The organism is Meiothermus cerbereus, from assembly GCF_051297115.1.
In the GTDB taxonomy this organism is placed as follows: Bacteria; Deinococcota; Deinococci; order Deinococcales; family Thermaceae; genus Meiothermus; species Meiothermus cerbereus_A.
The window spans coordinates 1-55,085 of the sequence record NZ_JBEVAL010000012.1; the positions used below are offsets into that span (position 1 = coordinate 1).

Genomic DNA, 55,085 nt, shown 5'->3' on the forward strand with positions numbered 1-55,085 from the left:
GTGCTGGCCTGGCTCCATGCCCGGGGGTGGCCTTTGGTCACGGGGCTACGTTCAAACCGATGGCTGGATGGTATCCAGACGGCAGGGAGGGGCCCACTGGGTGAAGGTGGTGCGGCGGTGGCGCAAGTTCTACGCGACCAATCAGGTGGGCTGGGTAGGGCACCGACACCGCAAGCGGGTGCGCTTGCTGGCTCATCTGGCTTTGGGCCTGGTGGCCTATGGGTTGATTGAGCTACAACGAGAGGGGCTGAAGTTGAGTTTCTACCAGTGCCGACGGAAACTGATGGCAAGAACACTGACCCTGGATTTGAGCCCTCTGGAAGCAGCTTAGTCGTTAGCGCGTAAATCCAGTATTTGTGAAGAGCCCTCTAAGGGCGCTTGCCAGAGCTGTCCGGGACGGGCAAAAAACTAGTCCTGCGGCGCAATTACAAAGGCCGAGGCAATCTCGTCCTTGTCGCTCAGGTTCATTATCTTGACCCCGCTGGTCGCCCGCCCATACTGGGAGATGCTGGCCACGCTGGTGCGAATGGCATTGCCCCGGCGCGAAAGTACCAGCAGGTCTTCGTTGCCCTGCACGCGCATGAGGGCTGCTAGCTGGCCCACTTTTTCGTTGGTATTGAAGGTGATGACCCCTACGCCACCGCGGCCTTGCAGGGGGTACTCAGAAACGGGGGTGCGCTTACCGTAACCGTGGGTTCCCACCGCCAGCACCTCGCCCTCCTCGCCTTTGGGCAGAATGACCAGCGAAACCACCTGGTCGTCGCGGCCTTCCTTGAAGCGAATCCCGGTTACGCCCTGGCTGGCCCGTCCGGTGGCCCGCACATCCGAGAGCGCAAAGCGGATGGCCTGGCCGCTTCGTGTTGCCAGCATCACCTGGTCACCTTCCTGGGCAATTGCTACCCCCACCAAAGCATCGTTTTCTACCAGGTTGATGGCAATCAGGCCAGCACTACTGAGGTTCTGGTATTCTTTGATCTCGGTTTTCTTGATCAGGCCGTTTTTGGTAGCGAACACAAAGTAGCCTTGCTGGGTCAGGTCGCGCACGTTTAGCAGGGCTGCGACCTCTTCACCTTCTTGCAGGGGCAGCAGGCTGACGATGTGGGTACCTCGAGCCTGCCGACTGGCTTCGGGCAGCTCGTGGACTTTTTCGCCATAGACCCGACCCCGGTTGGTGAAAATCAGTAGGGTATCGTGCATCGAGGCCACAAACACCGAGATGGCCTCGTCTTCGGCCTTGGTTTTGCCAGCCTGGGCCCCCGTTCCTCCCCGGCCCTGGGCGCGGTAGGCCTCGAGCGGGGTGCGCTTCATGAAGCCCTGACTGGTGAGGGTGATGACCATGGGCTCATCCTCGATCAGATCCTCGAGGCTGAAGCCTTCTTCGAACTCGGTAATCTGGGTGCGGCGCTGATCGCCGTACTTGTTTTTAATATCCAGCAACTCGCTCCTGACCACCCGCCACAGCCGCTTTTCGTCGCCCAGAATGGCCTCGAGGTGCGCGATTTCTTCCATCAGCTCGCGGTACTCGGCTTGCAGCTTCTCGCGCTCCAGCCCCACCAGGCGCTGCAAACGCATATCCAGGATGGCCTGGGCCTGAATCTCGCTGAGGTTGTAGCGGCTAACGAGTCCGCTGCGGGCTTCGGCGGCATCCTGCGAGCCGCGAATCAGGGCGATGACCTCGTCGATGTGGTCCAGGGCAATCAGGAGCCCTTCCAACACATGGGCGCGTTCTTTGGCTTTGCGCAGCTCGTACTCGGTACGCTTGCGCACCACCAGGCCCCGGTGGTCGAGGTAGTGGCGCATTATCTCCAATAGGTTCAGCACCTTGGGCTCGCCCTTTACAATGGCCAGCAGGTTCACGGTAAAGCTGGTCTGTAAGCGGGTGTGCTTGTAGAGCTTGTTGAGCACCACCTGGGGGTTGGCCCCGCGCTTGAGCTCGACGGCAATGCGCATGCCCTGGCGATCCGACTCGTCGCGCAAAGCCGAGATTTCTTCGATGACTTTGTTGCGAACCAGCGAGGCGATCTGGGCGATCAGGTCGGCCTTATTGACCTGATAGGGAATCTCGGTAAAGACCAGCATGGCCCGCCCGTTTTTCTCCTCGTTGCGAACCCTGGCCCGTACCTTAAGGCTGCCGCGCCCGCTGGCGTAGGCCTCCTTGATGCCCCGGCGCGAAAGCTTGGCCCCGGTAGGAAAGTCGGGGCCGGGCAGCACCTTCATGACCTCCTCGAGGGAGATCTCGGGGTTATCAATCATCTGCACCAGCGCCTCCACCACCTCGCTCAGGTTGTGGGGTGGGAGGCTGGTGGCCATACCGACGGCAATACCAGCGGAGCCGTTGACCAGGAGATTGGGCAGGGCCGCCGGAAGCACCTCGGGCTGCTCCTGGGTGCCGTCGTAATTAGGCGCGAAAGGCACGGTTTCTTTGTCGAGGTCTTGCAGGAGCTCGAGGCCAATATGGGAGAGCCGGGCCTCGGTATAACGCTGGGCGGCTGGGGGGTCGCCGTCCACCGAGCCAAAGTTGCCCTGCCCATCAATCAGCGGGTAGCGCAGGTTCCAGGGCTGGGCCAGGCGTACCAGGGTGTCGTAGATGGCCGCATCGCCGTGGGGGTGGAACTTACCCATCACCTCACCCACAATCTTGGCGCACTTCACGTGCTTGCGGCTTGGTAACACCCCGTCCTGATAGGCACCATACAGAATACGCCGCTGCACCGGCTTGAGGCCGTCGCGCACGTCGGGCAGGGCCCGGTCGACAATGACCGACATGGCGTAGTTGATAAAGCTTTGCTTGACTTCGTCGGTGATTTCAATGGGAAGGACTTGGGACATTCAATAACTCCTGTTTGCCTTTTGGCACAAAAAAAGCGCATGTGGACGCGCTATATATCCAACACTCCATTATACTCCAAATTGCCCGATTATGACAAAAACATAATTCGGGCCGCCCTGGGCTTGGTTCCACTCATCCGCGCGCCGATGGAACCCAGGCTCGCTCGAGGTTTTGCCATCAAAGCCAGATGCTCGCTGCGTAGAAGCACGATAAACGCTACTTTATACTCAGCAGAAAGAGCGCTTCTTGCGAAAGCCTGGCCTGGATTAAGCACCCTCGCTTACGGCCAGCCTGCAAGAAAGTCAACACGGAGGAATCCATGCCTTACATCCTTGCCCTCGACCAGGGAACCACCAGCAGCCGGGCCATCCTGTTTGACCTGGAAGGTCGGTCCAAGGCCATGGCCCAGCAGGAGTTCATGCAGCACTTTCCCCAGCCGGGCTGGGTCGAGCACGACCCTTTGGAAATCTGGCAAACCCAGCTTCAGGTCGCCCGCGAGGCCATCCAGCGCGCGGGCATCCAACCCAGCGAGATTGTGGCCCTGGGCATCACCAACCAGCGCGAGACCACCGTGCTGTGGGAACGGGCCACCGGCAAGCCGGTTTACCGGGCCATCGTCTGGCAGGACCGCCGCACCGCTGGTATCTGCGACGAGCTGCGCAAAGGGGGCTACGAAGGCGTATTCCAGCAGAAAACCGGGCTCTTGCTGGATGCGTATTTTTCCGGCACCAAGGTGAAGTGGCTTCTGGAAAACGTGCCGGGGCTGCGGGAACGGGCCGGGAAGGGCGAGCTGTGCTTTGGCACCATCGATAGCTGGCTGATTTACAACCTGACCGGCGGCCAGGTACACGCCACCGATGTCTCCAATGCCTCGCGCACCCTGCTCTTTAACCTGCACACCTTGCGCTGGGACGAGCACCTGCTGGGCATCCTGGGCATTCCCAAGGCGATGCTGCCGGAAGTGCGTCCCTCGGCAGGGCTATTTGGCGAGACGGTGCCCGAGTTGCTGGGGGCGTCCATCCCCATTGCAGGGGTGGCGGGCGACCAGCAGGCGGCTTTGTTTGGCCAGGCCTGCTTTACCCCTGGCATGGCCAAAAACACCTACGGCACCGGCTGCTTCATGCTGATGCACACCGGGCGGGCGCAGGTGGCTTCGCAGAACGGTCTTTTGACCACGGTGGCCTGGCAACTGGAAGGGGAGCCGCCCGAGTACGCCCTGGAAGGCTCGGTGTTTGTGGCGGGGGCGGTGGTGCAGTGGCTGCGCGATGGGCTGGGCATCATTCAAAACTCCAGCGAGGTGGAGGGCCTGGCCCGTCAGGTGAGCAGCACCGATGGGGTCTACCTGGTGCCGGCTTTTGTGGGTCTGGGCGCGCCCTACTGGGACCCCTACGCCCGCGGCACCATGGTGGGTCTGACCCGGGGCACCAGCAAAGCCCATCTGGCCCGGGCGGCTTTGGAGGCCATCGCCTACCAGAGCCGGGATGTGCTCGAGGCCATGGAAGCCGACTCCAGGCTGCAGCTTTCCGAACTACGGGTAGATGGTGGGGCCACCGCCAACGACCTCTTGATGCAGTTCCAGTCCGACATCCTGGGCACCCCGGTGGTGCGGCCCCAGGTAACCGAGACCACTGCCCTGGGGGCTGCCTACCTGGCTGGGGTGGGGGTGGGGATGCTCACCCGTGAGCAGATTGCCGAACGCTGGGCGGTGCAGCAGCGCTTTGAGCCGAGGATGCCCCAGGGCGAGCGGCAGCGGCTGTATGGCGGCTGGAAGAAAGCCGTGGAGCGGGCCAGGGGCTGGGCGGAGGTGTAGCTTTCATACCCGCGTCACACCAGGGTGCTAACATTGAGGCTGGAGGGTCAATTATGGATTTCAAAGAACTGGCCAACAAAGCCCGTGAGGCTGCCGAAAATGCACTCAAGCAGGCCGAAGCTAAATTCAACGAAGTGAAAGCCAACCTCGATAAAGATGGCGATGGGGTGCCGGATCAGCTCGAGGGGGTCTTGAACCAGGCCAAGCAGGCCACCGAACAGGCCAAAGCCAAGTTCGAGGAGCTGAAGTCCAACCTGGACAAGGATGGCGACGGTCTTCCCGACCAGATCAAGCACCTGAGCGAGCAGGCCAAGCAAGCTGCTGAGCAGGCCAGGGCCAAGGCCGAAGAGCTGGCTAAGGCCGCCCAGGAGCGGCTGGGCAAGAAGAGCTAAGCTTTTATCCAGGGGTTGCACAGACCCCTGGGTTTTGTGTTTGACGGGCAGCGGCTGGCCTTGCTACAAAGAAGGCCAGACCATTACCTCTTGTCCTACCCGCAGGTTGTGAAAGAAAAGCGCATCGGAGGAGAGCAGCAGCTGGGGGCCAGCGTTGCTTTTGGCCTCGACGGGCATTTGCAGAATGCGATTTTCTGCGCGCACTTCAACTTGCGTGAAAGGGCCAAAGTGGCTGCGCCAGGCCCGCAGAAGCTGGGTATCTATACGGGCCACGGCAGAACCCTCGAGCCTGGCCACTACCAAGCGTACCGTATGGGGGGTGCGGGTGGTAATCTGCACCAGGCCCAGCCGGGCTAAACGGCTTACGTTAAGGTTCACCACGTCGCTGGAAAGCCCGCTTGCCGATGCAAGGTCGAAGAGGCTGATGGGCTTGCTCATGTGCTGCAGTAGCTCAAACTCATCGGGCGAGAGGGTGAGGTGGGTGGTGCGGCTGGCGTCGGTTAGCCGCACCTGGTCGAAGGGGCTCAGGTCGAGGCGCATATCCATAAAGCGGATGGCCTCGAGCAGGTAGTTGTCGAGAGAACCTTGCAGGCTCGATTGCCTGGCCCGTTCCCCAACCAAAAAGCGAAACTTGCCCTCCTTGAGGGACAGAATCTGGAACAGGCCGTCGCGGCCTACCTGGTTTTTGTACTGTGCGTGAACCGGCTGGCCTTGCTCGAGGTAGACCTCACCCCCCGGAACCTTGAACGCCCCGGTTTGTCGGGCCTGGGAGAGCAGTTGCAAAAGCTCGATGGGGCCCAGAAGCTCGAACGTGCCGTCCATATCAGTCGCCTCGTATACCTAACAATAAAGCCAATTTTTGCTTGTGCCAGCCAGTCTTGACCAAACAGGGGTTGGCTGGAGGGAAAATGCTTTCCAGCTACCGTTTATATGCCAGTCAAGCAGCAGTGGCTCACCAGCCGCAAAAAGCCGTTCAGGTGTGATCTGGCATAAGCCATAGATCCTGTCCTGAACGGCATTTGTTTTGGTCGAGGCGAGAGGATTTGAACCTCCGACCACACCCACCCCAAGGGTGTGCGCTACCAGGCTGCGCTACGCCTCGAAGCTTTTTGCCTAGGCCAAAGCCTCAGGCACACACAAGTTTAGCGACCGGAGGACTAAACGTCAACACTTGGCTTGACCTCTGGCAAAGCCACCGCTATACTCATAACTCGCTGTGGGGGCGGTTAGCTCAGCTGGTTAGAGCACACGCCTGATAAGCGTGAGGTCCCGGGTTCGAGTCCCGGATCGCCCACCAAGTCCAGAACGAGAGAAACCGGAGTCGCTTAGGCTCCGGTTTTTGCTTGTACCCCCACGCCATACCCCCATTGGGGTTCGAGCTAGGCTCGGTGACGGGGGCCACTCAACAGGTCTTCCAGAGCCAGCACCCCGGCCCTGCGCTCTTCCTGCAACAGGTGACGGTATACGCCAAGGGTGACGCTCGGGGTGGCATGGCCCAGCTTGTCGGCTACCACGGACAGGTCAAGACCTCGGGCCAGCATCAGTGAGGCGGCGGTATGGCGTAGGTCGTGAATGCGCACCTCGGGAAACTCGGGGTGCTCAGCCCGTATGCGCTCCACCAGGCGGCGCAGAAAGTGATTGGGTGCGTTCACGTCCAGCGGCCTGTCCAGCCCGAACACAAAAGCCCCTTGCAGGTCTTTGGGGCGGAAGCCCTCGCTGTACAGGTCTTCGTAGCGGGCCTTCAGCCTAGCCAGTAGGTCAGGCGGTAGCGGAAGCACCCGCCTTGCTGCACGGGTCTTCAGGGGGCCTAGGGCGGCCTTGCTCCCTTGCAGGGTGTATTGCCGCTCCACCTTCAGCGCGGCCCCTATGAAGTCCACATCCCGCCATTGCAGCCCCAACACCTCGCCCTTACGCAACCCGAGTTGCACCAGCACCCGCAGCAGCAGGGCCATCACCGGGCTTTTGGAGGCCTCGGCATACTCCAGCAACAGCCGCACCTGTGGGGGCTCCAGGTGTTGCGCGGCCTTATCCCGCTCTGAGGCGCGGGGGAGTCGCACCGCAGCGCTCGGGTCGCGGTGGATGAGCTCAAGGGCCAGTGCTTCCCGCAGCACCAGCCGGACGCGCTCCAGCACCTTACCCAGGGTGCGGGGGCTGTGCTTTTCACCAATACGGTCTAGCATCCGGCGCAGGTCGTGGGGGGTGAGTTTCTGCAAGGGGATATTCCCTAGGTGCTCCAGGGCCAGGGCTAGCTCGCGCTGGTAGTTGCGCTTGGTGTTGGGGGCCTTGCCTCGGGTATGGCGCTCCAGTACCTCTTGTGCAAAGTCCCCGAAGCGGCGGCGGTCAGGACGCGGTACCAGCCCCCGGCTGTGCTGTACCTGGTACTCGTGGGCCTTCTGCAGGGCCTCCTTCTGGCTAGGCGCATACACCGAAACCCGGCGGCGCTGGATGCCGTCCGGCTCGGTTACGTAAAAGCGGCATTCCCATAGCCCGTTAGGGCGTTGCCTGACGTTGCCTTGCAGATTAGCGGCTCGCTTCTTTGCCATCCTGCACCTCCTCCAACAACCCCAGCGCTCTCAGCCCAGCCTCTACCGCCTCGCCCCGGCGCTTGGGGGGCAGGGTGTCGAACAGCGCGGCCAGCGGCTTGCGCAAGCGCACCCGCACCCTCACGCTCACCTCATCCGGCCTCAGGGCCTCTACTCCCAGCGCAGCTAGGCGGCGCTCTTTTGGCGGTCGAACCCTCCCCACATGATGGTATTTGTTTGGCATGAAGTGATTATAACATTGTGGGGCTCAATAAAAAGGTTTCCTCCAACAGGGATTAGGGGAAATATCCCTCAGCCTTCGAGCAGCAGCTTGGGGGGCTCGTCGTCAGGCGTGGCGGGGTCGAGCAGCCGCCAGCGCCTACCCGCAGCCCAGGCCGCGAGCCGCTCGACGTTCTCGCGGGTGAGCATCTGCGACGCGCGGTAGTCGGGCTCGGTAACTTCGAGGATGAGCCAGTCGTGCCCTTCGAGGGCCTGTGCGAAGAGGGAGGCTGGGTTGGTGGCTGTCGGGATTGCGAGATTGCCGGTAGCGGGCGTGCCGCTCTGGGCTAAGTCCTTCAGCAGATTGTCAAGCTCAAACATTTTGCTCCTTGTGAACGCGAGGGGCAAGCTTTGAGGTCGCCCCAAGTGTCGAGTGGTTGTCGAGTGCTGTCGAGTGGGTTACTCGACAAATGGGGTTATCAGAAATAGCGTCCAGTATGGCATTCCCAAAAAGCTGTCGAGTGCTGTCGAGTAGGTTACTCGACAAGGGATTATTGCGTGTAGAACGGTATTTGTGTGTATTTTTCTGTGTTGTTGTTGATGGAGTGATGTTATCCCCATAACAAATGTAACCCGAACTACTCTCTTCGAGGGCTTTTGAACAAAACAATATGCCCCCCTCACGCTTTTACTTGACAATCTAAGCTTTTCCCCGTCCTGGACAAAAATATCGTTGTCGAGTAGCTACTCGACACTACTCGACAACTTTTTGCAAATGCTGTACTGGACGCAAAACCGTTGTCGAGTAGGTTACTCGACACTTCTCCGCCAGAGCTTCATGTGGCCTCCGAAACGCGCGGGTTCACGACCCATGCGTCCCTCTCGCGAGGGGCCGGTAGCACCCAACGCGCCTCTGCCAGGGCGCTGATTACCCTTCGCGCCTCACTGGCGGTGACGATGCCCGCGATTTTGCGGCGGTAAACATCCCGCGTTGTGAAGCGGGTCAGTTCACCGCTCTGTAGTCTGCGGGCCAGCTTGATGACCGGTTCATCGTTGCCGGAAAGCGCCCGGTGCCAGATACGGCGGGCGTGGGGCTCCAGCCACAGCACCAGCGCGATGGCCCGCTTGAGGGTGTCAGCGCTTACCGGGCCGTACTCCCCCCAGGCGGCAGCGAGTACAGCCGTGAGCCGGGCGGTGAGTCCCATGCGCTTACCCAGTAAGGCCTTCCACGCTTCCGGGTGGTCGGGGTTGCGTAGCTCGCGCTGGGTCTGGTTCTCCCACTTGCGCCAAAGGTCTTGTGCGCCATCATCAAAGCGCAGCGTCTTTTCTCCTCCGTTGCTCAACGTGTCCCAGATGCGCGTCACCAGACCGTGGTAGCGCTCGCGCTCCTCATTGGTGATAGCCGGGCGCTCATCTTCCCAGGGCCGCTCCTGGGCCGTTACCACGATGAAGCGCTGTAGCAAGCCGTCTGCCCCGTTGCTGTCCCCGTTTTGGGCCTCCAGCACCCGCTCGCGGAAGGGGCCAGGCTGGATGAACCCCAAAAGCGAAAGAACCGGCCTCTCAACAAACGTTGAGCCGCGCACCACCCGGTCAATCGGAGCGGGGGTGGCGCTGTAGGCAGATAGATAAAAAGCACGATCGGCAGCTTTATCTTCTCGGCTCCAGGTCTTGAACAGCCCTGTTAGCTCGTCGTGGTAGGCCAAAATGCCGGGGTTATTCCCCAGCAGGTCGGCCAGAGCTTCACGGGTTACATCGTTTGCCAGTAGCCGCTCAGGGATGGGGCGCTTGGGTTTGGGGCCGCGCTCAGAGCGTTTGGCAGCCTCCCACGCGGCCAGTTCGGCCTCATGCGCGGCCATCGCCCGCTCGTGCTCCTCCCGTAGCTCCTTCTCGATCTCCCACGCGGGACGTAGGGCGGCCTTGAGGATGGGGGTTTTTCCGGTGGACACCCCCATCACCACCGCAAGCCACAATGCGGTGGGCTCCAGCCATGTGGGATTATCCCGGTCGGGCGCGATCCACAACCGCCCGTTGGTGACGGCGGTGACGGCGGTGAGCATTGTCAGCATCACCGGGCCAGGGTCAACACAAAGCCGGTCAGCGAAAGCCAGCGCGTAGTCTTCGAGCTCGGGCGGCAAAAGATGACCCGCAGGCCAGGGCTTGAGCTTGGCGGCGGTGTCCAGCGGCTCCGGTTCAGGCCACACCTGCTCATGCGTTACCTCGGGGGCATTGCTCAGCAACTCGCGAGCGCTCATGCCGCACCCCCCACCACGTCCAGCCAATCTTCCCCGGCCTTCGGTGGGACAGCCAACCGCACCCGGCGCCCTTCCGAGAGCAAGCGGCGGGCCAGGGCGTTAGCGGCATCAACCCCGGCGGAGTCGTTATCAGCACAGATGACCACCTCGAAAACCTCAGCCGGTAGCTCCACAGCCGCCAGCCCACCGGCGCTCACACAGGCCCACACCGGCCAGCCGGTGGACTGGTGGACAGCAAGGGCGGTCTCGATGCCCTCGGTCAGGGCCAAAGGTTGCCCCGCTTGCGGCTCGAACAGTCGGATGCTCCCACCCAAGGGGTGCGAGCCCTTCGCTAGGCGCTTTTCGAGTCGTCCCGAGCCGTCCGCCTTCAAGAGGGTCAGGTGCAGCCCTGCCAGGCCCTGCGGGCCTTCCACACGGGCCAGCATCACCGGCTGCTCACCCCACAGGGCCAGCCTCAGGGTCGGGGGCGGCTCGATAGACAGCCCTCGGGCCTTTAGGTAGCGGCTCAGCAGTGGGTGATGGGGCCTTGCCCTATCCCACCACCCCTGCCAGCGCTCACGGGCCTCCAGGGGAGTTGTAGGGCGCTCAGGGCTTGTAGCCGGGCGGCAGTAGCCGGGGGCCTCCCAGGGCCTGGCCTCCCTTGCGTACAAATCCCGCCAGGACAACCCTACAGCCGCAAGCACTGCCTCAGCCGGGCATCCCGCGAAGCAATGGAGCAACGGCTTTTCGTCCTGTACCGCAATGCTCAGGGCTCGATTCTTCCCCGAACCGTGAGCCGGGCAGGTAGCCCGCCAGCGGTTGTGTCCTGCGGGGCGCACGTTAGCCAGGCGCGAGAGTAGCGCATCCGGCCTAGGGATGCTATACTTTGTGTAGTGTGACAAAGCGCACCTCTAACGTTCCCCGCCCTGCTCGGCGGGGTTTTCCTTGGGCAAGAGCCCTAGGCGCTCAAGTTCAGCGCGTGGCACGAGCAGCTTGCGCCCAAACCGCTTTGCCTCAAGCTCGCCTCGCCTGTGCATCTTCCTCAGACCGGACACAGAGAGACCTGTCATTGTTGCAACTTCCTTCAAACTGAAGCTAATCCTTTTTTCCATAAGTACACAACTCCACGCGCCGGGCGCGATGGCCCGTCGAGATGCTTTGCTCAACAAACTGAGCAGCGATGCTTGCAAACTATTTTTTGTTGGGGTATTTTATATACGCTTAGTCAAGCACCCCCTTTCTTTGGGCGGATTATGCCTCGAACATAATCCGCCTTTGTATTTCCCGATGATGCCACAACTACCCCCCAATGTCAAGATTTTGCCGTCCTGGACGAGTATACTCAGAGTCAAGTCGGCCCGGACGACTAGAGGTTTTCAGGGAGCCCCAGGAGTTCGGCCACCTTGCGGCGGCTGATGAGCCACCGGCGGCCCACCTTGGTGCCGTGCTTACGCATCAGGTTCAGGGCCGCGTCCCGCCCCAGGCGGTTGCGCCCCACGAGGTCTCTAAGCTCTTTTGTCGTCATCATTGCGTTCTCCGGCATGTAAACCTCCCTGTGCCGCACCCTGCCGCGCCTCGTGCGGCGGTGCGGCAGCCGCAAAGCGGCGGTCTGCGGCGTGGGCCGCACTGCATTTGCTCAACTGAAAGCAAAAACCCCCCTTTTAGGAAAGCAAAAAACCCTTATTTCAAGGTTCGAGATAGCGGCGCAGGATTTCGGCCAGAACATCCCCTCCGTGGGTCAGGCGCAAATCTCCCCCAAACCGCCAGGGGTAGCTAGCCAGCCCATCGGTGGCAGCATTCACACGGCGAGGATGGAACGCCCCCCAGCCGAGCTTGTTCATAACCCGCTCGCGCTGGTACTCGCTCTCAGAAAGCTGCCTCGACAACTTGGCCCACTCCCGCGCCACTGTGCGGAAGTGCTCTTCCAGACTCTCCACGAGTTTTTTTGCCTCGGCCTCGATTTTTCGTCGGGCCTCCCACAGTGCGGCGTGCTCTGCCTCCAAGCGCTCCCGCTGCTCCCGCGCCTCAATCTCCTGGAGCCGGTCTGCCAGGGGCTCGATTCTGCTCGAACAGCGGGCTATCAAGCCCTCAATGGCGGTGGCCTCGACCCCTGCCCTGACACGCTCCTCGACGGTTTGGGCGACTTCTACCGCCCTTTTCGCGGCCTTCAGGCGCTCTTCCAGCTCGGCAAGCTCTTCCTTCAAGGGCTCCAGGGCCTGCAAGAGTTCCTGCTTTTCGTCCGGGGTGGGCTTGGGAGTGGCCTCCTCGATGGCCTGGGCGACCAGTGCCTCCAGGCTGTCTATCTTTGACTTTGACATAATCCTCCTTGGTATGGAAAATGCCGCCCGAAGGCGGCTTCTACTGTTGTAACACAGGCACGGCAGAACAGGTGGTGCTATAGCCACCTCAAGCGGGCCTGCTCTGTTTTTGTACCAGGGCTAAACTGTAGCATTATTCGCCAAGCGGTGGCCTCTAATGCTTCCTGGAGTCTTCGAGGGTCGCCTATCAAACGTACCGAAGGGTTCTCGAAAGTTGTGGAAGGCGCTCTCAAGGCCTTCTTCCAGCCTTCGATGAGTCCCTCAATCTGCTGCGGATAGTATTCCGCATACAGCGTGGTCAGGTTGAATGTGCCCTCGGGCTTGCCTCTGAGCCAGCCGCCAATAATCTCCTCTCTGCAAAAGAAACAACACGACTCTGTTTTTCTTCCATCCTGCACTCCAAAGAAAGGCCCGGCATGAAGCCGGGCAGGTCATAGCTCGTCCTCCTCTTCCTCGGGCCAACCGAAATAAGGCTCGTCCTGGTAAGCGTCAACCGTATTGACGTAGCCATCTATAAAATGGGGCAGGTCGCTCACGGTCTCCAAAATATCCTGCCCATCTTCGTCGAGCTGGCCCGAAATCACCTTGTAGTCGCCGGGGCCGCGCCATTCCAGCTCGGCCAGGATTCCGCCTTTGCCGTCGTATCGGATGATTCTCATTGTGCCGCCTCGCTTTCCAGCAGGGCGCGGGCATCTTCCACGCGGCCCAGTGCCCACACGGGGTGATGGTTCTCCACGTTGATTTTTCCGTCGTTCACGTCCAGCATCCAGGCCAGCACGCTCAGATGCTCGGGCAGGTCGGGGCGGTAGGTCTTGGCCGCCTCCAGCCACCTCGAAGGAAACTCCCATCCGGGAACCACCTCCGTGCCGTAAACGCCGATGCCGTGCTTGTTGTAGCGGTCGGGGGTAATCAGGTCGAGGGCAAAGCGTATGGTCATACTCCCACCTCATTTAGCGCCAGACGTGCGGCCTCACGGTTGGCCCGGCCTGACGCAATCAGGGTATCGCGCAGGCTTCCACCCACAATCAGAATCACACCTAGGTCGCTCACGCCCCCAAGCCAGCCATAGAGCTTTTCCGGGTCGTTCTCGGCCAGGGTACGGTAGGGCTCCAGGTAGCGCTGGAAGGCTTCAGGGGAAACCGCTTGGCGCTTGCGCTCTAAGTTTTGCTTCATGTGCTTTAGCCGCATACGGTTCCAGCCGGGTTCGTCGGGGCCTAGAAAGTTGTAGGCTTCTTGGCTTAGGGAAAAATCGAAGTCCCAGCGCCGACCGTCAGGTGTAACCCCCCAGTTGCCGCCCTTACGGTCAATATCACCCAGCAGGTCGCCCAGGGCCACCTGCTGCCAGTAGTTGGGCACGTTTTCGGGGCCATCAGGGCCAAAGTGCAGCGGGTTGCGACTGCTAAAGGGGGCTGCGTGACGTAGCTCAGGCACCAACATCGAGGCCGCCATGAGCTTCTTTCCCTGCTCTACCACCGCTGCCGGGGGAACGTTGAGGCCCAGGCTTCGGCCTATCACGCTGGCAATGATTTCCCTGGAGACGGCACCCTCGTTGGTGGGCTTGAGTATCCAACGCTCCCCGCTGTCGGCAAGCTCTCCAATCAACACCGGCCCTTCCCGGCCCCTGTTGCCTTCACGCAGGTCGCCAAACTGCTCAAACACAAACCGCTCAGGCAGACGCCGCTCCCAGCCGGGCAGGGCCACTGAGCCAAAGCCCGAGGGCTTAGTCGTCCGGGCAGACTCGCTCCGGCGCTTCTGCCAGCGGTGCTTGCGGGGGTCAACCTTGGAGGGAAGCAGCGCGTACTCCCCCCTGTTTTTCAACAGAATGCGGGCAAACGATACTCGCTTCGACATGGTTCACCAGGGGTTGGGGGCCGACCAGACCCGCTTTTCCCATTCTTCCTTGGCCCGCTGCACCTGCTCGGGGTCGCTCTCGTCGAGGGGCATCAGGCCGGTCTCGCGCCAGCGTTGGAGGCGGCGCTGCACGTCTTCGTCAAGCTCGGACTCGCTAATGGGGGCCAACGGCTTGAACTCGCCCTGCTCGCGCTTCCAAAGCCAGCCGTTCCAGTAGTACAGGTCGGGATTGTCGTCCGGGTCGAGGCCGTACTTTCGTACATCAAACACCGGGTCTTGGATGCACCAGTCGCGGTAGATAAAAGGGGGCGGGGTTTTGTTCGTGCTCATGCTGTAACTCCTCCACAGTTTTGGCATGCTTGAGCGGGTGAGTCGCATTGGGGAGTCGCTACTTCCAGTATTTCATCGCTGGGTTGTCCACCTCGAAGTCGCCCCGCGCCAGGGCCACCAGCCGCTCCAGGGGCCAGCCCTCTTCGGCGTTGCACTCAAGGGCGCTTTGGAGGTATTTCTCGGGCACCATCTCAAAGCCCTCAATCTCCCGCACCGGGCGGATGCTCTTCCTGAGCGCTTCGAGGCTTCCTTCCATCTGGTAGAGGCTGTCTTTCCCAGCCACGTGGTGCTCGCTGTAGCCCCACTCGCCGCGCCCGTTGACCCAGAGAATCCGCATAGGGCCAAACCCGCCGCCGTAGTTGCGCCAGGGGCCGGGGATGCTGGGGGGTGCCACGGTCTGGGTGTACAGCACCGCCACCCAGCCCCCGCCGGCCTCGAGGTCGGGGACGCGGAAGGGTGTGGTGTCATCGGTTTCGCCTTCAAGTTCATCTTCAAGTTCATCTTCAAGTTCGTCATCGAGCAGGTCGTCGGGCATCCCCGCCAACATCAGCGTGTAACTGGTGGTCAAGGCGCCCCAAGTAATCGTTAGAGGCTTGTTCTCGTCTCCCATGACACTCAATGTAGTATCGACGGCGAAGCGAATGGCTTCTTTTCCACGGAAAATGTCGTTGCTAGCTTGCAGTTGGTGGGGCTGCGGGGTGACCCCATTTGACCCCCATTGACCCCTGAAACTGGGGGATAAGTGAGGGCATTTGAGGATAAACAATCTTCAGGTGAGTATCGTCCTGAACGCACTTTTGGGACGGTTGGGGAAACTTAGGATTACAACAGACTTACACTTCACACGCGTGGGGTCGTAGGTTCAAATCCTACATCGCCCACCAAGTCCAGGACGAGAAAAACCGGAGTCGCTGGGGCTCCGGTTTACTTTATTGGGCTCTAAGCCCGCTGCTTGGAGTGTCTTAGAGCGCTCTTCACAAATATTGAGCTGCCCACAACTTGATTGCTTTGTCCTGCACAGCACAATTGCCTCCCGGATGGTAGGCAACGTCTGTGAAGGGTGCGATAGGCCGAACTCGAGCGAACCCGGTGCTAGTAATACCTGGACGGGTCCACGTAGCGAAAGTTGCCGTTGTTGTCGATGACGATTACCCGGAACCACATCTGGTCGCTGGGGATGAGCACACCCCCGCCGGTAAAGCCAATCACCTGACCCTGGCTAACCCGCTGGCCCACCGATACCCGCGGCTCGAGCACATTCACATACTGGGTGGCAATCTGGTCGGAGTGGCGGATGGTTAGGGTGTAGCCCAGGTTGGCAATGAACAGGCTGTCAATGACCACCCCGTCGGCGGCGGCCACAATGGGGCTGGAGGCCTCGGCCCCCTGGAGGGTTTGCCAGTCGTTGCCCTGGAAGCCGTAGGGCTCGGCGACGCGGCCGCCACGTACTGGGAATTGCAAAGCCCCTACCACCTCGCGCGGAACCGTAGGGGTCTCGCGCTCGCGGCGGGCCGCTTCCTCGCGCTGGCGTTGGGTGAGCAACGCCCGTTCTCGCTGGGCTTGTAGCTCGCGTCTTCGACGCTCTTCCTCGGCCCGACGGCGCTCCTCAGCGATGCGCTGCAGCTCGGCGGCAATGCGGCTTTGCAGCACCTGTAGTTCGGCCCGGAGCTGGGCCTGGGCTTGCAGGGTTTCGCGCAGAATTACCTGTCGGCCAGCTTGCTGTTGCCGCAGGTTGGCGACGGTAAGCAACACGGCCTGGCGGTTTTGCGCCAGGGCGGCGATGCGCTGCTGCCGCTCGGCCCGACGCTCGCTAAGGGTATTCACCAGCAGTTCCAGCCGCACCCGCTCTTCGTCGAGCTGGCGCACGGTGTTTTTGATGCGTTCCATAAGGTCGGTCTGGCGCTGCCCCAGCATCCCTACCCAGCGGCTGCGCACCGACAGGTCGGTGAAGGACTCGGCCCGCAAAAGAGGCAAATAGCGCCCGGCCCGCTCGCGGTGCAGGCTTTGTAGCAGCGCCGAAAGTCGCTCGCGCAGGCCCTCGAGCTCCTTTTGCAGGCTGGCTATACGGGCCTCGGCTTGTTTTTTCTGATCCTCAAGCAGTTCTATTTGCCGGGTTAGCTCGGCCCGTTCGCGCTCGAGGCGGGTGATCTCGGCCTCGAGGCGGCGCAGCTCCTGGAGCTTTTGCCTGGTAGCAGCGTCGAGGTTGGCCAGGTCGCGGTTGAGCTGCTCGATGCGCTGTTGCTGGAGCTGTAGGAGCCGACGGTTTTGCTCGGCTTGCTGTTGTAGCTGGTTGAGGTTGGCCTGGCCCAGGGCCCCGGGCTGAAAGGCCAAGGCAAACAGCAAGCCCGTAAGCCAGAAAGCCTGGGCGATAATGCTGTAAATACCCCAGGCCCCTGGCGGGCTATTTTTTTTAGCCCCAACCGCTGAATTCTGCTTCATAGGTCGGTCTCCCGCAGGTTGGCCCGGCTGGCCAGGTAGGCCCCGGTGGCCCCCAGCAGAACCGCCAGCAGCAGCATGGCTCCGGCGGCTCGAGCCAGGTCGCTATCGGCCAGCACGGGTATGAAGGGCAGCAGGTTTTGCAGGGCCTCGGCCAAAAAGCGATAGGAAACCACCCCCAGCCCCAGCGCTACCAGGCCTGCGGCCAGGGTGAGCAGGGTTCCCTCGGCCACAAAGGGCCCCTGGATGAAGCGCCGGGTGGCCCCTACAAGCTGCATAACCCGCAGTTCCTCGCGCCGGTTTTCGATGGAAAGCCGAATCGTGCCCATTACGCTAAAAAGTGTGTCCAGAAGAAGCAGCAAGACAAGTATATTTACGGCTACCCGCAAACCCCCCAGCACCCGCACCAGTTGCTCGGTGAGGGCACCACCATACTCCACGCTGTCTACGCCCTCCAGCCGGGCTACCCGCCGCCCCACTTCGCGCACCGCCTGGGGGTCGTTCAGCCTGAGCCGGATGGTGTCGGGAAGGGGGTTCTGGATAAACTCACGGGCCTGGGCCAGATAGGGGTAATCCAGCTGGAGCGTGGCCAGGGCTTCTTCTTTGGTTTGTAGCCGGGCCTCGCTGACCTCAGGCCAGGTTTTAATCTGGTTGAGGATCTCGCCGGCCTGGGCGTCGGGCTTGAGAAAAGCAGCCACCTCCAGTTCGCGCTCGAGCGTGGCCACCACCCGGTCCAGGTTCCACAGCAGCAACCCCAGCAAAAACAGGAGCGAAAACGATACCAGGGCGGTAAAAAAGGTGGCCAGGGTACTGGTTGGGTGTTGGCGCAACGAACGCAAAGCCTGAGAAAAAGCGTACACGACATTAGTGTATCTGCTGCCGCCTGCCGATGGGTGAATCCCGGCTTAGTGCTGTATTTGTTAGGGAGGCCCCCCTTTGAACAAAGGCAAAGCCACTTGCTGTGTAGAATATGCTTGTTGTGCGACCTTGAGCCATTTTTGTTACAGGAGGCCGGAATGTGCTGAGCGGAAACCTGGCAGAGTTCCCCCTTTTAAGGCTCTTGGAGACCCTGATGGGGGCGGCCAGGGGTGGGGCTTTACACATCGAGCACCCCAGTTTTGTGGGCGCTATTTATCTGGAGGGGGGTCATCCGGTGCATGCCCAGGCTGGTTCACTGCGGGGTTTGGAGGCCCTTGAGCTTCTGGCCGGCCTGCGCTCTGCGCTATTTCGCTTCGACTCCGAACAGCAGACCCAAGAGCGCAGCATCGAGCCTGGCCTAAGGACCCACCGGCTCATCCTGCATCAGTTCGAAGCCTGGAAGGAGATAGATCTGCCCGACAACTGGGAGCTGCTGCTACAGGCCCGCCCTGCCCAGGGCCATACCCGGCTGAGTCCCCTCGAGGTAAGCGTGCTAACCCAGGCCCAGGGGAAAAGCCTGGCCCAGGCATTGATGAACGGGCGGCTTTCACCCCTCGAGACGGCCCAGGTGCTCAACAAACTTTTGCATTCAGGTTTGCTCGAGGCCCGGATGCACCTGCAAGTACAGCCGGAGCCCCTGGTGGTGCTCACCCTATACGGCAGAGGGCAGGGGGTGGCCGCCATCGACGAAGACCTGTTTTTGCGCTGGCAAGGGTTGTTGGGGGGAGGGTTTGTGCTGCGTGTGCGCAGTAAAACCCAGGAAACCACCCTGCGCCCCGAGCCCCGCCTAAATATGCAGGGCCGGGTGGGGCTCTTTGAGCGTGACTTGCGTCAACTGCGCCTCAGCCGGGGCGTACCGGTAGAAGTCTGGCCAGAGGTCAGGTAAAACAAAGGCGGCCTTATGGATCTACTTGCGCTTAACGACTATATCAATCGAGCAGTCTATGGCGAATGGATGATGCTGGTTTTCATCCTGGTGGGCCTGTACCTGTCCCTGCGCACCGGCTTTGTGCAGTTTGGTCGGCTGGGCACGGCACTGCGTGAAACGCTGGGGGCCATACGCGAACGCTTCCTGAGTTTTGGGGGCCAGATTACGCCTTTTCAGGCGGCCATGGTCGCTGTGTCTGCCACCATCGGGACCGGCCACATCATCGGCATGGTGGGCGCGGTAGTGCTGGGCGGTCCAGGCGCGGTGCTGTGGATGTGGATTGCCTATCTGGTAGGCATGGCCACCAAGTTTGCCGAGGCGGTTCTGGCGGTACACTTTCGGCGCCAGTACACCGATGGCTCGGTCCTGGGTGGCCCCATGGTTTATATCCGCTATGGCCTGGGCCCACGGATGGCCTGGTTGGCGGCTTTATTCGCCCTCTTTACCGCCATTGCGGCATTTGGGATTGGCAACCTTTCACAAGCGGGCGCGGTGGGGGCAGCCCTGGCCCAGGAATTTGACGTGCCGCCAGCCATTACTGGATTGCTGGTGGCACTTCTGGTTGGGGTTTTGCTGGCCGGAGGCATTCGCTCGGTGGCGCGCTTTGCCCAGATGGTGGTGCCGCTCAAGCTGGTGCTGTTTCTGGTGGCGATTCTGCCGCTGCTCTTGATGCACCTTCAGAACCTTCCCGCTGCGCTGGCGCTGATTGTTTCTTCGGCTTTGAGCTTTCAGGCGGCTGCGGGGGGGGTGGCCGGGGCTGCGGTATCGCTGGGCCTGGCCGAAATCCTTAAAGCCGGCGTAGGGCGGGGTATTTTTGCCAACGAAGCCGGGCTGGGCTCAGCGGCCATTGCCCACGCCCAGGCCCAGGTAGACCACCCGGTGCGGCAGGGCTTCTGGGGCCTGACCGAGATGCTTCTGAGCCTGATGGTTACTACCCTGATGGCCCTGACCTTCATCGCCAGTGGGCTCTGGCAGTCATATTTGGGGGGCGACCGGGTAGAGGCAGCCCGTGCTTTGTTCGCCGAGCATCCGCTGGGGGTAGCCCTGCTGGGGCTGCTGCTGGCTGTTTTTGCTTTGGGCACTATGGTTTCGTGGGGTTTTTATGGTGAAGAGGGCGCAGCCTATCTGTTTGGCGAGGGCATCCGCTGGCCTTACCGCCTGACCTTTGCGACCTTTGCTTTTGTGGGGCCACTGGGTGGCCTGGCCGCCCTGACCAGTGTGGCCGATACCTTGAATGGCCTGATGGCTATTCCCAACCTGATTGCCCTGCTGGCCCTCGGGGGGCTGGTGGGCCGGCTGGTGCGGGAGTTTTTTAGCGGGATGCCCTGGCAGCCCCCACAGGAAGAAGATTGATACCAGGGGGATGTTTTCTGGGCAGACCATCCTGCGGCTCGGGCTGCATTTAGAGGGTTCACTTGCTAGTAAACTCGGCGCATGAGCGTACCTAAGCGACTGGTGGTGGGGCTTTCGGGGGCTTCGGGGATGCCGTATGCCCTGGACTTGCTGCAAACTTTGCGGCGGATGCCCGGGCTGGAAACCCACCTGGTGATGACCCAGGGGGCCAAAAGGGTCCTGGTAGAGGAAGCGGAGCTAAGCCTGGAGGCGGTGGAGGCCCTGGCCCACGTGGTGCACCGCAGCAGTGACCTGGGAGCTCCAATTGCATCGGGAAGTTTTCGCACCGCCGGCATGGTGGTTGTGCCATGCAGTGCGACCACCCTTTCCAAGGTGGCCTACGGCCTGGCCGATAACCTGCTGACCCGGGCCGCCTACGTAACCCTGAAGGAGCGACGCCCTCTGGTGCTGGTGCCGCGCGAGACCCCTTTGCCCTTGCCGAGCCTCGAGGCCATGGTCAAGGCGGCCCAGGCGGGGGCCACCATCCTGCCGGCTGCCCCCGGCTTTTATCACAAACCCAAGGCCATAGACGACCTGCTGGCCTTTATGACCCAGCGCATCCTGGATTTGTTTGGCCTCGAGTACCCCCGGGCTCCCCGCTGGGGTGAGGTGCGGGAGCTCGAGCTCGACTAGCGCAGGAAAAACAACCCGTACACCACCCCAATCAGGATGCGGTAGATGGCAAAAGGCACGAAGCTGTTGCGGCTCACAAAACCCAAAAGCCAGCGCACCGTTAGCAAAGCCGACACAAAAGCAGCCAGGAAACCCACAGCCAGCAGGCCCCAGCTATCGGTGCGGAACTCGCCCATGTTGCGTACCAGTGAGAACCCGGTGGCCGAGAGCATGGTGGGTACGGCCAGGATGAAGGAAAACTCGGCTGCGGCTCGGCGCGAAAGCCCCAGGGTCATGCCCCCCACGATGGTGGCCCCGCTGCGCGAGACCCCCGGCATCATGGCGATGGCCTGAAACAGCCCAATTAAAAAAGCGTGTGGCGCAGGCATCTGGTTGACGTCGTCGTAGCGCTTATGGTGCTGTAGCCAGCGATCCACAAAAAGCAAGAGGATGCCCACCCCAACCAGGTTAATCACCACGATCAGATCGTTGCCTAAAAACACGTTTTCGATGAGATCTGCCAGCAAAAAGCCCAGGATGCCGGTGGGAATGAAGGCCACAATAATGCGCTTCCAGACCTCCATGTCCTGCAAGAAACGCTTGAAGTACAGGGCCAGAACAGCCAGAATGGCCCCAAGCTGTATAACCACCACGAAGCTCTTGATGAAGGGGTCATGCTCGATGTCGAGCTGGAGCAGGTGGGCCGCCAGGGTAAGGTGGCCGGTGGAGGAGATGGGCAAAAACTCAGTCAAGCCCTCCAGGATTCCCAGGATGAGCGCTTCGAAAACCGTCACGTCCCAGAGGATACCATGCGAGGTTTGAGCGGGCCGCGCAGACGCGGTAGGATTCCAGGCGTGAAGGTTTCGGTACTATTGCCCGCGGCGGGTTCGGGTGAACGGATTGGGCGGGGGCCTAAAGCGTTTTTGCGGGTGGGCGGAAAGACCCTGCTGGACTGGGCGCTCGAGGGTTTTGCCTGGGCCGACGAGCTGGTGGTAGCCCTGCCGCCTGGTTTCCACAAGGATGGTCTAAAAAGCGTCCCGGGGGGCCAGACCCGCCAGCAGAGTGTGTATAACCTGCTACAGGCCGCTACCGGCGAGGTGGTGCTGGTGCATGATGTGGCCCGGCCCTTTGTGGTACGGGCAGCGGTAGAGCGGCTGATGGAGGCTGTGCTGGCCGTGGGGGCGGCCACCCTGGCGGTGCCGGTGCCCGATACGCTGGTGCGGGAAGAAGACCAGCAGTACGGCGAGGTTATCTCCCGCGAACACTACCGGCTGGTTCAAACCCCCCAGGGCTTCCGGCGAGCCATCTTGTGGCAGGCCCATCAGCAAGCCCGAAGCGAGGGGGTTGAATTTACCGACGATGCCCAGCTGGTTCAGTGGCTGGGCCATCCGGTGGCCCTGGTCGAGGGCGACCGGCGGATGTTCAAGGTGACCTATCCCGAAGACCTGGCACTGGCAGAAGGGTTGGCGCAAGTATGGAACTATTAGCCCCGGCCAAGGTTAATCTGGGCCTTTCGGTGCTGGGTCGTCGGCCCGACGGCTACCACGAGCTGCATACCCTGTTCGCGGCATTGCGGGTGGGCGACCGGCTCTGGGTGGAGGCCATCCCTGAAGGGATCGAGCTGGCGGTGCGGGGTCAGGGCCTTCCCGCCAACACCGACAACCTGGTGTATAAGGCCGCGCTGGCCTACCTGAACGCAGCAGGCTGGCCCGGCGGGGTAAAGGTCGTGCTGGAGAAAAACCTCCCCCTGGCGGCTGGGCTGGGTGGAGGCTCGTCCGATGCGGCGGCGGTACTGCGGGCTCTGGCCAGGCTCTACCCAGCGCCCCTCGAGCTGCCCTCGCTGGCCCTGAAGCTCGGGGCTGATGTGCCGTTTTTCCTGGGGCCCGGTCTGGCCGAGGGGCGGGGTGTGGGTGAGCGGCTCACCCCTTTACCGCCGCTGCAGGCTGCGCTGGTGCTGGTTAATCCGGGCATCGCGGTCTCGGCTGCTGAGGCCTACAAAGGCCTTACGCCCGAGATGTGGCAGCCCGAGCTGGACGTTGCTGGGATACAGGCAGCCATACAGGCAGGGGAGGAGCCCCCCTACTGGAATACCCTCGAGCGCCCGGTTTTCCGAATGCACCCCTATCTGGAGGCCCTCAAGCAAGAGCTCTACCGCCTGGGCCTCAAGGGCGTGCTGATGTCGGGTTCAGGCTCCACCCTGTTTGGTCTGGCCGGCGATGCCTTAGAGGCCCAACACTTTGCCGAGGTTCTGCGCAGCAGGCACCCTTCTTTTTGGGTGGTGGCCTGCGAAACCGTAAGCTAAGTGCTGTACATTTCTCCAATCAGGCCTTATCATTCAGGCGTCATCGGGGGTGCCCGGAAGCGCCGGGCTGAGAAACACCCTTTGAACCTGATGCGGTTTGCACCGCCGTAGGGAGCATGACGCGATACCCTCCCGATGACATGGAGGGATTTTTTATGCACAAAACCCGAAAAATCGGATGGCTGGCCTGGCTCGGTGTGCTGTTTGCCCTGCTGGCGATGGGGTTTTACCCTGCGCTGGCTCAGCAAGCCACCCTGACCGTCCTTACCCACAACAGCTTTAGCCTCGACAAGAACTTGATAGCCAGCTTCGAGCGCGAGAGCGGTATCAAGCTTCGCTTCCTGAAGGGGGGCGATGCTGGCGAGATGCTCAACAAGGCCATTTTGAGCAAGGGTGCGCCCATTGCCGACGTCATCTACGGCTTCGACAACACCCTGCTCTCGCGCGCGCTCCAGGCCGACATCCTGCAGCCATACCGCTCACCCGAACTGAGCAACCTGCGCCCTGAGCTCCTGCTCGACCAGACCTTCCGGGCCACACCGGTGGATTTTGGCTATGTGGCCCTCAACTACGACCGGGACTACTTCAAGGACAGGCCCCTGCCACAGCGCTTCGCTGACCTGGCTTCGCCCGAATTCGCCGGGCTGCTGGTGGTGCAGAACCCGGCTACCAGCTCGCCAGGGCTGGCCTTCCTGCTGGCAACCGTAGCGGCCTTCGGGGAGGAGGGCTATCTGGACTTTTGGGAAGGCCTGCGCAAGAACGGGGTGCGGGTGGTCAGTGGCTGGAGTGAGGCTTACTACACCCACTTCACCCGGGCTGGGGGCGACCGCCCCCTGGTGGTCTCGTACAGCACCAGCCCCGCCGCCGAACTCTACTACAGCGAGGCCAAGCCCAAGCCCAGCGAGCCCCCCACAGCCAACCTTTTCCTGCCGCGCAGCTCGTTTTTTCAGGTGGAGTATGTGGGCATTCTGAAGGGTACGCGCAACCTGCGGGCGGCCCAGCGTTTTGTGGACTGGCTGCTTTCCAAGCCCGTTCAAGAAAATATCCCTACCCAGATGTGGGTGTATCCAGCCCGGCGTGAGGCCCGGCTGCCAGAGGTGTTCCGCTTTGCTCAGGTGCCACCCGAGCCTGCCCGCCTAACGCCGCAACAAATAACCAACAACCGCGAGCGCTGGATTCGCGAGTGGACGCAGGTGGTGGTACAGGGTCAGGCTGCAGAGGCGGTACGGGCCCGGCGCTAAGCCGCCGGGCCACGGGCGGGGATGCCTGGCCTTCCGGTAAACTTTGCAGGTATGGCCAAGGGTCCTCGCAGGCCAAGCACAGGCGCACACTGGCTGGCCCTGCCGGTAGTGGTGTTTTTGGCCCTGGCTTTGCTGTATCCGCTGGGGCGTATCGTGGCCCTGGGCCTGAGCGAGGGTTTTGCCGCCGCCCTGACCGACCCCTACTACCGCTCCAGGCTGGCCTGGAGCCTGGCCTATGGCCTGGGCTCCTCGCTTTTGTGCATTCTGGTCGCCCTGCCCCTGGCCTACGCCTTCCGCTACCGCTTCCCTGGCAGGGACTTCTGGCTGGCCTTCTCGGTGGTTCCTTTCGTGCTGCCCACCCTGGTGGTGGCGATGGGTTTTTTAAGCCTGGTGGGCCCCCGGGGCCTGCTGGGCCTGAACCTCTACGGCACGCCCTGGATTTTATTCTGGGCCAGCCTGCTCTATAACCTGGGCCTGGTGCTGCGCCCGCTGGTGGCTTTGCTGCCCAAGCTGAGCGCCCCCATGCAGGCGGCCCGCACCCTGGGGGCCAGTCCCGCCAGGGCTTACCTGCGGGTGGGGATACCCCTCCTGGCCCCAGCCCTTTTGTCCGGCGGAAGTCTGGTGTTTTTGTTTAGCTTTACCAGCTTTGGTGTACCCCTGTTGCTGGGTGGGCCGGGGTGGGCCACCCTCGAGGTGGCCACCTACTACGCGCTGGCCCAGCGCCTGGCCTTCCCCGAAGCCAGCGCGCTGGTGCTCATGCAGCTGGTGGTTACTGGGGTGGTGCTGGGGTTTTACCTGCGGCTGCAGGCAGGTTGGGTGGTGGGGCTCGAGGGCACAGAAGCCCCCCGCCCTCTTGCCAGGGGTCGCGCCCTGGGCCTGGCCTTTGGCGTGACCGGGTTTTTTGTGCTTTTGTACAGCCCCCTGCTGGGCCTGGTATGGCGCGCACTGGAACGCCCCGAGGCCTGGATTTCGGTGTGGCAAAGCCCCGACTTTACCCCGGGCCTCCTGGCCCTGCAAAACACCCTGGCCTTTGCCGGGCTGGCTTTGCTGTGGGTCTTCCCCCTAGGTACGCTGTACGCCTATGCCGTCTGGCGGGGGGCCCGCTGGTTGGATGGGCTGGGCCTGCTGCCCCTGATGGTTTCGCCGGTGGCGGTGGGGCTGGGGTACCTGCTGGTTTACCCCTGGCTCAGGGGCTCCATCTGGCTGCTGATTGGTGCTTACACCCTACTAAGCTACCCCCTGCTAACCCGTACCCTGCTGCCAGCCCTGCGGGGGCTGCCCAGGGGGGTGCTCGAGGCCGCCCGGGTGCTGGGAGCCCCGCCCTGGCGACGCTTTATACGGGTGGAGTGGCCCCTGGTGCGACCCTCGACCACGGCTGGCCTGGCCCTGGCGCTGGCCGCCATTATGGGCGAGTTTGGGGCCACCCTAACCCTGCAACGCCCGGAGTGGGCCACCTTGTCGCTTGCGGTATACGAACGTCTGGGTCGCCCTGGGGCTACCCCTTTTTACGAGGCGGTGGTGCTGGCGGTGGTGCTTATGGCGCTTTGTACGGCGCTGCTGCTGGGGTTACAGAAGAGCGCCTGGGAGCGCTGAGGTGCTAGGCCCGCACCTCCCTCCGCTGGAAGAGCACGTAGGCCAGCGCAAACAGCAACAAGGTGAGGGCGATCAGGCCTGTAAGCTGGGGCCAGGCCAGCAGGAAGCTCTGCCCCAGGGGGAGGGGTGCGCCCAACAAAGCCCCCTCGAGCTGGCTGATGAGCACTGGCCCCAGGCTGCGCACCCCAGGGTTCAGCAAGGCCTGGATGGCCTCGGCGTACAGGGTGTTGGGCGAGAGGCGCGAGAAAGCCAGCAAAGCCTGGGTCTGGCGCAGCTCGCTCTCGGGGTCGAAGGGGTCGAAGGGGGCCACGGCTTGGGCCAGAAGCTGACTGATGATGCCCCAGAACAGGGCGAAAAAAAGCCAGACTGCAATGGCCGCCAGCGCCGAGGTGGCCGCACTACGAAAGAGCACCGAGGTCACCAGGGCAATACCCAGCCAAACCCCGGTATAGGCCAGGGTAGCCAGCAAAAAGAGCAGGGCTCGAGCTACCTCCTCGCTGCCTGGCGGTACGCCCAGGAAAATCAGGCCCAGGCCCACCACCAGCAAAAACAAGGCCAGCAGAATCAGGGCTAAGGTGGCCAGTCCGGCTAAAAACTTGCCCCACAGCAGGGCGTCGCGGTAGATGGGCTGGGCCAGGATGCGCGAAAGGGTGTTGCGGTTGTACTCGCCGTTGATGGCGTCGAAACCCAAAGCGATGGCCGCCAAGGGCAGGAAAAAGCTCAAAAAGGCCACAAACGAGGGTAGGGGATCCTGAGCCGCTGTGAAGACCCGCAGCAGAAGGAAGGGGTCTTCGCTGATGGTCTGGCGCAGGGTCTGGGCCCCGGCATAGACCGCGCCCACAGCCGAGAGCAGGATGAGCACCTCCAGGATTCGCATCCGGGTGCTGCTCAGGTGATCGGCCATCTCCTTGAAGAAGACCGCCCACAGCCCCGTCCAGGGGGAGCCCTCACGCCGGGGTTTGCTCGAGCTACGCAGCATGGCGCACCTCCTGGAAGTAACGGGCATACACTTCGTCTAGGCTGGGCTGCTCCAGTAAGAGGCTTTGCAGGGCGGCCCCGGCCTCGAGCACGGTTCGGGCCACCTGGGGCCGGATGTCCTGGCGGGCTTCCAGCCTGAGCCCATGCGCATCGGTTTGTACCCCACTTACTTCGGGCAGGGCCTGTAGCCGCTCTGCCAGGCCCTCCAGTGGGGTGGCCTCGAGCCGAATTCGGTAGGCACCCCCTAAAACCCGCTGGGCCAGCTCTTCTACCCGCCCTTCCAGCACCAGTTTTCCCTTATGGAAAAGCCCCACCCGGTCGCAGATGGCCTGCACCTGGTGCAGCAGGTGCGAGGAGAGCAGCACCGTGATCCCCTCGGCTTTCAGGCTTTGAATCATCTTTAAGAATTGCTGTGCTGCCTCGGGATCCAGGCCCAGGGTGGGTTCGTCCAGGATGACCACCTTGGGTTCTTTTAATAGCACCTCGGCCAGCCCCAACCGCTGGCGCATGCCCCGGGAAAAGGCACTTACCGGGCGCTGGGCCACCTCGGCCAGGCCCATGCGCTCCAGCACCCGCTCGATGCGCTGCTGGGCCAGGGCTTTGGGCAGCCCATTCAGGCGGGCGATGTAGGCCAGGTTCTCCCAGGCCGTCATCTCGCCATAAAAGCCCACCGAGTCGGGCAGGTAGCCCACCTGCCGTTTGAGCGAGAGGGGTTCGCGGGCCGGGTCGAGGCCCAGCACCCGCACCATGCCCGCGCTGGGCTCGGTAAGGCCCAGGAGCATCAGGATGGTGGTGGTTTTGCCCGAGCCGTTGGGGCCTAGAAGGCCATACACCTCGCCCGCCTCGATGCCAAGCTCGAGGTTATCTACCGCCACCACCTTGCCGTAGCGTTTGGTCAGGCCTTGGGTTTCGATGACCATAGGGCCTCCTAGCGCCGCCCAAAGCGCGAGACGGCAAAGCCCACTGCGCCCACCGCCACCGCAATCAGGGCCACCCCGACCAGCCCCCACAGGGTAGAGGTTTGCACGGTAACCCGGTAATCGGCGGAGGCCTGGGCGCTACCGGCAGAGGCCCGCAGGGTGAGCATGTAGTCGCCCGCCACCGCCCTGGGCGAGGGTTTGATTTTTGCCGTGACCTCCGACTCGGCGCCTGGGGCCAGCTTCTCCAGCTTGTCGGGCTCGAACTTAACCTCCCAGCCCGAAGGCTCGCTGGCCGAAAGCTCGAGGTTTTCGGCTGGTGCGCTGCCGGTGTTTTTAACCACCAGTTTGACGGGGTTCTCCCGGCCCGCATAGGCCCGCCCAGAAAGCCGCCCCTCGGGGGTGGTCAGGCTGAGCTCGACCTGCCCGGTGATGTCCAGGTTGACCACCAGCTCGGCCTTGGCTTCCCCGGCCAGGGCCCGCAGCGTAACCGCATAGATCTTGGCCTCCACCTGCCGCGGCGGGGTGACCTGCACCTCGAGGTCCTTGTTCTCGCCGGCCTTCAGGGGCAGGCTGTTGACCTCCTGGCCGCCAAAGGCGGTGCTAAAGCTGACCCGGAAATTCTCGGGAGCATCGGCCTCGAGGTTGGCCAGCAGGTCCTGGTCGCTTTCATTCTTGAGGGTTACGCGGTAGCGGAAGCCAGCGGTTGGGGTGCCCTTGAGCACCGGAAGCTCGGTCTCGAGGGACAGCCGCTTGGGTAAGACCTGGCCCAGCGTGAGTGTAATGGGTAGCTCGGCCCGTGCCCCGCTGCCTTCGGCCAACAGGCGGAAGCGGTAGGTGCCGGGCTGCACGTTGGGTGGTGGTTCCAGCCGCAGGGAAAGGCTCTGTTCCCCGTCGGGCAGCACATAAACCGCACTGACCACCCGGCCCCCACCCAGCAGGCTGGCCTTCCAGCCCTGGGCCAGCTCGACTAAGCGTACCTGTACGGTCTGGGGCGGCAGGTTGTAGCCCTTGAGGGTGATGGGCAGGTTAATGGTTTCGCCCAGCCGCACGCTCTGCGAAGGGTAGGGCGTGTACAGGGCCAGGCCTCGGAACCCCTGGGCCAGGCCCAGGCTCGTCAGCAACAGCAGCATGGCAAGTAGGCGTGGCACGTTTCACCTCCAGACGAAGTTTTTCATCTGTGAATCTAGGCAAGAAAGATGAAATATGCATTAGAGTCATAACGATACTTGACAAAATAGCGCTCAAGTTTTATATTGTTGCGCTGTAGGGAAGACAATCCACAAACCCCTACGTAAGGAGGTTTCAGTATGCTGGACATTGTTCGGAACGTGCCTGTTCAGACCATGCCTCTGCGGAGCTGGAATCTCTCGAGCGTAAGCGACGTCTTTAGTGAGTTTGACCGGCTCTGGAACGAGGTGACGGCTTCTTTTGGCAGCCCATTGCCCACCAGCGCCTATCCCTACGATCTTTACGAGACCGGGGACAGCCTGGTGCTGGAGGTGCCGGTGCCAGGCCTGCGCAAGGACGACCTCGAGGTTCGCCTGGAGGGCAATCAACTGACCATTCGCGGCACCTACCCGCAAGCCCAGGGCACCGAGGAGCGCCGCTACTGGTCGCGGGGTCTGCCGCGCGGAAGCTTTGTGCAAAGCTTTACCTTGCCCGCCTCGGTAGAGGTAGACCGGATTCAGGCCACCATCACCGATGGTCTTCTGCGCCTGACCCTGCCCAAAGTTGAGCAGGCCCGGGTACGCAAGATTGCCATTACCTCTGCTTAAAGTCCTTCAGCCCGTCACCAACATTTGCGTCCTGCACAGCACAGTTGCCTCCCATCCGGGAGGCAGCGCCTGTGAAGAGTGCGATGGGGCGCACAACCTCCTCGAGTCGCAGCTCCACACATGAGCGCTACGGCACCACCTGCCGACCGGCCTGGTGGAGCCGCTTATTTTTTGGGGTGCAACAACCCGGCCAGCAGGGTAATCACCACCGCCAGCCCTGCCACCACCGCAAAAGATGCCCGCAGCGAGGTGGCTTCGGCGATAAGGCCGATGGCGGGTGGCCCGGCCAGAAAGCCCAGGTAGCCCAGCGTAGCCACCGAGGCCAGGGCCACCCCCGGTTGCACCCCCGGTACCCTTCCGGCGGCGCTGAAAACCAGTGGAAAGAGCGTGCAGTAGCCCAGCCCCACCATCACAAAGCCCAGCAGGGCAACCTCGGGGCGGCTGGTTGTGAGGGTTGTAACGAAGCCCAGCGCAGCCAGCAGGCCACCCGAGCGGGCCAGGGCCACCGGCCCAAACCGGTAAATGAGGGCATCGCCGCCCAGGCGACCGACCACCATCGCCACCGAAAATGCCCCAAAGCCCAGCGCGGCTACTGCTTCGCTGGTGCCAACTTCTTGTTTCATGAACACTGCGCTCCAGTCGGCGACTGCACCTTCGCCCAGGCCGGTGCAAAACACAATTAGCCCCAGGCCTAAAAGCACCCCTCTGGGCCAGACAAAGCGCGGCCCGCCCACAAGCGGTCGAACCTCGAGCAAATGCCGAATAGCCCACAGCATCAGCAGCCCCGAGCCCAGGGCCACCCATACAAAAAAAGGCAGCGGGGCCATCCCAATAGCGGCAGCCGCCCCCCCTAGCGCTGCGCCTACCAGGCCCCCCAGGCTAAACAGCGCGTGAAAGCTGGACATGATGGGCCGGGCGTAGCGTTTTTCGGCTTCCACGGCCTGGGCATTCATGGCGATGTCCATGGCGGCATTGGTAAAGCCAAAGACAAACAGGGCCAGGGCCAGCGTCCAGCCACTGGGGGCCAGGGCCAGCAGGGGCAGCGTGGCGCAGTTTCCCAGGGCAGCCCCTGCGAGTACCGGACGGCTACCCCAGCGGGCAATCAGCCAGCCGGTGAGGGGCATGGCCAGCACCAGCCCAATGGGGGCTCCTGCAAGCACCAGACCCAGCTCGCCGGCGCTAAGGCCCAGGTGCTGCTTGATGGCGGGAATGCGCGAAACCCAGGCGGCCAGCACCAGGCCGCAGATAAAAAAAGTCAGGTAGATGGCGGCCCGGGCCAGGGATAGGGTATCGGGCTTAGATGGTGTGGTGCTCACCGGCATTCCTTTCGTGTACAAGCGCTGGGTGTGGGTGCTGCTCGCGGGCTTCGCTACCTGTTTTCGGCCTTACAGCTTGCTACCGGGGCTCGAGGAACCCCCTATGGCCCTGCGGTGCGGGTCAGTTTTTCGATGAGGGCGCGATGCTGTGGGAACTGCTGGGCCAGTTCCTCGCGCTGGGCCAGTTCAAAGTCGGCAAAGTCGAAGCCGGGGGCCATGGTGCAACCCACCAGCGCAAAAGTCCCGGGGGTATCCAGGCTGGCAGCAAACCAGCAACCGGCAGGAACCACAGCCTGGAAGCAGTGTCCCTGGCTGGGGTCGGGGCCCAGGTGCAGGCGGGCGAGCGCTCCTTGTGGCGATATAAGCCACAGGCTCAGGGAGGCGCCGGTGTAAAAATGCCAGACTTCGTCGCTTTGCAGCCGATGAAAGGCCGAGAAGTCGGGGTATTCCAGCAAGAAGTAGATGGCGCTGGAAAAAGGCCGCTGGCCGCTGTAACGTGGGGGCAGGTGCGGCTGTGCGATGGTCTCGCTAGCGAGGTAGGTCTGCCGGAAAAAGCCTCCCTCGAGGTGCGGTGCTAGCCCCAGGTGTTCCACCCAGAATTTGGCCTCGGACATGAACTATCTCCTATCGTGTGGGTTGTGGCTGGGTTTTAGCGCCAACGTTTTTTGCCCACCAAACGGCCCGGATCGGGCCAGATTCCATCGGCGATGAGGTGCAGCCATTGCGAGGCATAATACCCCAGCACCAGCGCCCAGAGGATTTCCTGGGAGGGTGCTTTGAGCTGGGCTTGCAGGTTGATATTTAGCCCCAGATAACTCGAGATGGCCGTGAATAGCCAGTACACCACCACGCCCATGGCGCCCAGATAGAGAATCCGGGTCAGGGGGCCCACCACCCAGGTATGGGAGAGCCCCCGGTGGGCAAACATCCAGCCGTAGGGCACCCAGAACCAGCCCAGCCAGCCCCAGCGCCCTTTGGCCCGTACCTGTTGCTCGGCCAGATCCAGGTCGGGGGTGATGAGAAAAGTGCCCAGCAAATAACTGCCCATAAAGGCTACCAGGGCAGGCTGGGAAACCTCGAGGTCTTGCTGGTAAACCCAGTAGGCGGCGCTTGCCAGCCCCAGCGCGCTTAGGTTAATGGCTTCGTGAACACGACCCGACGGCACGCCTGTAGTTTACGGGCCAGGGCTTATGGGAGGGGCTGCTGGTAACCAAATTGCAGGCCCGTCTGGTCTGGTCAGGGTAGCGGGGCTGTGGCGGCTTGGGTCAATTTTGCTTCAATCAGAACCAATGGGGTTCTTGTGAGCAAAAAACAAAAAAAATCTACAACAAGCCAGGGCCCAACTTCTTCAACAAGCACTGTTTTGGACGGAATTTGAATCTAAATCGGGGCCAGCAGAAGTCCCCGTCTCATCTATGGGCCTTTGCTTTCTGGTACACTTTGTAGCCGTGACCGTGGAGGCTCGGACTGCCCCCAAACGCGAAGCGATCCTCGAGGCAACCATCCGAGTTCTAAGGAATCGGGGGTTGTCGGGCCTAAAAATCGAGGAAGTAGCCAGGGAAGCCGAAGTCGGCAAAGGCACGGTTTATCTTTATTTCCAGGATAAACAAGACCTGCTGAAGGCGTTGGTGGAACACCATACGTTCTCCTACTACCAAAAAGTAGAGGAAGTGGTGAACCGGGACGGTCCTTTTCACGAACGCCTGGCTGAGGTGCTGCGGCTTCGCGTGGCCTGGGTTGAGGAGTGGCGCGGTTTGTGGGCAGCAGTGGCCCGGGAGGCCCAGCCCGAGGACACCACAGGGTGGCTCAGGGGTATGCACGAGCACTACCAGCGCTTGCTGGAAAAGCTCGTGCAGGAAGGCAAGGCCAGGGGTGAGGTGCGGCTCGAGCTCGACACCTGCCTGACTGCCGCCAGCATTGCCGCCCTGGCCTGTAACCCGCAGCTCGAGTTTCCACGGGAAGCCTACCTCGAGCACCTGCTCGAGGTGTTACTGAAAGGAGTGGCGTTGTGAGCGAATACCGTCCAGGAGACAAGGTTGTTTTGCCACCGTATGGTGTAGGTGTGGTGGCGGGGATCGCCCAGCGTTCGGTTGCTGGTTCAGACAAATCCTATTATCAGGTGGACTTCCCCGGAACCCGCTCGAAGGCCTACGTGCCTGTAGAAGCTCCGCAGACCACCCGTTTACGCCGGGCCTTGTCACCGGATCAGGTGAGCGAGATCCTGGCTCTGCTGCACGAAGGCCGACTGCCTTTGCCTCGCCAGTGGGCCGCCCGCCACCGCAAGACCACCGAGATTCTGGCCGATGGCGACCCCTTCCGTATTGCAACCCTGGCCGGTCAGCTGCGCGCCTGGGAGCTCGAGAAGGGCCTTCCTGACCTCGACCGCCAGGCCCTGCGTCGGGCCATGCACCTTTTGGCCGAAGAAATTTCCCAGGTGCTTGAAATTTCCCTCGAGGAAGCCCGCAAACTCTTTGAAGAAGCTGTGGGTGAGAGCCTCAACTGACGTCAGCGAAATTTCCTCAGCTACCGGTAGGGCTTTTTGGCCCTACCGGTTTTGCTGGCAAAGCATCGGTGCGGTGCTTGCTGCACTCACGCGCCGTACTTTTGCAGCTTGCCTGCGTGCGCCAAGAGCAAAGGCATCAGCTCCACCCCGCGCAGGTGGCCCAGGCTCCCTTTGGCGGCCTCGTCTTCGGTGAAGCGCTGGGCAGCGTCGTTGCGCAGCAGCGGGGCGTGCAGCAGCAGCGGCACCGGGTGCCAGGAGTGGGCTTTCATCAGGCTAGGGGTGGAGTGGTCGGCGGTGATGGCCAGCACATCGGGCTTCAGGGCCAGCAGTTGCGGCAGCAGGTGGTCAAAAAGCTCTACCTTATGCACTTTCTCGCTAAAGTTGCCATCCTCCCCAGTGGAGTCGGTCTTTTTGAAGTGCAGGTAAAAGAAGTCGAAGCGCTCCCAATTCTGCTGCAAGGCTTTTACTTTGCCCTGGGGGGCATCCTCCACCCCCTCCACCGGCAGCACCTCCATGCCCACCAGGCTGGCCAGCCCCTTGTACATGGGGTAGCTGGCAATACAGGCCGGCGTGAGCTGGTACACCTCGGACATCAAGGGGAAGCGGGGACGCTCGGAGATGCCCCGGAACAAAGCACCGTTAATCTGGGCCTCGTCGGCCAGCACCGCGCGAATGCGCTCGGACAGCCGGTTGAGCACCTGGGCGGTGCGCTGGCTCTTGCGGTCGCTTTTGTCTTTGGGCTCGGCTGGTAGGGGAGGCACCCCGGTTTTCTGGGGGTCGGTGTCGGTCACCTGTTCGCCCAGCCCCTCCCCGCGCAAAATCACCACAAAGCGGTGCTCGCTTTCGGTGTAGAAGTGCACCTGCACGCCCTCGATCTCCTGGATGGCGGCTTTGAGCCTGCCCATCACCCGTATGTTCTCGGCATCGCTGGGGCGGCCTGCCCGGCGGTCTACTACCCGGCCCTGGGCGTCCAGGGTGGCAAAGTTACCACGCACCCCCACGTCGCCGTCTTGGAAGTCGGCCCCAATCCCGATGGCCGAGAGCGCCCCCCGCCCCACCAGGTACTGGAAGGGGTCGTAGCCAAAGAGCGAAAGGTGGCCGGGGCCCGAGCCGGGGGCCAGGCCGGGGTAGACCGGGGTCAAGAGCCCCAGTGCGCTCTGTTGCGCCAGCGCGTCCAGGTTGGGGGTATGGGCCGCGGCAAGCTCGGTGGGGCCGCCTTTTTCCAGTGGCAGCCCGCCCACGCCGTCCAGAACGACCAGTAGGATTTTGGAAGGGGTTTTTTGCGCCAGCTCGGCGATGATGGGAAGCATGTCCATGCGCCCATTCTACCGATGGAAAATCGTCTGCCTAGCTCGCGGCTCGTGGGGGTTTAGAAGCGGAAAACCCCCAGCCGCACCCGCCCGCTGGGGGTGTCCAGGAACTGCTCGAGCAGATTCCCCGTAAAGGCCTGCCCAAAACCGCCCACCCTTACCCCACCCCGCAGCAGGTCGCCTGAGGCCGTCCAGAAGTCGGCCTCGATGGGGTTGCCGTCGCGGAAGACCCGCTTGATCAGGCCGTTTTGCAGGCGGAACTGCTGGCCGCCTTCGGTCCAGGTGTTGTTGAGGGTGCGGATGGTTTGCATCACCAGGCTGCTGCTGCCCACCAGGCGGAAGTCGTAGGTCTCGCTCACCTGCACCTGAAGGCTGGGGCCTTGAAGGCTGCCCTGGAGGGTGTCCTGGTGGCGGAACTCGATGGAGCCGGGGCCAAAGTCGGAGAGCACCTGCTGGGCGTAGCTCAGGTTCAGGGTGTAGCTCTGGCCGTCGAAGACCGCGCTGCCACCCAGGCTCACGCTGAGGTTGCTGCCCTGCCGCTGGGAGCGGATGCTCAGGTTGACCGGGCCCATCTCGTTGTCGGGCTTGAGCTGGGCGCCGAACTGGAGCAGGTGGTTGCCCTTGTAGAAGGCCCTGCCCCCCCCGCTCAGGTTGCCCTGGAACTGGGTGATCCTGAACTCGTAGACCACCCCATCGCTCCAGACCACCCGCAGGCGGTCGGTGGGGCTGGCGCTGTAGGTGAAGGTGTTGCCGCTCTGGGTGAGGGTGCCGGTGAGGGCGGTGGGGTTCTGGCTCTTGCTGCGGGCCATTTCGACCAGCTCGACCAGCAGGGGCGAGAGGTCTTGCTCGAGGTCTTTGAGCCCCTCGGGCAGCATGGCCGCCGTTTTGAAGCCTGTGGCGGTTGGGTTGGGCGTGCCGGGATTCGGGCTGCCGGGGTTGGGGCTGCTGGTGCTCCCGCAAGTACACAGGCTGGCGATGAGCAGGCTGGCAAAAATCTGAGCGAAGGGTTTCATGCGCTCCTCCTTTGGAAATGGTTGGTGCCCAGTTGGGTGAGGTGCTGGGCGATTGAGTGCAGCTTAGTGGGCCAGCGTTACGCCAGCGTCTCAGCAAAAACCCCGCTCGAGGCGGGGCTTGGAGTGGACAAGGCGGGCCCTGCTACGGGTGAACGCTCAGGTCGCCTTGAGCACTGGGCAGGGGGCCGGCGTTGCGCGACACGATGCTGTTCCAGATAAAGCGGCCCATCTCTTGGCGCATGCTATCGTGCGAGAGCACCTCGGCATCGCTGGTATAGCAGCGATACCAGGAACCTGGGGCCGGCTTGCTGTCGATTACAAAGTCCAGCCTGGTGTGGTCGAAAAACTCGTTGATGGTGGTGCCCAGACGGAAGCCCATGGCCGAGTCGTACTCCACCAGACCGTCGAAGTCTACCCGGTCATCGCTGGCGGCCTGGCCGGTAGGTACGGCCCTGGGGGCCGGAACGCTGGTGAGAGGCCAGGTTAACTGCCAGTTGGGGGGGTTTAAACAGCTTGCTGGGAGGTTGCTCAGTCCATTCAACACGCCGGCAAACCATCCAGAAGTGTCGGCGGCCAGTTGTACGAAATCGCCACCCAGGTTGGTGAGGGTATTCAAGAAGCCTGCAAAGTTTAGGTTGGCCAGTTGGTTGGCAGCCCCGGTCAAACCCCCGTACTGCCGGGCCAAGGCCAGAACCACCGGGCCATAGTCCAGGGTGAGCTGGAAGCTACCGCAGCTCAGCCGGGGTACCGGTACCTGCACCGAGCCGCCCAGATCAAAACGGTAGCGCTGCATGAGGTACAGTGGCAGGGGCTGGCTGGCGGTGGCGTTGAACCCCCGCAGCAAGAAGCGCACCAGATCGCTGGTGTCCCCTCCAAACTGGGCGCGGAAGAAGAGGTTGAGATTTGGCACCAGGGTATCGAGAGCGGTGCGCGCCAGGGCCACCCAGTCGGCCCGCTCCACGCGGTCAAGTCTACCAGTAAAGCCGGATGGCGGGCGTTTAACCTCACTCCCCAATTCGATCACCTGCAGGGCATAATCTCCGATCACCGTTTGGCCTATCCACTCCTGCGAACGCGAGCCCATCTGGAGTCGCCCGGTGGCCTGATAGTCGCGCGCGACTTCGCTCAGGTTGAAGGTATCCAGCACCGTGCTGCCGGGGTTGCGGTTGCCCAGGGTGTAGATGGGGATGAGCCGGTTCTGGGCCCCAACAATGGGGGACTGGTTGGTGCGGATGGCCCGGCTGGGGTGGAGGACAACGGTGTTGAGCACCCGCCACAGGCCGGTATGGGCCTCGGTAAGCACAGGGTTGTTAGCAACCATCGCTTCCACCCCGTCCAGTGCGGCAATGACCGGTTCGGCCTGGAACACATCGTTAAACCGGACCTGGTATAGCAGGGCCAGGGTGTTCTGCAGGCTGTCCCGAAGTCGTCGCTCCACTTCATTTAGGTCGTTAAGGATACCGCGCAGGTTGCGCAGAAAGCGGCGTACTACTTCGGCTCCATCGCTTATGCGGGTGCCTTCGTGGGGGGTGGAGCTGGTGACGGCGTAGTAGGTGTGGTCGCGCAGGTAGTCCATCCTGACCCGTACCGAAAGATCGCCGCTGTCGTAGCTGGGGTCGGTGGGAACGATCAGGGGCCGCCGATTAACAGGATTGGTCACTGCTGTTAAGGCGCTGCGAGCCGGATTGGAGAGGATAAAACGGGTGACCAAACCCCCATAGCTATGGGCGACAAAGACCAGCTTGGGCTTGCGCCTAAAGCGTTGTTCGAATGCCTGTACGCAAGCGTACACTTGCTTGGTGGCATCTATGGCCTGCTCCACCAGCCCCTTGGCAGCGTCGCGGCGGCCCAGCAGCAGCGAGAGCTGAGGCGGAGCTGCCTGGTTGGGGTCATAGCGTTCAGCCGTAACCATGTCGGCCAGGTTGCAGAATTCTGGTGGGGGCGGGGTGTTGATGTCACTGCTGGCGGTGTGGGTTAAAGCATCGTTGAGGAAGCGGCTGCCGGTTACGTCCACACCTGCCAGGGTTTGCAGGGGAGTATTTTTACTGGGGTCACCCCCCAGCAGGCTCACCACGGTGGTGTAGGTCCAGATGCGCCGTACATGTTTGCGGGTTCCAGGCACCCCGTTCAGGGCTATGTCCTGGGCTGAAGGAGGGGGTATAGCGGCCGTAGCCCCGTGCAGCAAGACGATGATGGTGGGGCTGTTCTGGTAAATGCCGTAACGCAAAAGGTCAACTGGGGTTAAGTTTATGCTGCGAGGCGGCAGGTTGGGGAAGGTCACGCTGACGGTGGTGGTGCTACCGGTAGGCGGCTGGGTGACGCTCACGGGGGCGTACAAGGCGGTGCTATCCCCGGTGGCTAGGCGGGATGCGCCCGCCATCTTGCCCTCGTTGGTGACGATCAGCCCGGTGCGCTGGCCGTCCTCTTCGTTGGCGTAGAGCCCCGCGCCGGTTCCGGGCCGGGCCTCCTGCGCTGTCCAGTTCAGCGAGGTGCCGTCGGGCAGGGTAAAGCTGCCGCTGGCCGACGAACCGTTTAGGCGGCCCTCGAGGCGGTGTCCGTTGGGGGCGGTGGTGGGGTTGATCTGTCCGGCGCTCAGGGTGCCGAAGAGCCAGCCGGTGTGGCTGCCCCAGGTGTTGGGCCCCCCACAGGCATAGGCCACCAACCGGTCGTCCTGTACGACCAAGGCAATCAAAGCATCGCTCCCGGCAATCTCCCCTACAAATACCCGTGGGCCTGGGCTGGCGGTGCTGGGGCGGCTGCAACCGCCCAGCAAGGCCAGTGCGAAGAATCCAAGTACCACAAAAACCCATAAGCGCATATCTTACCTCCTCTGAGCTACCGATGTTTCTAGGTAGGCTAGGCCCAATGTAGAAGGGCAGCGTTACACCAGCGTCTCAGCAAAAACCCCGCTCGAGGCGGGGCAAGGAAAGCCGGGCATTGGGGTTACCGCAGGGCTGCGGACAGAAAGGCGAAGACCTCGAGCCCCCAAATTGGGTGGCCCTGGAAGCAAAAGTTGTGCCCGTCCTGGTTGGAAGTACCAAAGGGCGGGAAGACCTTGGCCTGGTAGGGCTTACCGGCCTTGCGTATCTCCTCCGAGAGGGCCTCGAGGGCGGCCAGGGAGTAGTCGTTTTGGGCCTGGATAAAAAACACCGGCATGGCGGCGTTGCGGGCCGCCTGGGTGAGGCGGGCTCGCAGGTCGGGCGAGGCCGGCCAGGTCTGAGCGGCCCCCGCACAGTTCACGGCGGCTTTGTAGCCTGCCTCGGGGCGCTCCACCGCCAGCATGGTCTGGATGCCTCCAAACGACCAGCCGAAGACGGCCAGGCGGCCCGCGTCCACGAAGGGCAGGCTCTTGAGGAAGGCCACCCCTGCGAGCTGGTCGGAAAGCTGCTCCTCGTGCAGGCGCACCAGGGCCTGGCTCCACTCGGCCCCCCGCAGCTTGCTCAGTTCGTCCAGAATGTAGGGGCCGGGGGAGCGCCCGTGGCCCCGGCGGTTGGGGGCAAAGAACACGTAGCCCCGCTCGACAAAAGGCACCGCTAGCTGGTCGATATAGGCCGGGTTTTTCTCGCTGCCGTGGTTGTAGACCACCGCCGGAAAGGGCCCCGGCCCCGGCGGGCGGTACAGAAAGCCGCGCAGCTCGAGGTCGCCGTTCCGGAACACCACCGTCTGAACCACCATGCCCTGGCTCCAGGCCAGGCAGCCTGCTAGCAGTCCACCCCAAAAAAGGAACGTCCTTACCCACATAACTTCCTCCTTTGGCTTAGCGCAACCGGCGCGGCCAGTGGTGTTGCAAAAACCCCATAAGCTCTTCCCAACTGGCAAACTCCCGCTCCTGGCCGGTCTTGAGGTCGCGCACGCGGTAGCTACGCCGTGGGCAGCCATTGGGGCCGGGGGTGGTGTACACCCGCACCAGGAGGCTCTGGCGTAAGCGGGGGGGCATGGACAACAGGGTAGGGGCTAAGCGTTACACCGGCATCTCAGCGATTGCGCAGGGGGAAACCCCGCTGGTTGAGTGCTTGTTCATACTGTTCCCTAAAGGGCAAGGGTAGGTTTTCCACATTCACCGCCTGAAGGATGGGTCTGGCCCGCCTCAGCTGAGTCTCGGTTCCCTGGCGCAGCAGAACCAATGCCAGGCGTACCGGGGCGGCTTCAGGGTCCATGCCAAGGGCATTGTCGAGCGCCCGATTCAGCGCATCCTCGGCCTCTGCATGCAAACCATGACGGCTGTAGAGCTCGCCCAGCCGTCCCCATGCTAGCGCCCTCAACATGGTGTCGGTGGCCTGATGGGCGATTTGCTGAAACAGTTGCATGGCCTCAGGCTCTCGGCCTAGGGACAAGTAGGCCACAGCCAGGTTGTTGCGTAAGAATTCACTGCCTTCGTACTCGCCCAGGGCCAAGGCGGCCGCGGCTTCGGCCAATCCTTCGTTGGTACGGCCCAGGCGGATGAGGCAAGCCAGAAGGTTGTTGGCAGCATCCACCTGGTAATAGCGTGCCCCCACCGACTGGGCTACCTCGAGGGCTTCTTTAAGAACAGGAATGGCCCGGGGCTCATCACCCTGGTTGTCGTAGGCGCCTCCCAGGCTAACCAATACCCCCGCCAGAGCCACCGAGGGACCATGAGAGCGCAAGCGATCCAGCAGGGGTTCCAGGATTCTGGCCGAAGTGGCAAAATCACCCTGACGGAAGGCCAGGTTGGAGCGCAGTTTGCTCAGGGCGAGCTCGAGGGAGCCCTCTTCCAGGGGTTGGGGTTCCAGATGTTGTAAACAGCGCTCCCCCTCCTCCACGGCCAAAAGGGCTTCTTCCAGCTTTCCCTGCGCCAGCAGGATCCAGGCTTCCTCCACCAGAACATGGGTTTTCCACAGCAACGGTGGGCTGCTCTGCAGCACCTGATTTACATACGCCTGGGCCTGGCCGTGCCGTCCCAACTCACGGTTGGCCTGGGCCAGCTGGGTCAAGACCTCGATTTGTCTCTCTCCAACTGCATACGGTAGTGCCCGCTCCAACACGCGAATGGCCTCCTCCAAAAAAGAGGCTGACATGTAGGTTTGTGCCCCCAGCAACCAATAGCGCACGGCCTCTGACAGGGAGGCTGCCCTAAACCAATGTTCGGCCACCACCTGGGGATCGGCCTGGCCCCCCAGATGCTCCGCCACCCGTGCGTGTAAAAGCTTGCAACGGGTAGGAGAGAGTTCACGGTAGATACCCTGCTTGAGCACATCGTGGACGAATCTTTCACCGACCACAATTCCGCCTTGCTCGGCCTCCTCCACCCCCTCCAGCACCGCCCACTCCGAAAGCCCGGTCACCCCGGCCAGCAGCTTGGGGCTAAACCCCTCCCCCACCACGCTGGCGGCCTGCACCACCCGCTGGGCGGGCTCGGAGAGGCGGCCCACCCGCCGCCGCACCACCTCGGCCACCCTGGGGGGGATTTGTAGCTCGGAATAGTCCTGGGTAATTTCGTCGAGGTCGGTGTGCCACTGGCCGCCCTCGGCCCGCAGCACCCCGTTTTCGAAGAGGGCCTTGAGGGTCTCCAGGGCAAAGAAGGGGTTGCCCCCGGTCTGGCCGTGCAGCCAGCTCGAGAAGAGCCGCGGCCCCTGGGGGGTTCCGATCAGGTCGGCCAGCAGGGTTTGTACTGCATTGGCCCCCAGGGGCTCCAGGGCCAGCTCTGCTGCCCCGCTGCTGCGCAGGGCCTCCCGCGCTTTGGCCAGGGCCGGCCCCACCTCGTGGGTGCGGTAGGCCCCAGTCCAGGGCTGGCCCCGGCTGTGCAGGTAGAGCAGCAGCTCCAGGGTGCTTTCGTCGGCCCATTGCAGATCGTCGAAGAGGAGCCGTCCGGCGGGGGCCAGGGCGCGGGCCAGGGCCTCCAGGAGCCGGGCTTTGGCGCTGCTGGGCTCGGCGGGGGGCGGGGTGAAGCCGGGGTAGACCTCCGGCAACAGGCGGGCCAGGTCTTCGCGGTAGTGGCCCAGGTCGGGCAGGGCCTCGAGGTGGGCCTTGAGGTACTCCAGCACCGGATAAAAGGGCACGTTTTCCAGCCCCTCGCGGCAGCGCAGGAGGGGGCTATCGGGAAAGACTTCCTGCAGCAAGCGGGTCTTGCCCACGCCGGGCTCCCCGTGCACCAGCAGGGCGGTTGAATCCCGCAACCGGGCCTGTTCGGCCTCGCGGCCCACCAGCCGGGGAGGTCTGAGCACCTCGAGGGGAATCCGGGGCGGGGGCTTGGGGGCAACCGCCTGGAGGGGCTCGGCCCGCCGCAAGGATGCGGCCAGCTCCTGGGTGGCCTGCATGGGCTCGAGGCCCAGCTCGTGTTTTAACTCCTGCACAAAGCGCTCGTAAAGCCGCAGGGCAGCCTCGCGCTGGCCGGCCAGGTAGGCGGCCCGCATATAGTTTTGCAGCACATCCTCCGCCAGCAGGTTGTGCCGCAGAATTTCCGCCAGCATCAGGCTGGCCTCCGGGTGCTGCTGGGCCTGTTGCAGGGCCTCGGCATGGCGCTGGGCGGCGTTTTGCCAGGCCTCCAGCAGGCTTTCGCGCTCGAGGGCGGCCCAGTCTTCCAGCGCGGGGGTGTTCTGCCAGGGAAAGTCCTGCAAGAAAGGCCGCCGGTGGAGCCTGACCGCAGCCGCCCAGTCGGCCCGGCCCAGCGCGGCGCGGAACTGGGCTACGTCGGTCTCGATGGGAAAGCGCAGCCGGTCGCGCTCGACCTCGAGGCCAGTGGCCCAGGGCAGGCTTCTGGCCCGATGCAGGTTGACCCGCAGGTTGTGCCGGGCTTCTTCCTCGGGGCTCTCCGGCCACAACAGGTCGGCCAGGCTGTTCCGCTTCACCCAGGCCCCCTGGCAGGCCAGGTAGACCAGCAGGTAGGCTGGGCGCGAAGGGGTCAGCTCGAGGCGCACCTCACCCACCCGCACGTGGGGCTCGTCCAGCAGGTACAAGCAGGCAGGAGGCATAGAAGCTCCGGTGGGTTTGGCCCTATTGTAGCGCCGGATAGGCCCGTTGCAAGGGCGTAGCGGCAAGACTCTCAGTAAAAGATAGGAGGCCGGCTCGACATCCACTCCTCGGGCAGCAGGCTGTACATGTAGAAGTCCCAGGGCTCCCCGCGAATCCAGCGCCAGCGGCGCAAAAGCCCCTCGCGCTGGAAGCCCAGCTTTTCCAGCGCCCGCTGCGAGCGGGGGTTGCGCACATGCACAATGGCCTGAATACGGCGCAGGTCCCAGGGCCCAAAGGCAAAGTCGAACAGCACCACCTTGGCCTCGGTGTTGAGGCCGGTTCCCCAGTAGGGCCGCCCCAGCCAGGTCTCGGTCTCGCCCAGCTTGTTGGGCCAGTCCAGGTGCAGCCCAATCACGCCCGCTGGGTTGCCCCCAATCTCGATGATGAAAAAACCTTCCTTGGCCTGCAAATGCTCCAGGTACTGGTAGGTTTCGTCCAGGTGCTGGTGGGGGCTCCAGTACACAAAGGGGGCCAGCCCGGGGTCGGACATCAGGGCAAACAGGGCCTCGGCGTCCTCTGGGCGTGGGGGGCGGAGCAGAATGCGGGGGCCGCGCAGTTCCATGTGCTTTTAGCATACGAAAAAAGACCCGCCGAAGCGGGTCTTCTGTTGCAGGTTGCTGGTTTTACGGACGGGCCAGGGTGATTACGGGGGAGGTCCAGCTTTCCCAGTGGGCCGGGTTGTTCTCGTCGCCCAGGGCCTTGAGGGCACGGATGCGCACCACATAGCTGCCGTTGGGCACGGTCTTGAACAGTGAGTTGTCGCCGTTGCCGTTGTCCATGTTGCTGTGGATGCGGGTGCCATCCCAGGCGAAGGCGAAGAAACCTGTGGTGGTGGAGTTGCGCCCGACGTACTCGAGGTCCACAAACTTGTTGAAGACCGGGTGTACCGGGCGGTGGTTGGAGGCGTTCAGCACCTCAAACTGCAGCTTGCTGACCTGGTGAGCCAGGTGGACCAGGAAGTAGGGGATGTCGCCGCCTTGCAGGGTAAAGGTGCTGGGGCCGGTCTGGCGAACGTAATTGGTGCCCACCAGGCGGGCCAGCCAGGGGAAGCCGAAGGTTGTGGGCGCAAGGGCCTGGATGCCCTGGTAATCGCCCTTGAGGCCTGCGTAGGGCACCCGGGCTACGGTCGCGCCTTCGCTGTTGCGTATCACCACGTACCCGCCGAACTGGGCCAGGTTGGCCAGACCGGCGTTGGGGGTAATGGTCACGTTCACGCTGGCCGAGCTTCCCGGCCCCACCGTGATGCTGGGGCTGCTGAAGGACACCAGGGAGGGTGCATTGAAGTAGCTAACGGTGAAGGTGCCCGTAGTGGCAGGGGCAGCCACATGGCTGAAGGTGTAGGTCTCGCTGTCGTTGCCCAGGTTGTGAAGGGTAAGGCTGCGGGTGACCGAGCCGCTTTCGACCTCGCCCAGCGACAGCTTGCCGGGGGTGACGCGGGTGGTGCTGTTGAGGGCGTCCACAACCTGCACCATGCCCGCCCCCTGACGGTGCACGATGTCCGGCAGACCGGTGGCTGGAGCTACAGAAAGACGCTTGGGGTCGGAGGTGTTTTGCAGGATGGTGCGCATCTCCGAGGCCGGGGTGCCGGGCTTGGCCTGGAGGTAAAGGGCCACCACACCGGCCACGTGCGGGCTCGACATCGAGGTGCCGCTCAGGGTCGCAAAACGCCCCTTCTCCAGCGGATAGGTGGAGTAGATCAGGCCGCCGGGTGCGCCCAGGTCGGGCTTGAGGGTCAGGTCGGGCGAGAGGCCGATGGAGCTGAAGCTGCTAATCAGGTTGCCGGTGGGGTTGGGGAAGGAGCCCGACTGGTTGGTCCAGGTGAGCGTGACCGGGCCGGCGGCCAGGCGGTTGTTAATCAGCACACCTTCGGTATCGGAGATGGCGACCACCGGAATGGTGATGGCAGGGGTGCCAGCCACCGTTGGTGAGAAGCGTCCAGGTGCGTTGTTGTACAGCACAACGGCGGCGGCTCCGGCCTGCTGCGCGTTGAAGGCTTTTTGGTAGAAGGTGCAGCCGCCGCGCCGGATCAGCGCTGCCCGGCCTGCCAGGCTGCCTGCTGGCAGCGGATTGCAGGCATCGCTGGTTGCGGTGGGGGTGCCGGTGCGGGCCATGGGGAGGTTGCCAGAGGTGGGCGGTGTGGGCGCTCCGGTGGCTGGTCCGTAGCCGATGGCCTGGTTATCGGGGGAGATGGTAAAGAAGTTCAGGAAGACCGCCACATTGTCGTAAGAGGCCACCCCGATCACGTCTTCACCCACACCCGGGGCGCCCAGCGAGAATGCGCCGTTGGCTCCGCTGTTGCCAGCCGAGGCCACCACCACCACGCCCTTCTTGACCAGGCGGTTGGAAACCACCGCGGTGGGGTACTGGGGCCACTGGAAGGCGGCGCCCAGGCTCATGTTCACCACGTCCATGCCGTCTTTGTAGGCTTTTTCCAGGGCCGCGATGATCACATCGGCGCTGGACGAACCCTCGCAGCCAAACACCCGGTAGGCGCCCAGGATAACCTCGGGAGCTACGCCTTTGACCGTACCGTTGGCGCCGGTGATTCCGGCCACGTGGGTACCGTGCCCGTTGCAGTCGTCGCCGCCGGGGCGGGTGCCGGGGCCGGGCTGGGGGATGGGGATGTTGTTGTTGGGGTCGGCTGCGTTGTAGGCATCGCCCACGAAATCGAAGCCGTAGCGGATGCGCCCGGCAAAGTCGGGGTGCTCGAGGTCAATGCCGGTGTCGATGATGCCGACCTTGACACCACGCCCGTTCAGGCCCAGGGTATCTTGCGCGATGTTGACCTGGGTCTGGGTGATGGCGGTGAACATGTCGGTCTCGCTGCCCCCGTCTACGGGCTGCGGCGCACTGACGGTGAGCACCGGCCAGACTGCCTTCACGCCGGGAATACCCCGCAGCTTGGCGGCCTCGCTGGCGCTGGCCTCTACCGAGAGGCCGTTCCAAAGCTCACTGTACTCGAAGCGCTCGCGGAACTTCACACCATTGGCCTGGGCCAGGGCGCGGAAGTTGTCTTTGTCGGCCTTGACCGAGGCATCGCTGCCCCCTTCTATCTTAGATTTGCCCGAGAGCTCCACCAGCCAGGCGGTGGGGGTCTCGTCCACCATCTCGGCTGCGCCAGCGTTCAGGGCGCTTACACTGGTGGCGATCTCCTGCACAGGCTCAAACTGGGGCTGCACACGCTGGGGGCCGGAACAAGCAGCTAAAAAAGCGGCCAATCCGATCCCTAAAATCATCAATCTACGCACGTAGACCTCCTTGGGATACTGATCTAGACCTGATGCGGTCAGGGGCTATCAAACTGCAAGATAACTTTATGTGTCAAGCCTGCTGCGTACTTTGTAGCGGTCAAGAACGTTATTCTTTCTGTTAAATGGACGTTACCGGTAAGTAATTTTTTGTTAATTTCTTTCGCGGCAGCGCTGTTTTGTGCGGAAACCAGAACAAATTCGCTGGCCTTTGACTTGAGCAGGTATCATGTCACGGTATGGCGAAGGACAAAGGCCTCATTCCGCAATCGCAGGATTTCAACGAGTGGTACAACGAAGTGGTGCTAAAAGCCGACCTGGTGGACTACGGCCCGGTGCGCGGCACCATGGTGGTCAAACCCTATGGCTATGCCATCTGGGAAAACATCCAGCGCGAACTGGATCGGATGTTCAAGGAGACCGGCCACCACAACACCTACTTCCCCCTCTTCATCCCCATCAGCTTTTTGCAAAAGGAGGCCGAGCACGTAGAGGGTTTTGCTCCGGAGCTGGCTATCGTGACCCAGGCGGGCGGCGAAACCCTGGAAGAGCCTCTGGCGGTGCGCCCTACCTCCGAGACCATCATCGGGTATATGTGGGCCAAGTGGATTCGCACCTACCGCGACCTGCCCCAGCTTTTGAACCAGTGGAACAGCGTGGTGCGCTGGGAGCTACGCACCAAGCTCTTCTTGCGTACCACCGAGTTCTTGTGGCAGGAGGGCCACACCGCCCACGCCACCCAGGAAGAGGCCGAGGAGGAAGCCCGCCGGATGGCGGGGGTGTATGCCACGGTGCTGCGCGAATGGTGCGCCATTCCTGGCTGGGAAGGCCCCAAGACCGAGTCGGAGAAGTTCGCCGGGGCGGTGTATTCCATCAGCTACGAGGCCATGATGCGCGATGGTAAGGCCCTGCAGTCGTGCACCTCGCACTACCTGGGCCAGAACTTTGCCAGGGCCTTCGACATTCAGTTCCAGGACAAGGATCAACAGAACAAATACGTGCACACCACCTCCTGGGGCTTTACCACCCGCGTGGTGGGGGCCATCGTGATGACCCACGGCGACGACAAGGGCCTGATCCTGCCGCCCCGCTTAGCCCCCATCCAGGTGGTAATGGTGCCCATCTATAAGGCCGAGAGCCGCGAGCTGGTGATGCCGGCCGCCGAAAAGCTCTACCGGGAGCTAAAGGCCGCTGGAATACGGGTACACCTCGACGAGCGCGACCAGTACAGCCCTGGCTACAAGTTCAACGAGTGGGAGCTGAAGGGGGTGCCACTGCGCCTCGAGCTGGGGCCGCGCGATGTGGAGGCGGGAACCGCGGTGCTGGCTAGCCGCCTGGGCGGCAAAGAAACCGTCCAGCTTTCCGAGCTACTGGGCTTGATACCGGCAAAACTCGAGCAGTTTCAGCACGACCTCTACACCCGGGCCCTAGAGTTCCGCGATGCCCACACCTGGGAAGTAAACAGCTACGACGAGTTCAAAGAAAAGGTGGAGCAGGGCTTTGTGAAGGCCTTCCACTGCGGCGATAAGGACTGCGAAAAACAGATCAAAGCCGAGACCACCGCTACCACCCGCTGCATCCCCTACGACGAGCCCGAAGCCCACGGAAGCTGTATCCGCTGTGGCAAGCCCAGCGCTTATGGCAAGCGGATTCTCTTCGCCAAGGCCTACTAAGCGATGCCGAAGCCCAGGGGACAACCGCCCAAGGCCAAGGGTCCAGCATCCAAAGCCAGCCAGGGCGCAAAGCCAACAGCCCAAGGTCGGGATAAGCCACAGGGTAGGCCACGCCTGCCCCGTGAATCTTTGAAAGCCAAAAAGGCGCGGGCCGCACGGGTACTGGCCGCGATGGAAGCGCTCTATCCCCAGGCTGCCACCGAGCTAGAACACCGCAACCCCTTTGAGCTGCTGATTGCTACCGTGCTCTCGGCCCAGGCCACCGACGCCTCGGTGAACCGGGCCACCCCCGCCCTTTTTGCGCGCTACCCCAATGCTTTTGCCCTGGCCCAGGCCAGCCCTGAAGAGGTGGAACCGTACATCAAAACCATCGGCCTGTACCGTTCCAAGGCCAAAAATATCGTGCGGCTGGCCCAACGACTGGTCGAGCAACACGGCGGGCAGGTGCCCTTAGACAAGGCCAGGCTGCGCGAGCTGCCGGGGGTGGGCTGGAAAACCGCCACTGTGGTGCTGGGGGCGGCCTTTGGGGTGCCGGGCATTGCGGTGGACACCCACCTGACGCGCCTGGCGAGCCGGCTGGGTTTTTCCCATCAGAAAAACCCGGAGAAGATTGGTGCGGACCTCGAGCGCCTTTTCCCCAAAGAAAAATGGGTTTTTGTGCACCACGCCCTGATTCTTTTTGGCCGCTACCGCTGCACGGCCCGTAACCCCAGGTGCCAGGACTGCCCTCTATACAGCGACTGCCTGAGCAAAGGGGCCTGGTAGGTGGGCTCAGTCATCCCAGCGGCGAATCCTTTGCGGCAGTCTGCGCCAGCGCCGGGGGCGAAGCCTGGCCTCCAGACGGCGCCAGCCATAAGCCAGCGCCCCTACCACACCAGCGCCCACCGCCAGCACCCAAAAGGTGACGATGAGCCACAACACTAAAAACAGCCCCACTGTTCCGGCCAGCAACAGCAAGAGCACCCCCAGGGGGCCCTGCGGAGGGTTGAACCTAAACTGCCTCACGTCTTTTAGGGTAGGGCAAAAGGTGTGAGGTAGATGATACCCCCAATGGGCGCTGGCTGTAACGGGACGATACCAGCTCAGCTTCCGGGTGTCCGCAGTTTTTGATGGGCAGCAGCAAAGCCAAAAGGAGAAGCACGATATTTGATCTGCTCTTTTTGCTGGGGCCCTTACCTGAAGCTACCCCTGCATCCGGCTGGTTTTGACCTGAGAGCTTCAGATGAGGTGTGATTTTTTGGCCTTCCTGTACCCAGGTGTGGCCTATAATGCGCCTTGTATGCCGGGCTCCGACAGCCTACCCATGGTGTTTGCAGCGGCCTTGACCGACCCAGGCCGCAAGCGGGCCCTGAACGAAGATGCGGTTGCTCAGCTGGTAACCTCTTATGGCGGCATTTTTATTGTGGCCGACGGCATGGGGGGCCACCGTACCGGCGAGGTGGCCTCGCAGATGGCCGTTGGCCAGATTGTCGAAGTGCTCAAACGCAGTGAACCCTCGCCCCAAGGCTTGCTGGAAGCCTATGAGGCTGCCAACGAGGCCATTTATCGGGCCGGACAAAAGCCCGAGTCGCGGGGAATGGGCACTACCTGCACGGCCCTCTGGCTCGACCTGCCTTATGCCCTGATTGCCCATGTGGGGGACTCGAGGGCCTACCTGCTGCGCGATGGCGAACTCGTACAACTGACCCAGGATCACTCCTGGGTGGCTGACCGGGTGCGCCAGGGCCTGTTGAGTGAGGAGGAGGCCCGCAATCACCGCTGGCGCAACGTGATCACCAATGCCCTGGGCTCTTTCCCCAGCGCAAGGGTGGATCTGGTGGGGCTAAAGGTGCGCCCTGGCGATGTTTTTTTGCTCTGCTCGGACGGCCTGAGTGGGGTGCTGGAAGACCGGGTGCTCTCCGAGATGATCCTGACCAACCCCCCCGAACCGGCGGTGGCCAAACTCATCAAGCTGGCCAACGACTGGGGCGGGCCCGACAACATCAGCGCGGTGGTGGTGACCATTGGCAGCCAGGTGGCCGAGAGCCCCAAACCCTACGCCCTGCCACTGGAGGCCAGCAACGGTCAGCCGGTGCGCCTGCAAAGCGGCAACGACCCCGAGGTGCTCACCACCCAGATTGTCGATCCGGAAAAGAAACCCACCTTCTGGCAGCGCTGGGGCAGCGTGGTTCTGCTGTTGCTGTGGTTTGGCCTGCTGGGGTTTGTATTGTTTAATCAGCTTGGCCGATCAAATCCGTAAAGGGACATCTTTCCACTTCTGCCTCCCTACAATGCAGCCCGGGGGTGGTTATGCCTATTCAATGGAGCAGCCAGTACGAAGTGGGGGACCCTCGAACCGATAGCCAGCACAAGAACCTTTTTACCAAATCGAGCAGCTGATCGAGCAGGGCAAAACCGGGCAGCTAGACCGCCAGCAGCTGGAGCATTTGTTTGTTTTTCTGGGGGCTTATGTGAATACCCATTTTGCCTACGAAGAGCTATGCATGGCCCTGCGCGGCTGTAAAGTGGCGCAAAAGAACAAGGAGGCCCACAACAAGTTTCTGGAGTTCTGGGCCGATTTCAACCAGAAACACACTCCCCAGAACATCTCCGTTGCCGCTTTGGAAACCCTGCATAGCACGCTGACCGGCTGGCTTACCCAGCACATCTGCAAAATTGACGTGGCTTTGCGAAACGCCACCTAATACGAGCGCTGCAGCACCCGAAGGCCCTGGCCCTCGAGCCAGCCCACCAGCCACTCCACTGCCGCCTTAACACCAACCGTGCTCAAAGGTGCGCCAAAACGGCCCACACCCACGTACAGGCCGTGGGCGCTGGGGCGGGCTTCCAGCAGCACGTCCTGAATAAGGTCTTCTTCCTCGATGTGGGTGTGGAAATAGTAGCCGCCTTCCGGGCCAAGGGTGCGGGTGGCCTCGAGCAGCACCGCCGTACCACCCTCGAAGCGAACCACGGTTTTCTCGAAGCTTTTGAGTTCGGGTAGCGTACCAGACAGCAGGGCATGGGGCATGGGATACCTCGCAAGGGGGGGCCAGGGGGTGGGGTCTTCGGAAACTTTACGAAATACGGCGTGGTAGAACCGGCGGCCCTGTTCTTTCCACTTGAGCGCGTACTTGGTGGTGAGGTGGTGCTCCGGGGGTGGGGGGGTCTCGACCTCGAAAAGCCCGCTGGCCTGGCCCTCGGCCCGGGCAAACTTCCAGTACTCCTCGTGGTCGGTGGTGAGTAAGAGCGCACCCCCCTCGGTCAACCGGGTGGACAGGCGGCGGAAGAAGTTCCGCTGCAACAAGCGGTTTTCCTGGTGCTTGGACTTGGGCCAGGGGTCGGGGAAGTTCACGTAGACCTGGTGCAGGCTTCTAGGGGCCACCAGGTTGCGCAGGGCAAAGCCTGCTGCGCCGTGGTAGACCCGCACATTGGTTATGCCTTCGCGCCGAAAGCGCTTGAGGGCCCGTGCCACCGAGCCTGCTGAGATCTCTACCCCCAGAATTCGCCAGTCGGGGTACAGGTGGGCTACCTGGGCTGTAAACCGCCCATCACCAAAGCCTATCTCGAGTACCTGGGGTGGTTCGGGCAGGGGAAATTCGGTTTCGCCCAGACGAATTAACACAAGGGGCCATTATACCCGATGCCTGGTAAGGCTGGGATATTTGCCTGCATTGGGATGGTAGACTTAGAACAGCTATGGACGTGGGCCTCGAGCAAGCCTTTGCCAAGGTGCGGGCCTTTCTGGAGGGCGACTTCGAGCATCCAGGCCTGACCCTCTACGACTTACAGAACCTGGTGGGCTACAACAGCCGGGTTAAAACCGACGGCCCGCTTTCTTACACCATGCCCCCCGAGCCGGCCTTGAGCGGGGTGGCGGCAGTGCGCCTGTACTACTACCCCAAAGACCCCGAGGTCAACCTGATTGTCGAAATAGAAGATAAGGCCCGCAAGCGCCACCTGCGGCACTTTAAATGGAATGGCATCTCCTGGACGGCTTCCCGTGGTCTAAAGGCCGACCTGACCGCTACCCGCGAGGCGCTGCCTTCCATCGAGGAGGTGGGGGGAGACTTCTTTTTGGGCTATGCTCCCGAAGAGGCCAAGGAACTGGCCGAGGCCATTCGGCGTGGGGAGGCTGCCGGGGCCAAGTATATGCTCTGCACCCGCGACAACACCCGCATCTTTTATGCCCCTACCAGCTCGCCCCCTGCGGTTCCCTGTCCCCGCTGTGGCAACGCCAACATGATTTTCAAGACCCTCACGCTGGCCAGTCCGGAAGACCGGATCGAGGCTATTTTGCGTGAGCAACGGGCTTTACGTACGGCGATGGAAGACCTGCTGCTGTACTTGAAGCGCAAACTGGGGCCATAATCGGCTGCTTGCCGGGGTCATCCTCAGGGGGTTTTTGAAATACTCAAAAACCCTATCACACACGGTCTTATCACTGTTTTTATTTGTCATTTGATAAAAGTTTTTTATGCGCTGTAAAAAACATACTTCCTTACGATTGGTCGGCCCAGAATCTGCTGTAATGTAAGGCTGATGACAAATAACGACCGCCAAAAGCTGAATGTCCGGGGCCATCTGACCAAGCGCCCTCGGCTACTGGCCCAAAGGAGCACCCTATGGTTGAAGACCGCGAACTGATTGCAGCCCGCACCCGCCTATCTGCCGAAGAGCAGATCAAGCTGGAAGACCTCGAGAACCAGGAGTGGCGCGAAAGCCTGGAGTACGTTCTGCGCAGCGCCGGGCGCGACCGGGTGGCGCAGCTGATGGAGATGCTCGAGAACTACGCCTACCATCTGGGGGTGGTCATCCACGACAAGGTCAACACGCCTTACGTGAACACCATTGCCCTGGAGCACCAGCCCCCTTATCCGGGCGACCTCGAGCTCGAGCAGCGCATCGCCAACATCCTGCGCTGGAACACCATCGCCATCGTGCAGCAGGCCAACAAAAAATCCGATGGCATCGGGGGGCACATCTCCACCTATGCCAGCATTGCCGAGCTGATGGAGATGGGCTTCAACCACTTTTTCCGCGGGGCCGACTCCCCCGACCGCGACCTGGTCTTCTACCAGGGGCACATGTCGCCGGGGGTGTATGCCCGCAGCTATCTGGAGGGCCGCCTGAGCGAGGACGACCTGGGCAAGTTCCGCCGCGAGCTTTTAGGCGGGCCGGGCCGGGGCCTGTCCAGCTACCCCCACCCCTGGCTGATGCCTGATTACTGGGAGTTCCCCACCGTCAGCATGGGCCTGGGGCCTTTGCAGGCCATCTATCAGGCCCGCTTCATGCGCTACCTGGAAGACCGCGGCCTCAAGCCCAAAACCGACGCCAAGGTCTGGGCCTTTTTGGGTGACGGCGAGCAGGACGAGGTGGAAACCCTGGGGGCTTTGCGGGTTGCGGCCAGCGAAGAACTCGACAACCTGGTTTTTGTGATCAATGCCAACCTGCAACGCCTGGACGGGCCGGTGCGGGGCAACTCCAAGGTGATCCAGGAGCTCGAGAGCGTTTACCGCGGCAGTGGCTGGAACGTGATCAAGGTGGTCTGGGGCAGCGCCTGGGACGAATTGTTTGCCAAAGACACCGAAGGGGTGCTGCTGGAGCGCATGGAGCAGCTGGTAGACGGCGAGAGCCAGCGCTACGCGGCCTATGGCGGCAAGGAGCTGCGCGAGAAGTTCTTCAACACCCCCGCCCTCAAAAAGCTGATCGAGGGCATGAGCGATGAAGACCTCGACCGATTGAGCCTTTCGCGCGGGGGCCACGATAACCGCAAAATCTACGCGGCATTCAAGGCCGCCGCCGAGCACAAGGGTGCCCCCACCGTGATCATTGCCCGCACCGTAAAGGGCTACTGCCTGGGCCCCACCGCCCAGGCCAAGAATGTGGCCCACCAGGTCAAGAAGCTCACCCTGGAAGACCTGAAGGAAGCGCGGGATCACCTGGGTATTCCCATCCCCGACGAAGACCTGGAGAAAACCCCCTTCTACCACCCCGGCAAGGACTCGCCGGAGGTGCGCTACATGCTCGAGCGCCGCCAAGCCCTGGGCGGCCTGATCCCCGAGCGGCGGGTGCGCGAGTACCGCATCAAGACCCCCGACCTGGCTTTCTTCGAGGAGTTCCTGGCGGGTTCGGGCGAACGTGAAATCTCCACCACCATGGCCTTCGTGCGGATGCTGACCAAGCTGGTGCGCCACCCCGAGGTGGGCAAGTACATCGTGCCCATCGTGCCCGACGAGGCCCGCACCTTTGGTATGGAAGGTGTGATTAGCTCGGTGGGCATCTACTCGCCCAAGGGCCAGCTTTACACGCCGGTGGATGCCGGAACCGTAACGGTCTACCGCGAGTCCGAGACCGGGCAGCTTCTGCAAGAGGGCATCAACGAGGCCGGGGCCATGTGCAGCTTTATTGCTGCCGGAACGGCCTATGCTCACTATGGCATTCCCACCATTCCCTTCTACATCTACTACTCGATGTTCGGCCTCCAGCGGGTAGGCGACCTGGTCTGGGCCGCAGGCGACCAGCGCACCAAGGGCTTTTTGCTGGGGGCCACCGCAGGCCGCACCACCCTCAACGGCGAGGGCTTGCAGCACGAGGACGGCCATTCCCATGTGCTGGCCCTGCCGGTGCCCAACATGCCCGCCTACGACCCGGCCTTTGCCTACGAGCTGGCGGTTATCCTGCAGGACGGAATGAAGCGCATGTACCAGGATGGCGAGGACATCTTCTACTACATCACCCTGATGAACGAGAACTACCTCCAGCCCGCCATGCCTGAGCCGCGCGAGGAAACCCGCCAGGGCATTTTGAAGGGCCTGTACTTGCTCAAGAAGAGCGAGCTTAAAAAGCCCAAGGCCCGGGTGCAGCTGCTGGGTAGTGGAACCATTCTGAACGAAGTGATCAAGGCGGCGCAGATGCTCGAGGCCTACAACATCGCCGCAGATGTCTGGAGCGCAACCAGCTACAAGGCCCTCTACTACGATGCCATCGAGGCTGCCCGCTACAACCGCCTCAACCCCGGCAGCAAGGCCCGGCTGCCCTACGTGGCCCAGTGCCTGAACCCCACCGAAGGCCCCATTGTGGCGGCTTCCGACCACATGAAGGCCCTGCCTTCCCTGGTCTCGGGCTTCCTGAACCGTCCCATTCACAGCCTGGGCACCGACGGTTTTGGCCGCTCCGAGACCCGCGAAGCCCTGCGCGATTTCTTCGAAGTAGACGCCAGGCACGTGGTGGTGGCGGCGCTTTCGGCCTTGCGGAGCGAGGGGAAGGTTAACGTCAACACCATCCACGAAGCCATCAAGACACTGGGTATTGACCCTAAGCGGGAAGCACCGCACAAACGCTAATAGAAAATAGCTGATAGCCTGTAGCCCAAAGCCTTTAGTTATCAGCTATTCGCTATCGGCTATCAGCGCGACCAACGGGAGCAATCATGGCAGAACTAAAACTACCCGATTTAGGCGACAATGTTTCCTCCGC

The 55,085-nt window shown here is 62.4% G+C and carries 53 protein-coding genes, 2 tRNA genes, 1 pseudogene and 1 riboswitch (1 of these 57 running past the window's edge); of the genes and pseudogenes, 21 read left to right on the forward strand and 35 right to left on the reverse strand.

Annotated elements, in window-relative coordinates; translation table 11 throughout:
- Positions 1-331 (forward strand): annotated as a pseudogene (locus tag ABWU19_RS04170) (IS701 family transposase); the annotation flags it as partial.
- Positions 332-408: 77 nt separating this feature from the next.
- Here ABWU19_RS04170 and gyrA read toward each other — a convergent pair.
- Positions 409-2,829 (reverse strand): DNA gyrase subunit A, encoded by a 2,421-nt coding sequence (gyrA, locus tag ABWU19_RS04175; RefSeq protein ID WP_435900506.1) that lies wholly within the window; start codon positions 2,827-2,829, stop codon positions 409-411.
- A 320-nt stretch (positions 2,830-3,149) separates the two neighbouring features.
- Between gyrA and glpK the strand changes: the two genes are divergently transcribed.
- Positions 3,150-4,640, forward strand: a complete 1,491-nt coding sequence (gene glpK, locus ABWU19_RS04180; protein WP_435900507.1) for a glycerol kinase GlpK — start codon at positions 3,150-3,152, stop codon at positions 4,638-4,640.
- Between the two features lie 53 nt (positions 4,641-4,693).
- Positions 4,694-5,032 (forward strand): dolichyl-phosphate-mannose-protein mannosyltransferase, encoded by a 339-nt coding sequence (locus ABWU19_RS04185; RefSeq protein ID WP_435900508.1) that lies wholly within the window; start codon positions 4,694-4,696, stop codon positions 5,030-5,032.
- Positions 5,033-5,095: 63 nt separating this feature from the next.
- Here the strand turns inward: ABWU19_RS04185 and ABWU19_RS04190 are convergent, their stop codons facing one another.
- Both ABWU19_RS04190 and ABWU19_RS04195 read right to left on the reverse strand, forming a co-directional pair.
- Positions 5,096-5,854 carry a DUF4388 domain-containing protein gene (locus ABWU19_RS04190; protein WP_435900509.1) on the reverse strand — a complete coding sequence of 253 codons (759 nt, stop codon included), beginning with the start codon at positions 5,852-5,854 and terminating at the stop codon, positions 5,096-5,098.
- A 203-nt stretch (positions 5,855-6,057) separates the two neighbouring features.
- Positions 6,058-6,134: transfer RNA gene (locus tag ABWU19_RS04195), tRNA-Pro, on the reverse strand.
- Positions 6,135-6,252: 118 nt separating this feature from the next.
- On the opposite strand from ABWU19_RS04195, the gene ABWU19_RS04200 reads away from it, so the two are divergent.
- Positions 6,253-6,329: transfer RNA gene (locus ABWU19_RS04200), tRNA-Ile, on the forward strand.
- An 82-nt stretch (positions 6,330-6,411) separates the two neighbouring features.
- Here the strand turns inward: ABWU19_RS04200 and ABWU19_RS04205 are convergent.
- The 15 genes from ABWU19_RS04205 to ABWU19_RS04275 form a co-directional block, all read right to left on the reverse strand.
- Positions 6,412-7,575, reverse strand: a complete 1,164-nt coding sequence (locus ABWU19_RS04205; protein ID WP_435900510.1) for a tyrosine-type recombinase/integrase — start codon at positions 7,573-7,575, stop codon at positions 6,412-6,414.
- Entirely contained in the window at positions 7,553-7,798 is a 246-nt protein-coding gene (locus ABWU19_RS04210) for a hypothetical protein (RefSeq protein WP_435900511.1), read from the reverse strand. The genes ABWU19_RS04205 and ABWU19_RS04210 overlap by 23 nt, the downstream gene beginning before the upstream one ends.
- 68 nt (positions 7,799-7,866) lie before the next feature.
- Positions 7,867-8,154, reverse strand: a complete 288-nt coding sequence (locus ABWU19_RS04215; protein ID WP_435900512.1) for a hypothetical protein — start codon at positions 8,152-8,154, stop codon at positions 7,867-7,869.
- A gap of 455 nt (positions 8,155-8,609) precedes the next feature.
- Entirely contained in the window at positions 8,610-10,025 is a 1,416-nt protein-coding gene (locus ABWU19_RS04220; RefSeq protein ID WP_435900513.1) for a YfjI family protein, read from the reverse strand.
- The gene (locus ABWU19_RS04225) at positions 10,022-10,906 is read right to left on the reverse strand and encodes a toprim domain-containing protein (protein WP_435900514.1); all 885 of its coding nucleotides are present in this window, start codon (positions 10,904-10,906) and stop codon (positions 10,022-10,024) included. The genes ABWU19_RS04220 and ABWU19_RS04225 overlap by 4 nt, the downstream gene beginning before the upstream one ends.
- A 9-nt stretch (positions 10,907-10,915) precedes the next feature.
- Positions 10,916-11,116 carry a helix-turn-helix domain-containing protein gene (locus ABWU19_RS04230; RefSeq protein ID WP_435900515.1) on the reverse strand — a complete coding sequence of 67 codons (201 nt, stop codon included), beginning with the start codon at positions 11,114-11,116 and terminating at the stop codon, positions 10,916-10,918.
- A gap of 254 nt (positions 11,117-11,370) precedes the next feature.
- Positions 11,371-11,547 (reverse strand): hypothetical protein, encoded by a 177-nt coding sequence (locus ABWU19_RS04235; protein ID WP_435900516.1) that lies wholly within the window; start codon positions 11,545-11,547, stop codon positions 11,371-11,373.
- 142 nt (positions 11,548-11,689) lie between these two features.
- Positions 11,690-12,322, reverse strand: coding sequence for a hypothetical protein (locus ABWU19_RS04240; protein WP_435900517.1), 633 nt, complete (start codon positions 12,320-12,322; stop codon positions 11,690-11,692).
- A gap of 431 nt (positions 12,323-12,753) precedes the next feature.
- Positions 12,754-12,981, reverse strand: coding sequence for a hypothetical protein (locus tag ABWU19_RS04245; protein WP_435900518.1), 228 nt, complete (start codon positions 12,979-12,981; stop codon positions 12,754-12,756).
- Positions 12,978-13,259: a hypothetical protein gene (locus ABWU19_RS04250; protein WP_435900519.1), complete on the reverse strand. Its 282-nt coding sequence runs from the start codon at positions 13,257-13,259 to the stop codon at positions 12,978-12,980. Before ABWU19_RS04250 ends, ABWU19_RS04245 begins: the two co-directional genes overlap by 4 nt.
- Entirely contained in the window at positions 13,256-14,173 is a 918-nt protein-coding gene (locus tag ABWU19_RS04255) for a hypothetical protein (RefSeq protein WP_435900520.1), read from the reverse strand. The genes ABWU19_RS04250 and ABWU19_RS04255 overlap by 4 nt, the downstream gene beginning before the upstream one ends.
- Before the next feature lie 3 nt (positions 14,174-14,176).
- Positions 14,177-14,503 (reverse strand): hypothetical protein, encoded by a 327-nt coding sequence (locus ABWU19_RS04260; protein ID WP_435900521.1) that lies wholly within the window; start codon positions 14,501-14,503, stop codon positions 14,177-14,179.
- A gap of 58 nt (positions 14,504-14,561) precedes the next feature.
- Entirely contained in the window at positions 14,562-15,071 is a 510-nt protein-coding gene (locus ABWU19_RS04265; RefSeq protein WP_435900522.1) for a hypothetical protein, read from the reverse strand.
- A 524-nt stretch (positions 15,072-15,595) separates the two neighbouring features.
- The gene (locus ABWU19_RS04270; protein ID WP_435900523.1) at positions 15,596-16,942 is read right to left on the reverse strand and encodes a murein hydrolase activator EnvC family protein; all 1,347 of its coding nucleotides are present in this window, start codon (positions 16,940-16,942) and stop codon (positions 15,596-15,598) included.
- On the reverse strand, positions 16,939-17,799 hold the full coding sequence (locus ABWU19_RS04275; protein ID WP_435900524.1) for a cell division protein FtsX: 861 nt from the start codon (positions 17,797-17,799) through the stop codon (positions 16,939-16,941). Before ABWU19_RS04275 ends, ABWU19_RS04270 begins: the two co-directional genes overlap by 4 nt.
- A gap of 158 nt (positions 17,800-17,957) precedes the next feature.
- Between ABWU19_RS04275 and ABWU19_RS04280 the strand changes: the two genes are divergently transcribed.
- The 3 genes from ABWU19_RS04280 (at position 17,958) to ABWU19_RS04290 (ending at position 20,810) form a co-directional block, all read left to right on the forward strand.
- Positions 17,958-18,743: a DUF4388 domain-containing protein gene (locus ABWU19_RS04280; RefSeq protein ID WP_435900525.1), complete on the forward strand. Its 786-nt coding sequence runs from the start codon at positions 17,958-17,960 to the stop codon at positions 18,741-18,743.
- 15 nt (positions 18,744-18,758) lie between these two features.
- Entirely contained in the window at positions 18,759-20,138 is a 1,380-nt protein-coding gene (locus tag ABWU19_RS04285; RefSeq protein ID WP_435900526.1) for an alanine/glycine:cation symporter family protein, read from the forward strand.
- An 81-nt stretch (positions 20,139-20,219) separates the two neighbouring features.
- The gene (locus ABWU19_RS04290) at positions 20,220-20,810 is read left to right on the forward strand and encodes a UbiX family flavin prenyltransferase (RefSeq protein ID WP_435900527.1); all 591 of its coding nucleotides are present in this window, start codon (positions 20,220-20,222) and stop codon (positions 20,808-20,810) included.
- Here the strand turns inward: ABWU19_RS04290 and ABWU19_RS04295 are convergent.
- On the reverse strand, positions 20,807-21,583 hold the full coding sequence (locus tag ABWU19_RS04295) for an undecaprenyl-diphosphate phosphatase (RefSeq protein WP_435900528.1): 777 nt from the start codon (positions 21,581-21,583) through the stop codon (positions 20,807-20,809). The genes ABWU19_RS04290 and ABWU19_RS04295 overlap by 4 nt on opposite strands.
- 60 nt (positions 21,584-21,643) lie before the next feature.
- Between ABWU19_RS04295 and ispD the strand changes: the two genes are divergently transcribed.
- The 4 genes from ispD (at position 21,644) to ABWU19_RS04315 (ending at position 25,925) form a co-directional block, all read left to right on the forward strand.
- Entirely contained in the window at positions 21,644-22,276 is a 633-nt protein-coding gene (ispD, locus tag ABWU19_RS04300) for a 2-C-methyl-D-erythritol 4-phosphate cytidylyltransferase (RefSeq protein WP_435900529.1), read from the forward strand.
- Positions 22,264-23,091 carry a 4-(cytidine 5'-diphospho)-2-C-methyl-D-erythritol kinase gene (locus tag ABWU19_RS04305; protein ID WP_435900530.1) on the forward strand — a complete coding sequence of 276 codons (828 nt, stop codon included), beginning with the start codon at positions 22,264-22,266 and terminating at the stop codon, positions 23,089-23,091. Before ispD ends, ABWU19_RS04305 begins: the two co-directional genes overlap by 13 nt.
- A gap of 35 nt (positions 23,092-23,126) precedes the next feature.
- Positions 23,127-23,223: riboswitch (TPP riboswitch) on the forward strand.
- A gap of 86 nt (positions 23,224-23,309) precedes the next feature.
- A complete protein-coding gene (locus ABWU19_RS04310; RefSeq protein ID WP_435900558.1) occupies positions 23,310-24,332 on the forward strand; it encodes a thiamine ABC transporter substrate-binding protein in 1,023 nt (340 codons plus the stop codon).
- Between the two features lie 51 nt (positions 24,333-24,383).
- Positions 24,384-25,925, forward strand: coding sequence for an ABC transporter permease (locus ABWU19_RS04315; protein WP_435900531.1), 1,542 nt, complete (start codon positions 24,384-24,386; stop codon positions 25,923-25,925).
- Positions 25,926-25,929: 4 nt separating this feature from the next.
- On the opposite strand, the gene ABWU19_RS04320 is transcribed toward ABWU19_RS04315, so the two are convergent.
- From ABWU19_RS04320 to ABWU19_RS04330, 3 genes are read right to left on the reverse strand one after another with little or no spacing between them, the layout of a single operon-like run.
- Positions 25,930-26,904, reverse strand: coding sequence for an ABC transporter permease (locus ABWU19_RS04320; RefSeq protein ID WP_435900532.1), 975 nt, complete (start codon positions 26,902-26,904; stop codon positions 25,930-25,932).
- Positions 26,894-27,823: an ABC transporter ATP-binding protein gene (locus tag ABWU19_RS04325; RefSeq protein ID WP_435900533.1), complete on the reverse strand. Its 930-nt coding sequence runs from the start codon at positions 27,821-27,823 to the stop codon at positions 26,894-26,896. Before ABWU19_RS04325 ends, ABWU19_RS04320 begins: the two co-directional genes overlap by 11 nt.
- Before the next feature lie 8 nt (positions 27,824-27,831).
- Positions 27,832-28,953: a COG1470 family protein gene (locus tag ABWU19_RS04330; protein ID WP_435900559.1), complete on the reverse strand. Its 1,122-nt coding sequence runs from the start codon at positions 28,951-28,953 to the stop codon at positions 27,832-27,834.
- A 177-nt stretch (positions 28,954-29,130) separates the two neighbouring features.
- On the opposite strand from ABWU19_RS04330, the gene ABWU19_RS04335 reads away from it, so the two are divergent.
- Positions 29,131-29,598, forward strand: a complete 468-nt coding sequence (locus ABWU19_RS04335; RefSeq protein ID WP_435900534.1) for an Hsp20/alpha crystallin family protein — start codon at positions 29,131-29,133, stop codon at positions 29,596-29,598.
- A 164-nt stretch (positions 29,599-29,762) separates the two neighbouring features.
- Here ABWU19_RS04335 and ABWU19_RS04340 read toward each other — a convergent pair whose 3' ends face one another.
- The 3 genes from ABWU19_RS04340 to ABWU19_RS04350 form a co-directional block, all read right to left on the reverse strand.
- Entirely contained in the window at positions 29,763-30,914 is a 1,152-nt protein-coding gene (locus ABWU19_RS04340) for an MFS transporter (RefSeq protein WP_435900535.1), read from the reverse strand.
- Between the two features lie 101 nt (positions 30,915-31,015).
- Positions 31,016-31,528: a cupin domain-containing protein gene (locus ABWU19_RS04345; RefSeq protein ID WP_435900536.1), complete on the reverse strand. Its 513-nt coding sequence runs from the start codon at positions 31,526-31,528 to the stop codon at positions 31,016-31,018.
- Between the two features lie 35 nt (positions 31,529-31,563).
- Positions 31,564-32,079 carry a metal-binding protein gene (locus ABWU19_RS04350; RefSeq protein WP_435900537.1) on the reverse strand — a complete coding sequence of 172 codons (516 nt, stop codon included), beginning with the start codon at positions 32,077-32,079 and terminating at the stop codon, positions 31,564-31,566.
- Positions 32,080-32,329: 250 nt separating this feature from the next.
- Here ABWU19_RS04350 and ABWU19_RS04355 point away from each other — a divergent pair, with 250 nt between their 5' ends.
- A complete protein-coding gene (locus tag ABWU19_RS04355; RefSeq protein WP_435900538.1) occupies positions 32,330-32,926 on the forward strand; it encodes a TetR/AcrR family transcriptional regulator in 597 nt (198 codons plus the stop codon).
- Positions 32,923-33,417 (forward strand): CarD family transcriptional regulator, encoded by a 495-nt coding sequence (locus tag ABWU19_RS04360; RefSeq protein WP_435900539.1) that lies wholly within the window; start codon positions 32,923-32,925, stop codon positions 33,415-33,417. Before ABWU19_RS04355 ends, ABWU19_RS04360 begins: the two co-directional genes overlap by 4 nt.
- 86 nt (positions 33,418-33,503) lie before the next feature.
- On the opposite strand, the gene ABWU19_RS04365 is transcribed toward ABWU19_RS04360, so the two are convergent.
- From ABWU19_RS04365 to ABWU19_RS04400, 8 genes are all read right to left on the reverse strand, one after another.
- A complete protein-coding gene (locus ABWU19_RS04365) occupies positions 33,504-34,733 on the reverse strand; it encodes a 2,3-bisphosphoglycerate-independent phosphoglycerate mutase (RefSeq protein WP_435900540.1) in 1,230 nt (409 codons plus the stop codon).
- A 53-nt stretch (positions 34,734-34,786) separates the two neighbouring features.
- Positions 34,787-35,740, reverse strand: coding sequence for a hypothetical protein (locus ABWU19_RS04370; RefSeq protein ID WP_435900541.1), 954 nt, complete (start codon positions 35,738-35,740; stop codon positions 34,787-34,789).
- A gap of 142 nt (positions 35,741-35,882) precedes the next feature.
- On the reverse strand, positions 35,883-38,558 hold the full coding sequence (locus ABWU19_RS04375; RefSeq protein ID WP_435900542.1) for a hypothetical protein: 2,676 nt from the start codon (positions 38,556-38,558) through the stop codon (positions 35,883-35,885).
- Between the two features lie 125 nt (positions 38,559-38,683).
- Complete coding sequence (locus ABWU19_RS04380) at positions 38,684-39,481, reverse strand: alpha/beta hydrolase family protein (protein WP_435900543.1); 798 nt, start codon at positions 39,479-39,481, stop codon at positions 38,684-38,686.
- A 16-nt stretch (positions 39,482-39,497) separates the two neighbouring features.
- Entirely contained in the window at positions 39,498-39,677 is a 180-nt protein-coding gene (locus ABWU19_RS04385; protein ID WP_435900544.1) for a hypothetical protein, read from the reverse strand.
- Positions 39,678-39,714: 37 nt separating this feature from the next.
- Positions 39,715-42,669, reverse strand: a complete 2,955-nt coding sequence (locus ABWU19_RS04390; RefSeq protein ID WP_435900545.1) for an ATP-binding protein — start codon at positions 42,667-42,669, stop codon at positions 39,715-39,717.
- Positions 42,670-42,740: 71 nt separating this feature from the next.
- Positions 42,741-43,271 (reverse strand): GNAT family N-acetyltransferase, encoded by a 531-nt coding sequence (locus ABWU19_RS04395; protein ID WP_435900546.1) that lies wholly within the window; start codon positions 43,269-43,271, stop codon positions 42,741-42,743.
- 61 nt (positions 43,272-43,332) lie between these two features.
- Positions 43,333-45,957 (reverse strand): S8 family serine peptidase, encoded by a 2,625-nt coding sequence (locus ABWU19_RS04400; protein WP_435900547.1) that lies wholly within the window; start codon positions 45,955-45,957, stop codon positions 43,333-43,335.
- A gap of 239 nt (positions 45,958-46,196) precedes the next feature.
- Here ABWU19_RS04400 and proS point away from each other — a divergent pair, with 239 nt between their 5' ends.
- Positions 46,197-47,630, forward strand: a complete 1,434-nt coding sequence (gene proS, locus ABWU19_RS04405) for a proline--tRNA ligase (protein WP_435900548.1) — start codon at positions 46,197-46,199, stop codon at positions 47,628-47,630.
- 129 nt (positions 47,631-47,759) lie between these two features.
- Complete coding sequence (gene nth / locus ABWU19_RS04410) at positions 47,760-48,395, forward strand: endonuclease III (RefSeq protein ID WP_435900549.1); 636 nt, start codon at positions 47,760-47,762, stop codon at positions 48,393-48,395.
- A 6-nt stretch (positions 48,396-48,401) separates the two neighbouring features.
- On the opposite strand, the gene ABWU19_RS04415 is transcribed toward nth, so the two are convergent.
- Positions 48,402-48,635 (reverse strand): hypothetical protein, encoded by a 234-nt coding sequence (locus ABWU19_RS04415; RefSeq protein WP_435900550.1) that lies wholly within the window; start codon positions 48,633-48,635, stop codon positions 48,402-48,404.
- Positions 48,636-48,909: 274 nt separating this feature from the next.
- On the opposite strand from ABWU19_RS04415, the gene ABWU19_RS04420 reads away from it, so the two are divergent.
- Together ABWU19_RS04420 and ABWU19_RS04425 are read left to right on the forward strand one after the other, a co-directional pair.
- Positions 48,910-49,869, forward strand: a complete 960-nt coding sequence (locus tag ABWU19_RS04420; protein ID WP_435900551.1) for a Stp1/IreP family PP2C-type Ser/Thr phosphatase — start codon at positions 48,910-48,912, stop codon at positions 49,867-49,869.
- Positions 49,870-50,056: 187 nt separating this feature from the next.
- Positions 50,057-50,314, forward strand: a complete 258-nt coding sequence (locus ABWU19_RS04425) for a hypothetical protein (protein WP_435900552.1) — start codon at positions 50,057-50,059, stop codon at positions 50,312-50,314.
- On the opposite strand, the gene trmB is transcribed toward ABWU19_RS04425, so the two are convergent.
- Positions 50,311-51,231 (reverse strand): tRNA (guanine(46)-N(7))-methyltransferase TrmB, encoded by a 921-nt coding sequence (gene trmB / locus ABWU19_RS04430; protein WP_435900553.1) that lies wholly within the window; start codon positions 51,229-51,231, stop codon positions 50,311-50,313. The two genes, ABWU19_RS04425 and trmB, sit on opposite strands and share 4 nt — an antisense overlap.
- Before the next feature lie 74 nt (positions 51,232-51,305).
- Between trmB and ABWU19_RS04435 the strand changes: the two genes are divergently transcribed.
- The 3 genes from ABWU19_RS04435 to aceF all read left to right on the forward strand — a co-directional run.
- A complete protein-coding gene (locus ABWU19_RS04435; protein WP_435900554.1) occupies positions 51,306-51,977 on the forward strand; it encodes a hypothetical protein in 672 nt (223 codons plus the stop codon).
- A 254-nt stretch (positions 51,978-52,231) separates the two neighbouring features.
- Positions 52,232-54,952 (forward strand): pyruvate dehydrogenase (acetyl-transferring), homodimeric type, encoded by a 2,721-nt coding sequence (gene aceE, locus ABWU19_RS04440; RefSeq protein ID WP_435900555.1) that lies wholly within the window; start codon positions 52,232-52,234, stop codon positions 54,950-54,952.
- A 47-nt stretch (positions 54,953-54,999) separates the two neighbouring features.
- Positions 55,000-55,085: the 5' end (the start) of a dihydrolipoyllysine-residue acetyltransferase gene (gene aceF, locus ABWU19_RS04445; RefSeq protein WP_435900560.1), read on the forward strand. 1,228 nt of this gene lie beyond the right edge of the window; 86 of the gene's 1,314 nt are visible here — the first part of the coding sequence; it begins with the start codon at positions 55,000-55,002; its stop codon lies beyond the right edge, outside the window.

Excerpts from the sequence above, each read along its gene's own strand:
- gyrA (WP_435900506.1), bottom strand. The coding sequence starts at position 2,829 with ATGTCCCAAGTCCTTCCCATTGAAATCACCGACGAAGTCAAGCAAAGC.
- glpK (WP_435900507.1), top strand. The coding sequence starts at position 3,150 with ATGCCTTACATCCTTGCCCTCGACCAGGGAACCACCAGCAGCCGGGCC.
- ABWU19_RS04185 (WP_435900508.1), top strand. The coding sequence starts at position 4,694 with ATGGATTTCAAAGAACTGGCCAACAAAGCCCGTGAGGCTGCCGAAAAT.
- ABWU19_RS04190 (WP_435900509.1), bottom strand. The coding sequence starts at position 5,854 with ATGGACGGCACGTTCGAGCTTCTGGGCCCCATCGAGCTTTTGCAACTG.
- ABWU19_RS04205 (WP_435900510.1), bottom strand. The coding sequence starts at position 7,575 with ATGGCAAAGAAGCGAGCCGCTAATCTGCAAGGCAACGTCAGGCAACGC.
- ABWU19_RS04210 (WP_435900511.1), bottom strand. The coding sequence starts at position 7,798 with ATGCCAAACAAATACCATCATGTGGGGAGGGTTCGACCGCCAAAAGAG.
- ABWU19_RS04215 (WP_435900512.1), bottom strand. The coding sequence starts at position 8,154 with ATGTTTGAGCTTGACAATCTGCTGAAGGACTTAGCCCAGAGCGGCACG.
- ABWU19_RS04220 (WP_435900513.1), bottom strand. The coding sequence starts at position 10,025 with ATGAGCGCTCGCGAGTTGCTGAGCAATGCCCCCGAGGTAACGCATGAG.
- ABWU19_RS04230 (WP_435900515.1), bottom strand. The coding sequence starts at position 11,116 with ATGGAAAAAAGGATTAGCTTCAGTTTGAAGGAAGTTGCAACAATGACA.
- ABWU19_RS04235 (WP_435900516.1), bottom strand. The coding sequence starts at position 11,547 with ATGCCGGAGAACGCAATGATGACGACAAAAGAGCTTAGAGACCTCGTG.
- ABWU19_RS04240 (WP_435900517.1), bottom strand. The coding sequence starts at position 12,322 with ATGTCAAAGTCAAAGATAGACAGCCTGGAGGCACTGGTCGCCCAGGCC.
- ABWU19_RS04245 (WP_435900518.1), bottom strand. The coding sequence starts at position 12,981 with ATGAGAATCATCCGATACGACGGCAAAGGCGGAATCCTGGCCGAGCTG.
- ABWU19_RS04250 (WP_435900519.1), bottom strand. The coding sequence starts at position 13,259 with ATGACCATACGCTTTGCCCTCGACCTGATTACCCCCGACCGCTACAAC.
- ABWU19_RS04255 (WP_435900520.1), bottom strand. The coding sequence starts at position 14,173 with ATGTCGAAGCGAGTATCGTTTGCCCGCATTCTGTTGAAAAACAGGGGG.
- ABWU19_RS04260 (WP_435900521.1), bottom strand. The coding sequence starts at position 14,503 with ATGAGCACGAACAAAACCCCGCCCCCTTTTATCTACCGCGACTGGTGC.
- ABWU19_RS04270 (WP_435900523.1), bottom strand. The coding sequence starts at position 16,942 with ATGAAGCAGAATTCAGCGGTTGGGGCTAAAAAAAATAGCCCGCCAGGG.
- ABWU19_RS04285 (WP_435900526.1), top strand. The coding sequence starts at position 18,759 with ATGGATCTACTTGCGCTTAACGACTATATCAATCGAGCAGTCTATGGC.
- ABWU19_RS04290 (WP_435900527.1), top strand. The coding sequence starts at position 20,220 with ATGAGCGTACCTAAGCGACTGGTGGTGGGGCTTTCGGGGGCTTCGGGG.
- ABWU19_RS04305 (WP_435900530.1), top strand. The coding sequence starts at position 22,264 with ATGGAACTATTAGCCCCGGCCAAGGTTAATCTGGGCCTTTCGGTGCTG.
- ABWU19_RS04310 (WP_435900558.1), top strand. The coding sequence starts at position 23,310 with ATGGGGTTTTACCCTGCGCTGGCTCAGCAAGCCACCCTGACCGTCCTT.
- ABWU19_RS04315 (WP_435900531.1), top strand. The coding sequence starts at position 24,384 with ATGGCCAAGGGTCCTCGCAGGCCAAGCACAGGCGCACACTGGCTGGCC.
- ABWU19_RS04320 (WP_435900532.1), bottom strand. The coding sequence starts at position 26,904 with ATGCTGCGTAGCTCGAGCAAACCCCGGCGTGAGGGCTCCCCCTGGACG.
- ABWU19_RS04325 (WP_435900533.1), bottom strand. The coding sequence starts at position 27,823 with ATGGTCATCGAAACCCAAGGCCTGACCAAACGCTACGGCAAGGTGGTG.
- ABWU19_RS04330 (WP_435900559.1), bottom strand. The coding sequence starts at position 28,953 with ATGCTGCTGTTGCTGACGAGCCTGGGCCTGGCCCAGGGGTTCCGAGGC.
- ABWU19_RS04335 (WP_435900534.1), top strand. The coding sequence starts at position 29,131 with ATGCTGGACATTGTTCGGAACGTGCCTGTTCAGACCATGCCTCTGCGG.
- ABWU19_RS04345 (WP_435900536.1), bottom strand. The coding sequence starts at position 31,528 with ATGTCCGAGGCCAAATTCTGGGTGGAACACCTGGGGCTAGCACCGCAC.
- ABWU19_RS04355 (WP_435900538.1), top strand. The coding sequence starts at position 32,330 with ATGGGCCTTTGCTTTCTGGTACACTTTGTAGCCGTGACCGTGGAGGCT.
- ABWU19_RS04365 (WP_435900540.1), bottom strand. The coding sequence starts at position 34,733 with ATGGACATGCTTCCCATCATCGCCGAGCTGGCGCAAAAAACCCCTTCC.
- ABWU19_RS04370 (WP_435900541.1), bottom strand. The coding sequence starts at position 35,740 with ATGAAACCCTTCGCTCAGATTTTTGCCAGCCTGCTCATCGCCAGCCTG.
- ABWU19_RS04375 (WP_435900542.1), bottom strand. The coding sequence starts at position 38,558 with ATGCGCTTATGGGTTTTTGTGGTACTTGGATTCTTCGCACTGGCCTTG.
- ABWU19_RS04380 (WP_435900543.1), bottom strand. The coding sequence starts at position 39,481 with ATGTGGGTAAGGACGTTCCTTTTTTGGGGTGGACTGCTAGCAGGCTGC.
- ABWU19_RS04385 (WP_435900544.1), bottom strand. The coding sequence starts at position 39,677 with ATGCCCCCCCGCTTACGCCAGAGCCTCCTGGTGCGGGTGTACACCACC.
- ABWU19_RS04390 (WP_435900545.1), bottom strand. The coding sequence starts at position 42,669 with ATGCCTCCTGCCTGCTTGTACCTGCTGGACGAGCCCCACGTGCGGGTG.
- ABWU19_RS04395 (WP_435900546.1), bottom strand. The coding sequence starts at position 43,271 with ATGGAACTGCGCGGCCCCCGCATTCTGCTCCGCCCCCCACGCCCAGAG.
- proS (WP_435900548.1), top strand. The coding sequence starts at position 46,197 with ATGGCGAAGGACAAAGGCCTCATTCCGCAATCGCAGGATTTCAACGAG.
- ABWU19_RS04420 (WP_435900551.1), top strand. The coding sequence starts at position 48,910 with ATGCCGGGCTCCGACAGCCTACCCATGGTGTTTGCAGCGGCCTTGACC.
- ABWU19_RS04435 (WP_435900554.1), top strand. The coding sequence starts at position 51,306 with ATGGACGTGGGCCTCGAGCAAGCCTTTGCCAAGGTGCGGGCCTTTCTG.
- aceE (WP_435900555.1), top strand. The coding sequence starts at position 52,232 with ATGGTTGAAGACCGCGAACTGATTGCAGCCCGCACCCGCCTATCTGCC.